This is a genomic window from Candidatus Zixiibacteriota bacterium (genome assembly GCA_021159005.1).
Taxonomy (GTDB): domain Bacteria; phylum Zixibacteria; class MSB-5A5; order UBA10806; family 4484-95; genus JAGGSN01.
On sequence record JAGGSN010000052.1, the window covers coordinates 1 to 57,671 of the forward strand.

Annotated in this window: 59 protein-coding genes and 1 pseudogene (1 of these 60 running past the window's edge); 15 read left to right on the plus strand and 45 right to left on the minus strand. The window is 45.4% G+C overall.

The window, feature by feature from the left end; genetic code table 11:
* Positions 1 to 263: 263 nt before the first annotated feature.
* The 13 genes from J7K40_03140 to J7K40_03200 form a co-directional block, all read right to left on the minus strand.
* On the minus strand, positions 264 to 851 hold the full coding sequence (locus J7K40_03140; GenBank protein ID MCD6161392.1) for a biotin transporter BioY: 588 nt from the start codon (positions 849 to 851) through the stop codon (positions 264 to 266).
* 272 nt (positions 852 to 1,123) lie between these two features.
* Entirely contained in the window at positions 1,124 to 1,657 is a 534-nt protein-coding gene (locus J7K40_03145) for a YcxB family protein (GenBank protein MCD6161393.1), read from the minus strand.
* A gap of 146 nt (positions 1,658 to 1,803) precedes the next feature.
* On the minus strand, positions 1,804 to 2,322 hold the full coding sequence (locus J7K40_03150; protein MCD6161394.1) for a DUF2914 domain-containing protein: 519 nt from the start codon (positions 2,320 to 2,322) through the stop codon (positions 1,804 to 1,806).
* A gap of 197 nt (positions 2,323 to 2,519) precedes the next feature.
* Complete coding sequence (hflX, locus tag J7K40_03155; GenBank protein ID MCD6161395.1) at positions 2,520 to 3,767, minus strand: GTPase HflX; 1,248 nt, start codon at positions 3,765 to 3,767, stop codon at positions 2,520 to 2,522.
* Between the two features lie 41 nt (positions 3,768 to 3,808).
* A complete protein-coding gene (locus J7K40_03160; GenBank protein MCD6161396.1) occupies positions 3,809 to 4,075 on the minus strand; it encodes an RNA-binding S4 domain-containing protein in 267 nt (88 codons plus the stop codon).
* A gap of 4 nt (positions 4,076 to 4,079) precedes the next feature.
* Positions 4,080 to 5,375 (minus strand): peptidylprolyl isomerase, encoded by a 1,296-nt coding sequence (locus tag J7K40_03165; GenBank protein ID MCD6161397.1) that lies wholly within the window; start codon positions 5,373 to 5,375, stop codon positions 4,080 to 4,082.
* Positions 5,362 to 6,195, minus strand: a complete 834-nt coding sequence (locus J7K40_03170) for a peptidyl-prolyl cis-trans isomerase (protein ID MCD6161398.1) — start codon at positions 6,193 to 6,195, stop codon at positions 5,362 to 5,364. Before J7K40_03170 ends, J7K40_03165 begins: the two co-directional genes overlap by 14 nt.
* Positions 6,185 to 7,885 carry a peptidylprolyl isomerase gene (locus tag J7K40_03175; protein MCD6161399.1) on the minus strand — a complete coding sequence of 567 codons (1,701 nt, stop codon included), beginning with the start codon at positions 7,883 to 7,885 and terminating at the stop codon, positions 6,185 to 6,187. The genes J7K40_03170 and J7K40_03175 overlap by 11 nt, the downstream gene beginning before the upstream one ends.
* 52 nt (positions 7,886 to 7,937) lie before the next feature.
* Positions 7,938 to 11,333 carry a transcription-repair coupling factor gene (gene mfd, locus J7K40_03180; GenBank protein MCD6161400.1) on the minus strand — a complete coding sequence of 1,132 codons (3,396 nt, stop codon included), beginning with the start codon at positions 11,331 to 11,333 and terminating at the stop codon, positions 7,938 to 7,940.
* Between the two features lie 56 nt (positions 11,334 to 11,389).
* On the minus strand, positions 11,390 to 12,136 hold the full coding sequence (locus J7K40_03185; protein ID MCD6161401.1) for a methyltransferase domain-containing protein: 747 nt from the start codon (positions 12,134 to 12,136) through the stop codon (positions 11,390 to 11,392).
* Positions 12,124 to 12,996: an agmatinase gene (gene speB, locus J7K40_03190; GenBank protein ID MCD6161402.1), complete on the minus strand. Its 873-nt coding sequence runs from the start codon at positions 12,994 to 12,996 to the stop codon at positions 12,124 to 12,126. Before speB ends, J7K40_03185 begins: the two co-directional genes overlap by 13 nt.
* A 3-nt stretch (positions 12,997 to 12,999) precedes the next feature.
* The gene (locus J7K40_03195; GenBank protein MCD6161403.1) at positions 13,000 to 13,725 is read right to left on the minus strand and encodes a class I SAM-dependent methyltransferase; all 726 of its coding nucleotides are present in this window, start codon (positions 13,723 to 13,725) and stop codon (positions 13,000 to 13,002) included.
* 14 nt (positions 13,726 to 13,739) lie between these two features.
* The gene (locus tag J7K40_03200; protein MCD6161404.1) at positions 13,740 to 14,288 is read right to left on the minus strand and encodes an arginine decarboxylase, pyruvoyl-dependent; all 549 of its coding nucleotides are present in this window, start codon (positions 14,286 to 14,288) and stop codon (positions 13,740 to 13,742) included.
* Between the two features lie 599 nt (positions 14,289 to 14,887).
* Between J7K40_03200 and J7K40_03205 the strand changes: the two genes are divergently transcribed.
* The 3 genes from J7K40_03205 to J7K40_03215 all read left to right on the plus strand — a co-directional run bounded on the left by J7K40_03205 (position 14,888) and on the right by J7K40_03215 (position 17,669).
* Entirely contained in the window at positions 14,888 to 16,018 is a 1,131-nt protein-coding gene (locus J7K40_03205; GenBank protein ID MCD6161405.1) for a DUF3393 domain-containing protein, read from the plus strand.
* Positions 16,019 to 16,339: 321 nt separating this feature from the next.
* On the plus strand, positions 16,340 to 16,918 hold the full coding sequence (locus J7K40_03210; protein MCD6161406.1) for an LPP20 family lipoprotein: 579 nt from the start codon (positions 16,340 to 16,342) through the stop codon (positions 16,916 to 16,918).
* Positions 16,869 to 17,669: an LPP20 family lipoprotein gene (locus J7K40_03215; protein MCD6161407.1), complete on the plus strand. Its 801-nt coding sequence runs from the start codon at positions 16,869 to 16,871 to the stop codon at positions 17,667 to 17,669. Before J7K40_03210 ends, J7K40_03215 begins: the two co-directional genes overlap by 50 nt.
* A 95-nt stretch (positions 17,670 to 17,764) precedes the next feature.
* Here J7K40_03215 and J7K40_03220 read toward each other — a convergent pair whose 3' ends face one another.
* Positions 17,765 to 19,561, minus strand: coding sequence for a KamA family radical SAM protein (locus tag J7K40_03220; protein MCD6161408.1), 1,797 nt, complete (start codon positions 19,559 to 19,561; stop codon positions 17,765 to 17,767).
* A gap of 136 nt (positions 19,562 to 19,697) precedes the next feature.
* Here J7K40_03220 and gatC point away from each other — a divergent pair, with 136 nt between their 5' ends.
* Entirely contained in the window at positions 19,698 to 20,084 is a 387-nt protein-coding gene (gene gatC / locus J7K40_03225; GenBank protein ID MCD6161409.1) for an Asp-tRNA(Asn)/Glu-tRNA(Gln) amidotransferase subunit GatC, read from the plus strand.
* A 132-nt stretch (positions 20,085 to 20,216) separates the two neighbouring features.
* Positions 20,217 to 21,212, plus strand: coding sequence for a ketol-acid reductoisomerase (ilvC, locus tag J7K40_03230; protein ID MCD6161410.1), 996 nt, complete (start codon positions 20,217 to 20,219; stop codon positions 21,210 to 21,212).
* Here the strand turns inward: ilvC and J7K40_03235 are convergent.
* From J7K40_03235 to J7K40_03260, 6 genes are all read right to left on the minus strand, one after another.
* Entirely contained in the window at positions 21,209 to 21,397 is a 189-nt protein-coding gene (locus tag J7K40_03235; GenBank protein ID MCD6161411.1) for a hypothetical protein, read from the minus strand. The two genes, ilvC and J7K40_03235, sit on opposite strands and share 4 nt — an antisense overlap.
* A gap of 221 nt (positions 21,398 to 21,618) precedes the next feature.
* Positions 21,619 to 21,840: a hypothetical protein gene (locus J7K40_03240; protein MCD6161412.1), complete on the minus strand. Its 222-nt coding sequence runs from the start codon at positions 21,838 to 21,840 to the stop codon at positions 21,619 to 21,621.
* Positions 21,841 to 22,390: 550 nt separating this feature from the next.
* Entirely contained in the window at positions 22,391 to 23,233 is an 843-nt protein-coding gene (locus tag J7K40_03245) for a DMT family transporter (GenBank protein MCD6161413.1), read from the minus strand.
* A 378-nt stretch (positions 23,234 to 23,611) separates the two neighbouring features.
* Entirely contained in the window at positions 23,612 to 24,337 is a 726-nt protein-coding gene (locus J7K40_03250; protein MCD6161414.1) for a creatininase family protein, read from the minus strand.
* 47 nt (positions 24,338 to 24,384) lie between these two features.
* Positions 24,385 to 25,041, minus strand: a complete 657-nt coding sequence (locus tag J7K40_03255; protein ID MCD6161415.1) for a fumarylacetoacetate hydrolase family protein — start codon at positions 25,039 to 25,041, stop codon at positions 24,385 to 24,387.
* 139 nt (positions 25,042 to 25,180) lie between these two features.
* On the minus strand, positions 25,181 to 26,110 hold the full coding sequence (locus tag J7K40_03260) for a histone deacetylase (protein ID MCD6161416.1): 930 nt from the start codon (positions 26,108 to 26,110) through the stop codon (positions 25,181 to 25,183).
* Between the two features lie 189 nt (positions 26,111 to 26,299).
* Here J7K40_03260 and J7K40_03265 point away from each other — a divergent pair, with 189 nt between their 5' ends.
* The 8 genes and pseudogenes from J7K40_03265 to J7K40_03300 all read left to right on the plus strand — a co-directional run bounded on the left by J7K40_03265 (position 26,300) and on the right by J7K40_03300 (position 31,407).
* Complete coding sequence (locus J7K40_03265; protein ID MCD6161417.1) at positions 26,300 to 26,767, plus strand: hypothetical protein; 468 nt, start codon at positions 26,300 to 26,302, stop codon at positions 26,765 to 26,767.
* A gap of 54 nt (positions 26,768 to 26,821) precedes the next feature.
* Positions 26,822 to 27,223, plus strand: coding sequence for a hypothetical protein (locus tag J7K40_03270; GenBank protein MCD6161418.1), 402 nt, complete (start codon positions 26,822 to 26,824; stop codon positions 27,221 to 27,223).
* 325 nt (positions 27,224 to 27,548) lie between these two features.
* Positions 27,549 to 28,904 (plus strand): sigma 54-interacting transcriptional regulator, encoded by a 1,356-nt coding sequence (locus tag J7K40_03275; protein MCD6161419.1) that lies wholly within the window; start codon positions 27,549 to 27,551, stop codon positions 28,902 to 28,904.
* A 237-nt stretch (positions 28,905 to 29,141) separates the two neighbouring features.
* Positions 29,142 to 29,498 (plus strand): DUF2173 family protein, encoded by a 357-nt coding sequence (locus J7K40_03280; GenBank protein MCD6161420.1) that lies wholly within the window; start codon positions 29,142 to 29,144, stop codon positions 29,496 to 29,498.
* Positions 29,499 to 29,551: 53 nt separating this feature from the next.
* Positions 29,552 to 29,743 carry a hypothetical protein gene (locus J7K40_03285; protein MCD6161421.1) on the plus strand — a complete coding sequence of 64 codons (192 nt, stop codon included), beginning with the start codon at positions 29,552 to 29,554 and terminating at the stop codon, positions 29,741 to 29,743.
* Positions 29,744 to 30,055: 312 nt separating this feature from the next.
* Complete coding sequence (locus J7K40_03290) at positions 30,056 to 30,382, plus strand: cupin domain-containing protein (GenBank protein MCD6161422.1); 327 nt, start codon at positions 30,056 to 30,058, stop codon at positions 30,380 to 30,382.
* A gap of 61 nt (positions 30,383 to 30,443) precedes the next feature.
* Positions 30,444 to 30,563: pseudogene (locus tag J7K40_03295) on the plus strand (SEC-C domain-containing protein).
* A gap of 607 nt (positions 30,564 to 31,170) precedes the next feature.
* Complete coding sequence (locus J7K40_03300; GenBank protein ID MCD6161423.1) at positions 31,171 to 31,407, plus strand: hypothetical protein; 237 nt, start codon at positions 31,171 to 31,173, stop codon at positions 31,405 to 31,407.
* A 201-nt stretch (positions 31,408 to 31,608) separates the two neighbouring features.
* Here the strand turns inward: J7K40_03300 and J7K40_03305 are convergent, their stop codons facing one another.
* From J7K40_03305 to J7K40_03330, 6 genes are read right to left on the minus strand one after another with little or no spacing between them, the layout of a single operon-like run.
* On the minus strand, positions 31,609 to 32,154 hold the full coding sequence (locus tag J7K40_03305) for an ATP-binding protein (protein ID MCD6161424.1): 546 nt from the start codon (positions 32,152 to 32,154) through the stop codon (positions 31,609 to 31,611).
* A gap of 6 nt (positions 32,155 to 32,160) precedes the next feature.
* Positions 32,161 to 32,892, minus strand: coding sequence for a PHP domain-containing protein (locus J7K40_03310; GenBank protein MCD6161425.1), 732 nt, complete (start codon positions 32,890 to 32,892; stop codon positions 32,161 to 32,163).
* A 6-nt stretch (positions 32,893 to 32,898) separates the two neighbouring features.
* A complete protein-coding gene (locus J7K40_03315) occupies positions 32,899 to 33,237 on the minus strand; it encodes a serine kinase (GenBank protein MCD6161426.1) in 339 nt (112 codons plus the stop codon).
* Positions 33,234 to 34,607, minus strand: coding sequence for a 4Fe-4S binding protein (locus J7K40_03320; protein MCD6161427.1), 1,374 nt, complete (start codon positions 34,605 to 34,607; stop codon positions 33,234 to 33,236). The genes J7K40_03315 and J7K40_03320 overlap by 4 nt, the downstream gene beginning before the upstream one ends.
* Positions 34,604 to 35,050, minus strand: coding sequence for an anti-sigma regulatory factor (locus J7K40_03325; GenBank protein ID MCD6161428.1), 447 nt, complete (start codon positions 35,048 to 35,050; stop codon positions 34,604 to 34,606). Before J7K40_03325 ends, J7K40_03320 begins: the two co-directional genes overlap by 4 nt.
* A gap of 16 nt (positions 35,051 to 35,066) precedes the next feature.
* On the minus strand, positions 35,067 to 35,417 hold the full coding sequence (locus tag J7K40_03330) for a hypothetical protein (protein ID MCD6161429.1): 351 nt from the start codon (positions 35,415 to 35,417) through the stop codon (positions 35,067 to 35,069).
* A gap of 416 nt (positions 35,418 to 35,833) precedes the next feature.
* Here J7K40_03330 and J7K40_03335 point away from each other — a divergent pair, with 416 nt between their 5' ends.
* Complete coding sequence (locus tag J7K40_03335; GenBank protein ID MCD6161430.1) at positions 35,834 to 37,657, plus strand: hypothetical protein; 1,824 nt, start codon at positions 35,834 to 35,836, stop codon at positions 37,655 to 37,657.
* A 28-nt stretch (positions 37,658 to 37,685) separates the two neighbouring features.
* On the opposite strand, the gene J7K40_03340 is transcribed toward J7K40_03335, so the two are convergent.
* The 8 genes from J7K40_03340 to J7K40_03375 all read right to left on the minus strand — a co-directional run bounded on the left by J7K40_03340 (position 37,686) and on the right by J7K40_03375 (position 47,025).
* A complete protein-coding gene (locus tag J7K40_03340) occupies positions 37,686 to 38,240 on the minus strand; it encodes an archaemetzincin family Zn-dependent metalloprotease (protein MCD6161431.1) in 555 nt (184 codons plus the stop codon).
* Between the two features lie 25 nt (positions 38,241 to 38,265).
* Positions 38,266 to 39,603 carry a sigma-54-dependent Fis family transcriptional regulator gene (locus tag J7K40_03345; GenBank protein ID MCD6161432.1) on the minus strand — a complete coding sequence of 446 codons (1,338 nt, stop codon included), beginning with the start codon at positions 39,601 to 39,603 and terminating at the stop codon, positions 38,266 to 38,268.
* A gap of 44 nt (positions 39,604 to 39,647) precedes the next feature.
* Entirely contained in the window at positions 39,648 to 41,570 is a 1,923-nt protein-coding gene (locus J7K40_03350) for a cache domain-containing protein (GenBank protein ID MCD6161433.1), read from the minus strand.
* A gap of 390 nt (positions 41,571 to 41,960) precedes the next feature.
* Positions 41,961 to 43,823: an NADH-quinone oxidoreductase subunit NuoF gene (locus tag J7K40_03355; GenBank protein ID MCD6161434.1), complete on the minus strand. Its 1,863-nt coding sequence runs from the start codon at positions 43,821 to 43,823 to the stop codon at positions 41,961 to 41,963.
* 5 nt (positions 43,824 to 43,828) lie between these two features.
* Positions 43,829 to 44,212, minus strand: coding sequence for a (2Fe-2S) ferredoxin domain-containing protein (locus tag J7K40_03360; GenBank protein MCD6161435.1), 384 nt, complete (start codon positions 44,210 to 44,212; stop codon positions 43,829 to 43,831).
* Between the two features lie 24 nt (positions 44,213 to 44,236).
* Positions 44,237 to 44,722 (minus strand): NAD(P)H-dependent oxidoreductase subunit E, encoded by a 486-nt coding sequence (locus J7K40_03365; GenBank protein MCD6161436.1) that lies wholly within the window; start codon positions 44,720 to 44,722, stop codon positions 44,237 to 44,239.
* A gap of 34 nt (positions 44,723 to 44,756) precedes the next feature.
* A complete protein-coding gene (locus J7K40_03370) occupies positions 44,757 to 45,698 on the minus strand; it encodes a glycine cleavage system protein H (GenBank protein MCD6161437.1) in 942 nt (313 codons plus the stop codon).
* Positions 45,699 to 45,717: 19 nt separating this feature from the next.
* Positions 45,718 to 47,025 (minus strand): (2Fe-2S)-binding protein, encoded by a 1,308-nt coding sequence (locus J7K40_03375; GenBank protein ID MCD6161438.1) that lies wholly within the window; start codon positions 47,023 to 47,025, stop codon positions 45,718 to 45,720.
* Positions 47,026 to 47,225: 200 nt separating this feature from the next.
* On the opposite strand from J7K40_03375, the gene J7K40_03380 reads away from it, so the two are divergent.
* A complete protein-coding gene (locus J7K40_03380) occupies positions 47,226 to 47,366 on the plus strand; it encodes a hypothetical protein (protein ID MCD6161439.1) in 141 nt (46 codons plus the stop codon).
* Here J7K40_03380 and J7K40_03385 read toward each other — a convergent pair.
* From J7K40_03385 to J7K40_03435, 11 genes are all read right to left on the minus strand, one after another.
* Positions 47,326 to 47,871: an archaemetzincin family Zn-dependent metalloprotease gene (locus tag J7K40_03385; protein ID MCD6161440.1), complete on the minus strand. Its 546-nt coding sequence runs from the start codon at positions 47,869 to 47,871 to the stop codon at positions 47,326 to 47,328. The two genes, J7K40_03380 and J7K40_03385, sit on opposite strands and share 41 nt — an antisense overlap.
* A 13-nt stretch (positions 47,872 to 47,884) precedes the next feature.
* Positions 47,885 to 49,246: a sigma-54-dependent Fis family transcriptional regulator gene (locus tag J7K40_03390; protein ID MCD6161441.1), complete on the minus strand. Its 1,362-nt coding sequence runs from the start codon at positions 49,244 to 49,246 to the stop codon at positions 47,885 to 47,887.
* A complete protein-coding gene (locus J7K40_03395; GenBank protein ID MCD6161442.1) occupies positions 49,243 to 50,478 on the minus strand; it encodes a PAS domain-containing protein in 1,236 nt (411 codons plus the stop codon). The genes J7K40_03390 and J7K40_03395 overlap by 4 nt, the downstream gene beginning before the upstream one ends.
* A 141-nt stretch (positions 50,479 to 50,619) precedes the next feature.
* Positions 50,620 to 51,600, minus strand: a complete 981-nt coding sequence (locus tag J7K40_03400) for a (Fe-S)-binding protein (GenBank protein ID MCD6161443.1) — start codon at positions 51,598 to 51,600, stop codon at positions 50,620 to 50,622.
* 15 nt (positions 51,601 to 51,615) lie between these two features.
* Positions 51,616 to 51,918, minus strand: coding sequence for a 4Fe-4S dicluster domain-containing protein (locus J7K40_03405; protein ID MCD6161444.1), 303 nt, complete (start codon positions 51,916 to 51,918; stop codon positions 51,616 to 51,618).
* 13 nt (positions 51,919 to 51,931) lie between these two features.
* A complete protein-coding gene (locus J7K40_03410; protein MCD6161445.1) occupies positions 51,932 to 52,174 on the minus strand; it encodes a MarR family transcriptional regulator in 243 nt (80 codons plus the stop codon).
* Positions 52,167 to 53,885 (minus strand): CoB--CoM heterodisulfide reductase iron-sulfur subunit A family protein, encoded by a 1,719-nt coding sequence (locus J7K40_03415; GenBank protein ID MCD6161446.1) that lies wholly within the window; start codon positions 53,883 to 53,885, stop codon positions 52,167 to 52,169. The genes J7K40_03410 and J7K40_03415 overlap by 8 nt, the downstream gene beginning before the upstream one ends.
* Positions 53,882 to 56,596: an FAD-dependent oxidoreductase gene (locus tag J7K40_03420; GenBank protein ID MCD6161447.1), complete on the minus strand. Its 2,715-nt coding sequence runs from the start codon at positions 56,594 to 56,596 to the stop codon at positions 53,882 to 53,884. Before J7K40_03420 ends, J7K40_03415 begins: the two co-directional genes overlap by 4 nt.
* On the minus strand, positions 56,586 to 57,032 hold the full coding sequence (locus tag J7K40_03425) for a hydrogenase iron-sulfur subunit (protein ID MCD6161448.1): 447 nt from the start codon (positions 57,030 to 57,032) through the stop codon (positions 56,586 to 56,588). The genes J7K40_03420 and J7K40_03425 overlap by 11 nt, the downstream gene beginning before the upstream one ends.
* Positions 57,033 to 57,034: 2 nt before the next feature.
* Positions 57,035 to 57,292, minus strand: coding sequence for a sulfurtransferase TusA family protein (locus J7K40_03430; protein MCD6161449.1), 258 nt, complete (start codon positions 57,290 to 57,292; stop codon positions 57,035 to 57,037).
* Between the two features lie 105 nt (positions 57,293 to 57,397).
* Positions 57,398 to 57,671: the 3' portion of a DsrE/DsrF/DrsH-like family protein gene (locus tag J7K40_03435; protein ID MCD6161450.1), read on the minus strand. It continues 89 nt past the right edge of the window; the window shows 274 of its 363 coding nt (coding positions 90–363); the start codon falls outside the window, past its right edge; it ends in the stop codon at positions 57,398 to 57,400.

Here is a 57,671-nt window from a genome sequence, read left to right on the forward strand (position 1 = left end):
TGGGAATGACGCGGACGGTGTTGGGAATAACGCGGGCAGTGTGGGAATGACGCGGACGGTGTTTGGAATGACATCATTATATAGCATCCGCCTAAGGCGGACAAAAGGCCGGACAGTAGTGAAACGGAATATGTTTTCTAAAACTGCTATAGAAAATAATCATAAATAAAAACCGATTCTAAAATGAGCCGGTTGATAATCCATATAATGATAGTCTGAAATTCCTCTGGTTGCCAAGCAGGCTTAGTAACCAGAGTTAAATTCTATTTCATGCTCTTTTTCATACCCAGAAATTTCCAGCCGGAGGGCAGAATTAAAGCGGCAATTGCGATTTTTATAATCGCTCCGGGGATGAAAGGATATAAGCCTGTTATGAAAGCGCCATTAATTCCTACATACACAGAGAGCCAAGCTAAGCCGAAAAGATAAATCGAGACCGTGCCCAAAACCATCGCCAGCAAAGTAGATACGATATGGCGATCCCAGCCTCTTTCAGCAAAAAAACCGGCAGCATAAGCGGCAGCGACAAAACCAAACAAGTAGCCGCCTGTCGGTCCTGCCATATAAGCAAATCCAGTATGGCCGGCAGCGAAAACCGGTAGTCCCATTGCGCCCTGACCTAAATAGGTTAAAACGCTTAAGGCACCGCGTTTACTGCCCATAATAGCGCCAATTAATAGCACCGCTAAGGTCTGTCCGGTTATCGGCACAGGACTAACCGGCAGGTAGATAGCAAGTTGTGAAGCAAGGGCTATCGCAAATGAACCAGCCAGAATCAAGGCTGCATCATATAAAAGAGCGTGTTTTTTCAAAGCCGGACGTAATAATTCGGCATATGCGCATGTTGTCATTTAAAACTCCTCAAATTTGCAAACTCAAACAAATCACTATTCCTATTATTTCGCTCAATAGTATATCAAAGCATTTCCGTTGACAAGCAAAATCCCTTTTCCCTGATTATTTTCCGGGTATTATTAACGGATTTGCAATGATGAATTTATATAGTTGCAGTATCGTATATCGGAATTTATAAATAATACGGAATATTGTTTCTATCATATTATTGTCTATGAGATTAAAAGCTGATTTCTAATAATAAAATGGATTTTATAAATAATTCGGGCTATGTATTTATTTTTATTATCTCTTTAAAGGCTTGTAAATCATCCGGATTTTTAAGTTCCCGATGGGGAATAATAATCGCTAATTTATCACCGGTGCGGATATAATATCCATGACGAGTTTTTATTACTTTTATTACATCTTTCCAAGTACGCATAATTTTACTGCGTTCGGTAAAAACAGCAATACCCGCCATGCTAATAATGTAATTTCTCTCAGTCATCGATTTCTCTATGCCGCCGCCTTTAAGAAAATATATCTGAAGCGCAATTGCTCCAATAGTTCCGATACAGACGGAAAGCCCCGCTCCTAATGCTATTTCCACCCAAACAAAGGTTGTTTGAAGATCTCCGCTTGGTGTATTAATAATTACAATAAATCCCGCCATAAATAGAATTAATAAAACGAAAAAACCGAATACCATCAACCTGGTAAAATACATATTATACCAAAACAGATCATCGCGAGTTAATAAAAAAGTTAAATTGACATCCCTAATAGATGATTCGGAAGTGTTGTTTTTATTATTATCCATGTATATATATTAAAAGCAATAATGTTGATATGTCCAGCTAATATTTCCGGATAAAATACCGCAAAATTTGAGATATAAAAATTGAAAGAGGGGTGCTAACCGTATCCTTGCGAATTTGTTGAACACCCCCACGATGCTCAGAGTATTTATTCGACTTTAATCAATGATGTGGCAAGGATTTTGCCATCTTCGTCCACAACCTCAACTTTCCAATCGCCTTTCCATTCGGGCAAAATTGTCTTGTATGACCAGGTGCGTACGCGAGGATATTTGATATCCAGAGATACCCTGGCTTTTTCCTCACCGCCATAATACCAGATATGCTCGACAGTAGTTGGTTCTAAGCAGCCTGTGATTAAGCTCCAACAATAAATCCTTTCGACATTAGCGGGAAAAACTGTCGCTTCGCCCTGAAGTTCTCGTTCCTCCACTGCTATGCCGCAAGCCAATTTTTCTACCTTAAACTCATCTTCGGCAGTCTCGGTCGTGGTTTTGGTCTTTGCGGTTGTCGTTGCAGTTTCTGTAGTTGAAGTTTTAACAGCATTAGTTTTTTCTGTGGCGGTTTTATTTGTCTTAGTTTTTTCCACATCCTGAGCATAAGCCGACATTGAAAGCAATGCGAATGTCAGGAAACAAAGAATTAATACTCTACCTGCCATTTTCATGAATTCCTCCTTGATTAGGTTATTTTTTTCTCAGGGCTAAATGGCCTTAAGTAAAACCGTGAAAGCTATTCCCTGTTTGATTAGTTTAGCTTAATAAATATTTTATCGGCAATATCATCAAGAAATAAAATCCTTAATTCAGTTTTAAACTGCAGCTATAGGCGCTGCGGCGGCCAGCATTTTTTTTATTTTCAAGCTTAGTCTCTGATGATTTTAATTGCGGCGCCTTTTCTCTCAAATTTGGGTATATCTATCTTTAATGATTTGCCTTCAATAATGAAATCGTCATTCTCGATATAACTTGTGTAAATCTGGATGAGACTGGAGACTAAAGCGATAGTCTTAGAATCATTTTTAGGTATCCTGACTTGCAATTTTACAAATAATTCGGCGCATATATCATTAAGCGCATTTTTCAAATAGTCAATGCCCTCGCCGGTTTTTGCCGAAATGAAACAGCAGCCGGGATATTTCAATAGCATATTTCGTTGTAAATCAGGGTTGTCAACTAAGTCAATCTTATTAAACACTATAATACGCCTAATATCACTGGCTCCAATTTCGGTTAAAATTTTATTTACAACGGCAATTTTTTCATCAATATCGGAAACCGAAAAATCGACTACATGGACTAATAAATCAGCCGTATTTGCTTCCATCAAAGTAGATTTAAATGAAGCCGCAAGATCAACCGGAAGTTTTTTAATAAATCCAACCGTATCTGAAAGCAGCATTTCATTTTTCCCCTCTAAGGCAACCCGTCGGGTAGTAGAATCTAAAGTGGCAAAAAGACGGTTTGCAGTTAAGGTTTTATTTCCGGTCAGCATATTAAACAATGTCGATTTGCCGGTATTGGTATAGCCAACCAAACAAAAATTGCTAATATTATTTCTGCCTTTTCTCTGCGTGTTGCGGCTTGAGTCAATTTTAAGCAGGACCTTTTTTAGTTCGGTTATTTTTTTATCCACCATTCGGCGGTCGGTTTCAAGTTGGGTTTCACCGGGACCGCGAGTACCTATGGATGATTCCTGCCTTTCAAGATGTGTCCAGTGTCCCGCCAATCGAGGCAATATATACTCAAGCTGCGCCAGTTCGACTTGCGTTTTAGCCTCCCGCGTTCGGGCATGACGGGCGAATATGTCCAAGATTAGAGCCGGACGGTCAATAACGGCAATATCTAAAATTTTCTCCAGTTTTTCCTGTTGAGAGGGCGACAATTCGCCATCGAAAATCACTAATTGAGCGTTATAGTCATTGCAAAGTTGCTTAATTTCATCGAGTTTACCCTTGCCAAAAACATACCCGGGATGAAAATGTTCACGCGCCTGAATTATTTCAGCCGTAATCTCGCCGCCGGCAGTAGAACATAAATCAGCTAATTCATCAAGAGATTCTCTAACTGCCTCAACTCGTTGGTCTGGCAGTTTAACCGCAGTTAGAATCACCCGGTCTTTTTTAATCCTTTTTATATCTAAAAAACTTTTTTTCAGATTAATTCCTTCTTTCTTTCCTCAAGGAGTTTATATAGATTAACAGCATTTGACTTCTTCATGTTTTTCGGCGGAAGTTCTAATATTTTCAGTTTCTTATAAAATCTCGGTATGTCAACCTCAATAATATCACCCGGTTTAACTATAGCCGATGGTTTGGCTTTTTTTCCGTTATGAAAAACCATCGCCTCATCAGCGGCTGTTTTCACCAACGACCTGCTTTTTAATATTCTGGCAGATGATAGGTATTTGTCGAGACGCATGAGGTTATATTTTTTCCTCGATGAAATATTTTTCTCTGGCCTGATCAAGCCATTTTTTTAATTCATTCTGAGCTTTATACCGTTTAGCGATTCCCTCGATATCGCTAAAATCTTTTTCAAAATCTAATGGCCGCGAATTTTTCTTATCGAGTATTTTTATGATATGATAGCCAAACTGGCTTAAAACCGGCGCCGCAAATTCCCCTGCTTGATGTTCGGCAACGACAACTTTAAATTCATTAAACAACTCATCTGAGGCATACCAACCCAAATCGCCGCCGGCTTTAGCGGATGGCTCATCTTCTGAAAATTGCGCCGCCATTTCCTCAAAATTAGCGCCTTCCAATAACAGATTATAAATAGAATCAGCTTTTTGCTTGCTAAGTTCAAGATCAGCCGGGGATGGAGTCAGAGCTATCAGGATATGACTGGCTCTTATTTTATCATCTTTGCGACCGGTACATTTGATAATATGGAAACCAAATTGCGTTTCCACAACGTTAGAGATTTCTCCCACAGGCATATTAAAAACAGCTTTCTCAAACTCGGGCACCATATCGCCTTTGCCGAATTGCCCTAAGTCGCCGCCTTTAACGGCGGTAGCTTTATCATCCGAATATGTTTTTGCCAGTAAAGCAAAATCCTCGCCCGATATAGCCTTATTATAAAGCAAATTGGCAAAAGCCTCAAGCGAATCGCGAGTACTCTGAGCGGGTTCAGTAGAAATCAGTATATGCGCCAGATGAACCCCAGGTGGAAGATGGGGAAGGCTGTCGATAAATGTTCTATAAAATTCCTTAACCTCTCCGGATGAAATAGTAACTTTTGATAGCCGCTTATTTAGCAGCCTTTCTTTATAAAGCTGGTTTTTTACCTCATCTTTATAGCGGCTGCGCAATTCCTTAAGAGTTAACCCCTCAGCGGAAAGCTGGGCTAAGAACGCCTCTTCCGATGGAAACTGTTGTTTTATTCTGGCGATATGGTTATTTAAAGCATCCTCGATTTCCTGGTTGGTTATCTTTATTAATGTGTCCTTCTCGGCCTCAAGCAAAATCAGTTTATCATCGATCATTTGCTGAAGGATTTCATTTGATAAACTATCAATAGCTGCCTTGTCGGAGCGGTCAATTTTCATCTGCATCAAGGCAAGCTGAAGTTGTGATTGAACTTCTGATATAAGTATGATGCGATTGTCGACTGTAGCCGCAATCCCATCAAGTCTTTCCTCAGCTGATAAAATGGCTGATAGCATCAAACTTATAGATAAAATCAGTAATATCAATTTATTATTGTTTATCATTCAGCGGATACCTCTTAATTTTAGCCAACTTTTTAAGATTATCAATTAGCTCAATATATTTTGCTTGCCGCTTTTGGGCGAAAATATTTTGAGCTATGTCGGTTCTGATTTCCTCAAGCGGCAATGTTTCACCAACCAACTTTTTATCTTTGATTAAAAAGATATGATAATAACCGGATTGAGATTTCAGTGGGGGTGTGTATTCTCCGATTTTAGTTTTACTTATAGTCTCCATCATCCCATGTTCAAAGGCTGATAAAGGCAGCAAGCCAATATCGCCGCCAGCTTTCCCCGATTCACTATCTTCGGAATAATCAGCAGCTAAATCTGCGAATTTATCGCCGCCTTCAAGACGTTTGTAAACTGCATCCGCAGCGTTTTTGTCAAGCAGAACAATATGACTTAGATTGTACAAGTCTTCATCAACCGAAAACCGGTCTTTTTGACTGTAATAAACGGAATCTATCTCTTCATCTCTAATATCTACAGATGATACAACAGACATATCGACATATTTAACGGCGATTATTTCTTTCCTTTTTTGCTCAATCAAGTTTTTAGTTTGTTTGTCCTTATCAATTTTATTTTTTACCGCTTCCTGATATAGAAGTTCTGTTTCAATCCAGGAATCTATGGCATTCGACATCTGTTCTTTGGTTATTGAGGTACGGTATTCCTCAGGGAACTGATCAAACAAGAACTGATGTGTAAGCTTAATGCCGTTTACTTCAGCTAAAACATTTTCATCCTGCTGAGCATTTGAACATCCGAACAAACAGAACAGACTAATGGTAAAAGCAGTAATTGATTTAAATTTCATCTTCCAATTTCCCCGATACTAAATTGTTTTTTAATAATTCCAAATCTAAAAAATGCTCAACATATTGCTTGCGATTATCTACCCATTTTTGTAAAACGCCATATTTTCTTTCACCCAGCATCCTGGCTTCTATACGAGGCTTTACCTCAGAATAAGATTGTACGGATTCGGGCTTCTTGCCGGTTATTTTAAAGACAGCCCAATTATCCTGAACAGGAACAGGCCCGCCGTATTCGCCCACATCCAACTCTACAGCCGTTTTGTAAATATAGCTATGTTTCTTTGGGCCAAAGAAACCAAGATTGCCTTCTGTGGCAGCAAAACCAGGCCGAATAGTTCTTTTTACCAATTTTGACCAATCTGCGCCATTTTTAAGTTGAGCAAGTATTTCCTCAGCTTCTTCTTGCGAGTGTACCAAGATTTCGGCGGCGCGAATCTGTACAGGATCAACAAACATCTTTTTATTCTTTTCATAATATGCCTTCATATCATCTTCTGTTACAGAAATCGTATCAAAAATATAATCATCCAACATCTTGCGATAGATATAACCATACTTGGTATCGAGAACTTGCCGTTTAAACTCAGGACTGTCAATAAGGTTCGAGTTTAAGGCATCAACATACATCAACCGCGAAGCCGTAAATTCATCAAGCGCATCAAGTGTTAGATCTTTCTTTTCGAAATTTACGCCATCTTTGCGAAAGATTTTATTAATATTACTAATGAATTCATCCGCTGAATAATTATATTTATCGTTGATTGTTACAATAGGCATAACCGCTTCCTCTTCAGATAAATCAGAGGTGGCAATATATTGGCTAAGTCTTCGGGTTTTATCTGGATCCGCCTCCTTATTTGCCATTGCTTTTTCAACCAGCATTTCCCATGTTTTTTCATGGAATTTATAGCCTAATTTAGCCTGCGTTCTTTTTACATATTCATTTTGTAGCTTTTTTCTCTGAGAAATAGAGTATTTGCCGCGATAGTTGCCTTTTTCCTCCTCGAAATCAGCATCGGTAAACATGGCTCGGTCGTGCATTTTTATGATATGCCAACCAAAACTTGAATATACGGGTTTAGAGATTTCATCAGGTTTAAGACTGAAAGCCACATCCTGAAACTCGTCAACCATAGTCCCAACTCTTATGTAACCAATACTTCCGTATTTATAATTTGTAGACTTATCTTCAGAAAATTGCACTGCCAATTCAGAAAATTTTTCGGGAGACTTTTTTAATACTTGATAAAGACTGTCTGCCAATTGTTTGGACTTTACAAGTATATGGGAAACATTAACTTCTCCGCCGTATTTTTCCCAAAATTTACGCACATCTTTATCCGTAATATTCAATTTGTCGTTAACTTCTCTCTTATAAATCAACTCCGATAAAATCCTGACAACCTGACCGGAATCAACTTCTACCGAATCAAGAAGGTTAAACCCCAAACCAGCATCGCAAATTATCAATTTATCGAGGTGTTGTTCTAAAAAATCTTGCCGCTTATACATTTCGTCGGCGGGGTCTCTATAATTGAACCTCGACATATGAAATTCCATATCGCTTAATGTGAATTCGATTCTGCCGGCTTTCATAATAACCGTGTCATCGTAAACCGGTTTCTTTTCATCAGATGAGCATCCGGCTAATAAAACAATAATTAGCATTCCGAGCGCGAGTTTTTTCATATTCTTTCTCCCGTTTTAATCCATCACCAATTTATTCTAAACAATATTATATTTAATCCGCCATTTTCTGCAATATCTTTTTAACTTTTTCAGCATTTTCATCATTATCTTTAAGTGTGATTTGAACCTTAAAGTTTCGATCATATTTAAATTCAATTTTTTCAGGGATAGTCGATACCCAGCGTTCAATTACCTGCCGGTTAATATTATTACTGCTTTCAAATTCAAGATTAAGGATATTTCTCTTGAAATGTAAAGATTCTAAACCGATTCTCTTGCCATAAATCCTGATTGCCGCTAATGATGCCAGATTTTTTGCAGCCTCTGACGGAGGGCCAAAACGGTCATTCAATTCATCTAATAATTCATTAATAACCTCAAGTTTTTCCGCTCCGCTAAATCGTCGATATATATCCACTCTCTGATTACTGCTCGGAATATAATTTTCCGGTAAAAACAGATCAAGGTCGGTCGTAATCTTAATCTGAGAGGCAAGTTCCTCCGGACGTATGCCCTTAAGCTGGGCTACTGCCTCTTCTAATAGCCTTATATATAAGTCGAAACCCACTTCTTCGATATATCCATGCTGCTGTGAACCTAAAAGATTGCCGGCACCCCTTATTTCAAGGTCTTTCATTGCTAAGTGAAAACCCGACCCAAGCTCTGTAAATTCCTCGATGGCTTTAAGCCGTTTTCGAGCGTCTCGCGTAAGAAGCTTCAACGGCGGGATTAACAGATGAGCATACGCCCGAAAATGCGAACGGCCAACCCGCCCGCGAAGCTGATACAACTGAGCCAGTCCAAGTCTGTCGGCGCGATTGATGATTATTGTATTTACCGAGGGGATATCAAGCCCGGATTCAATTATTGTAGTGGACAGCAAGATCTGGAATTTCTTATCGAGAAAATCTTTCATAACTTTTTCCAGTTCTCTTTCGGGCATCTGACCATGGCCGATGCCGATTTGCACCAGCGGCAGGTATTTTTTCAGATAGTTATGAAACGCATAAATCGATTGGACGCGATTATGGACAATATAAACCTGCCCGCCGCGGTCAAGTTCGCGGTTGATCGCATCCACAATTACCCTATTGGAAAACCTGGAAATTTCGGTATTTATTGGCAAACGGTCCTTTGGGGGCGTGTTTATTATTGACATATCCCGGACGCTGACAAGCGATAATTGCAGCGTGCGAGGTATCGGCGTTGCGGTCATAGTTAAAACATCTATCTGTGATCTGAGCGTTTTTATCTTCTCTTTATGGGCGACGCCAAACCGTTGTTCTTCATCAACAATAAGCAATCCAAGGTCTTTAAATTCAACATCCTTCTGCAAAAGTTTATGCGTACCAATCACTATATCGATTGTGCCGTCGCTAAGCCCTTTCTTTATCTCCTTGACTTGCTTGGGAGTACGGAATCGAGACAGCATCTCAATTTTAATCGGGAAGTCTGCAAATCTTTCCGAGAATGTTCTTTGATGCTGAGCGGCCAGAATTGTAGTAGGCGCCAGGATTGCCGCCTGCTTGCCCGAATCGACTGCTTTTAAAGCCGCTCTCACAGCCAGTTCGGTTTTTCCATAACCTACATCGCCGCAGATAAGACGGTCCATAGGCGTCGGCTTTTCCATATCAATTTTTATCTCATCCATAGCCTTCAGCTGGTCGGGAGTTTCCTGGTACTCAAATGAGGCTTCAAGCTGATGCATCCAATCGGAATCGGTCTTGAAAGCAAAACCCGGAAATGTTGTTCGTTCGGCATAAAGAGCTATGAGTTCACCAGCTATATCCATAAGAGCTTTTTTTGCTCTGGCTTTAACTTTTTCCCAAGTTCCCGAGCCAAGTTTTGACAGACGCGGAGCGCCATCTTTACCGGCATATTTCTGGACGCGGTGAAACTCCTCCACCGGTACATAAAGCTTGTCATCGCCAAGATATATCAGAGCAATGCAGTCGCGCTTGCGGCCGTCAACAACAAGAGTTTCAAGCCCTCTGAATCTGCCAATGCCGTAATCGATATGAACGACATAATCTCCCGGATTCAGGTTGGAATATGAAGATAAAGCTATACCTTCCTTAAAACGTCTGAAGGTGCGCCTTTTTTTATGACGAGTGAAGATCTGGTGGTCAGCCAGATACCATTGTTTAAGCTCTACAACAGCGAACCCGGATGACAACCATGAAACGCCCATTTCCACTGGCGCCCCAATTCCATCGATTATCTCCTCGATACGGTCTCTCTGGCCGACGCTTTCACACAGAATGTTGAGCTTGTAGCCATCCTGGTGAAGTTCATTCAAACGGTTTTTTAAATATGTCAGGTTTTTGCTAAAGAACTCCTGAGGCAGGATTTTGAAATTGATACCCGTATGTTCCGAGGCTGCTACACTTGATATATTTATTTTTTGAAAGCAATCTATTTTTTTAGAAATATCATCCTCTGTCAAATATACTTTCCCGGGCGAAGCCACCGGAATATCTCCAACCGATTCAAATTTTTCCACTGCCCGGTCGAGAACGCTTTCTATATGACTAAAACAGGACTGGGGATTATCAACAAAAATAAAAGCGCGGTCAGGCAGATGTTCAAACAAATCAGATAATTCTATGTTAAGATTAGGCCAGATATATTCAAGACCGTCATAATCGCCTGAGTCGCCAAGAGCCACATGAAGAGCCTGAGCGCCGGCTTCATCAAGCTGTTCGGTGTAAGCCTCGATAATTGATTCATCGAATATTATTTCCCGTCGGGGAAGAATAAAAGCAGAGCCAGTATGCTTTGTTGACCTTTGTGTTAAAACGGAAAAGCATCTTATCGATTCGATTTCATCGCCAAAAAATTCAATTCTAATCGGGTCTTCATCGGTAGGCGTAAAAATATCAACAATTCCACCCCTCACAGAGTATTCACCAATCATCTCGGTCATTGGCGAACGTTGATAGTTCAGCTTTTCCAATAGAGTAATAAGCCTATCCCGTTCAAGCTGTTGCCCTTGGCGCAAATAAAGGCTGTTATCAGATAGCTGCTGCCGCGAAATTGTCTTTTCGAGCAATGCCTCAACCGGAGCGACTATAACCATCGGACAATTATTTTCCGAAGAATCAGCTGAATTAAGATTATAAAGCGTTAACAAGCGTTGACCAATTATATCTATATGAGGCGCTCTGATTTCATAAGGTGATATTCCCCTTGTAGGGAATAAACTAACCGCGTCTTTACCAAGAAATGATTTGAGGTCGTCTGTCAGCGCTTCAGCCTCTTCGGATTCTGAGGTTATTGCCAGAATCGGTTTTAAATATTTCCGACAGGCATAAGCAATAATCATCGCTTTTGATGACCCTAAAAGCCCTGAAATATTTATCCTGCTGTTTTTGCCCGATAGCTTTTCGTCAAGCAATTTTATTGAATCTAAAGCTTCAATATTTTTTAGAAGTTTCTGTAAAATCATAAACACAAAAATCCCGCTGTCCATAAGGGCGCGGGTGCAGCTTCAAAATTTTTCACTTAAGGCTCCCGACGAGCCACCAGTATCATTCGCGGTGATTCTCCCGTATATTGCGAACCATCGAAATTGCCGTAAACGTTAGTCAACGTCAAACCTGTTTGACTGAACATATCAAGCATTTCTGTAAGAGTATATAGTCTGAAAGATGATTCAAGCTTTCTGTTTAAGCAGTTATTATCGACAAGTTGATGAGTAATTTCCAAGCGGGACCTAAAAAAGTCGAATAATCTCTCCTCAAGTATAATCGAACCGTTATCAATATCCCAGCTTTGATAATGTTTAGTATGAACAACATAATCGCGATTAATAGTATCAATCAAAAACTGACCGCCCGGTTTTAAAGCCTTTGCTACGCCCTGCAGCACTAGCAAGTCTTCGGCTTCAGTATCAAAAATACCGAAAGCAGTAAAAAGATTGATGACGGCATCAAATTTATTAAAGTGCGGAATGTCTCTCATATCCTGTTTGACAAGTTCAAGATTAATTTTCAGCATATCGGCTTTTCGACGGGCTTGCTGAAGGACGCTTTCGGAGAGATCGAGTCCGGTAACATTAAATCCCTTGCTTGCCAGCACTATGGAATGTCTGCCAAAACCGCAGCCGAGATCCAAAATCTCTGCCGCCGGTTTGATTCCCAGCAGCTTAATGATTCCTTCAACCTCAAAGGGAGCGTTTTTCTCGGTATGAGAATACAGCTTGAGGTAATTCTCATCGAAATATGTTTCCCACCATTTCATGATTTGCATCTACAAAAACTAAAGCCAATAATTTTATAAGCCAGCTTGGCGGCTGTAAAATCAGCATATGTTAGCTCTGATTTCGGGGAAAGTTCGACTATATCAGCGCCAACAATTATTTTCATTGATGTAATATCATCGATAATCATCATCATATCATCCCAGTTTAATCCGCCCGGTTCGGGTGTGCCGACAGCGGGCATAATCGATGGGTCAAATCCATCAAGATCTACTGAGATATAAACATTTTCGCTTAGTTCCGCTATGATTTTTTTAAAATAATCCGGATTATTTTTAACCTGCGACGGTTTAATAAGATTAGCTTTGTATTTTTTCTCATTCTCTGCGCCGCTAAAACTTCTTACCCCAATCGATATAAACGGCGCGATTTCGGCAACCCGCGACATCACGCAGGCATGCGAATATTTACTTCCCTGATATGAATCGCGAAGATCGGTATGGGCATCAATCTGGATAACCGATAAATCAGCGTATTTCTCTTTATGCGCCTTAACTAATGCGGCAGTTATAGAATGTTCGCCGCCAAGAGACAATACAAATTTGTTATCTTTAAGAAGACTATTACAGGCTGAATAGATAATTTCTTGCATCTCTGCCGGACCCGATACAACCTGCTCTATTTCCGGCATAGTGGCGATGCCTATTTCCGATGGATTACAGTCGAGTTCTTCATCGTATGTTTCAAGCTGACGGCTGGCGTTTATAATTGCCTGGGGGCCATAACGCGCTCCGCTTTCATACGAAAGAGTCAAATCATAAGGGATAGGCAGTATTACAGACTTTGCTTGTTTGTATTCGGAAAGCTCGTCTGGCAGAGCCAGAAAATTAAGCGGTACAGAATCGTACATAAATTAGCCTGCTGTAAAAAACCAGCGGGATGTGTGTTTTATATGTTCATCGGGATTAAACGCTGATACTGAAATATTATCAAAGCCCGCTTTCTCTAACGACTCGGCAACCGTATCGAAATTATAGGATCGCTCGATTAAATTCTGTATAAAGCGGTTATATGTATTCCTGCCGGATTTAATAAACCCCTCGATATTGATTTCAGCCGTGATTTTATCAGAATCATAAAAACCGTTGACTATAACCGTATGGTCCGGTTTCCTCCTGATATCTACTGATTCCCATTCGGATAATCCATCGGGAGTAAGCATATCAAATATAAAAAACCCGCCCTTGCGAAGGTGCACCCGGGCAGTTTTAAATAATTTTCTAACAGCAGTAATGCCGCTTAGATGGTTAACGCTATCAAAGAAGCAAACTGCGATATCATATTTTTGTTTTAATCTGACACTGGTTATGTCGCCATGAATAAATTTAACGCCATTGATTTTACGGCGGGCTTGGGTCAGCATAGACATTGATAAATCAACGCCCGTGAATTTAAGGTTTGTGTTTCTGAGTTTGTATTCGAGTTCACCGGTACCGCAGGCTAAATCGAGAACCGATTCATTGCCGACACCTCGAAAACGAATGAAATTATGCAGCCGCTCGGCGCAAACGTGGGAAAATTTATTCCAGCCCAGCATATCATAGTATTTAGCGAAATCGGTGTAGTTTTGGTTTTTCATAATTGTCATCCATGTCATTCACATAATAATATGGCTCCGGCGACTACTGTAGTCCAAAGACCGTTTTTATTGCCCCGCGCCGATTGGGTGATGTTGGTAGTATGAATTATCTTGCCTGATATTTTATATATCTCTTTCTTTTCATCATACGATTTATCAACATCAAATTCGATGCCCAAAGTGGAGGCAAGCATACTCGCCGCTAAATCCTCGGCATAGTCGCCTGATATTCGCTCTGTTTGCCCGAATGCCTCATGTTCGGATAAGTAGCCGTATTGCGAACGGTCATGAGGAATAGCCAATCCCACAGATGCTGAAATTAAACGATTCGGCTCATTGGTTTCATTGCGGCTCATCACGCAATAAATTATCTGTCCCGGTTGAAGCTGTTTAAGCCCCTGGGATTTAGAAATCAGTTTGCAGTGAGGCGGAAATATCGAGGAAACATGAACCAAGTTAACGCCGGCGATTCCTGCGTTTCTCAACGCCAGCTCAAAAGACGACAGCTTCTCTTTATCGATGCCGACACCTTTAGTTAAAAATAATTTTCCCGGGATCATAATCATATCTTTTCCCTCTTTACAAAAATTCAATGTAGGCATGATATAAAAATTATTATCTTGATGCAAGATTAATCTCAACAGGAATCCCTCCCCGCCGCGGCGGGGTCGGAATCCGACCTGCTCGAAATCTATCGCGTAGGGGCGTATTGCATACGTCCTCTTATTGTAAAACACAGCCCATTAGATACCGTCTTTCAAGTCAAGCCTAATTGAGGCTTGACCTATTTAACTGGCGGGTCAAGTCCCAAGCGGACTTGAAAGACGGTATTTACTTCATCGTATTTTAAGGTGGTTGGTGTACGACCTCGTGCGCCAACATTTTACTATTCCCTTCTTGAGAGCGGTTAGGGTATGGTAATACGGTTGATAGCGCTACAGCGGCTACTATTCCCCTAAGAGGGATTTGGGGCGTGTGCTTAACGCTAAATGTTCAATATAATTTCGAGTAAAATTTCAAATTCAACTGTAAAATCGGGGTTTAAAGATATTCCTGAAATGATTTATTTTGACATAATGCTAAGAGTATTGTTATATTTATAACTATGTAAAAATATTTAACAATTGTCTTTGTATAACAGTTAACTGAAGCGAGGAGAATAATGAAAAGCAGGCAAATTATTCAACGTATGAGTATCTTTTTAATACTAACAGGGTTGGTTATTTTAATCAGTTCTACTATGAACGCATCAAAAGCCCAGCAAACCTACGAGAATTTTGTTGAACAGGACCAAAAAGCTTATGCGGATTTCGAACGTGAAGAGGCAGAGAAATTTGCCAAATATGTGGTTGATGTAGAGAAAAAATGGAACGAGTTCAAAAATTCGACTCGCAAAGACTGGTATGAATACAGCCATGACCTTAATACATTAAGCCGCGTGGACTTTGTAGAAGGGGTTATCACGATTGAAACGATAGTTGAAAAAGATGTTGACGATGTTATGGCTTTAGCCAAAGTAAATATCGCTCAGCAAATAGAGGGGCTTTTCCATCCTGATTCTCTTACATGCGATGTCATTCTTGAGGGACAGGTTGAGTTTAGTTCGCCGCCAATAATTGACAGCACTAATGCGGCTGTTTTCATCGATGAGAAAGTATTGCCGAATGCGAAAATCGAGGAAGAAACAATTAAATCGGAAGATGGCCAAGAACGGGTAAAAGTTACGGTTAGTATAAAAATGGTTCCGAATCATCTTCAGCTGCGGGCTAAAAAGTATCTTCCCACAGTAAGAAAGTATTGTCAGGAGTATAATCTGGATGTTCCTCTGGTATTAGCTATTATGCAAACCGAATCGCATTTCAATCCACGGGCTAAATCGCCAGTACCTGCCTTTGGCTTAATGCAGCTTGTGCCCAGATCCGGGGCTCGGGAAGCCTACAGATTTGCCCATAACGAGGATAAGATAGTCCGGCCAAATTATTTGTATGATCCCGACAATAATATCCATCTCGGCTGCGCCTACTTGGCAAAAATGCGGGATAATGAATTCAAAAATGTAAATAATGAAGATAAAATTCGTTATTGCATTGTCGCCTCATACAATACAGGCCCGGGCAATTTAAGCAAGGCAATTGTAGGCGCCAGGGTAATAAAACCTGCAGTCAAGAAAATTAATGAAATGGATTCAAATCAGCTATTTGAGAAACTTAAAACAAATCTGCCATACCAAGAAACCCGCGATTATATTGTTAAAGTGGAAGAATGCCGCATTAATTATCTTGAATGGCAATAACAGGCAGTATTTATTTAAAACATAGATTCTTGAATAATAAGCCAATTTCATCATAAAGGATATTAGCATTAACGCCGATTCCATCAGAGTAGCAAGAACGCTGATAAATTTCATTGCCCTAATACAGCTGAAATCTGCACATAGGGCAATATAATGGATGGGTTTACATTAATTTTGAACTGTCAACTATTTAGGGAAACAGGATTTTTATAATTGCATTTCAAATAATTATTATATAGTATAATGTGTCGAAAGGAGGGAACAAGAGTTAAATAAACAATCTTTGTTAATAAATTAATCAATCTTAAAATGGAGGATAATATGAGATTGGTATCGATGTTTTTATTGGTGTTTTTCGTTATAGGTATGATGGCTTGCGGTTCCAAGCCGCCGCCGCCGCCGGAACCAGCCGATGTCTGGCTTCCCGAATGGTGGGACCCGCCGCAGGATCCCAATTATCTGTTTGCTACGGCTACTAAAACATCAAGAGATATGGGTCTGGCTACCAGCAAAGCTGCGACTGATGGCCGCAACGATATTGCCAAACAGATGGAAGTGAGAATTCAGAGCTTAACAAAAAGCTTCAACGAAGAGATTGGCCTTGATGAGGATGCAGAGTTGTTGTCGCAATATACTGAGGCTGTAAAAGAAGTTGTTTCTCAAACAATGGTCGGCTCGAAAGTTACCAAAAAGGAGATTAAAAAAGAAGGCAATATGTATCGGGCTTATGTTCTCGTGGAATTGCCTATCGGAGAAGCCAACGCCGCTTTGATGCAAAAGATTAAAGCCAACAACAATATGTATACCCGTTTCCGTGCCTCTCAGGCTTTCGAAGACCTTGATAAGGAAGTTGAAAAGTACGAGCAATTTAAAAAAGAACAAGGCGGAATGGGGTATTAGTATCGCCAGCAAAATGCTATTCTTTTCGCTATTTTTTATAGCGATACTCGCTGTTGTTTCATATAGCGAAAATATCCAAGACCAGGCTGATTATCCGGCCTGGTTTTGGAATCCCCCTGATAACGATGGTTATATGTATGCTGTCGGTTTGTTTCAACCATGCCTGCTTAATGATTCAACATTATTATATGCTAAAAGCGATGCTGTTTGGAATATCATTAGCCAGAATAGAATCAACATAAGGCTCGAATCGGCTATGTCTGGTCCCGAATCCAACCTGATGTATATGGGTAGTACAATCAACATAGAAGTTGATTCGCTTCAATATGATAATGTTTCCGAGAACAATGTTATATTAGACAGTTTTTATCGCGGCAATATGTTGATTGTTCTTGTTGGACAAGGAGACGATTCATCGGGATTTACAGGCAGCTTGATTGCTCAGGATTTCGGCGATTGGATTCATGAACTCCCCGCGGATGAACGATACTTCTATTCGGCAGGTATGGCTCCTGATTACTATTATCAGTCAAACAGTTGGAAAGAGGCTTTGAATAAAGCCTTGCTGGATATGACTGCTCAGATTTCCTCTAAAGTCCGGTCATTTCAAACAAGCGATCGTTATTCTATTTTCCAAACCATTGTTGAGGAAAGCGAAGCGACATTGACAGACTGGCAGGTTGTAGCCCGTAAATATGACACCGCTAACAATTCCTGCAATGTCTTAATCAGGATGCCCAAATTTAAATAGTTAGTCCCGGATTTGTTTTTGGTAATCCGATTTTTGTCAACAGTATGACTATCTCTAAAAAAGCAGACTATTAAGGATAAGGAATAAACACAATATTAAAAATAATACCAGATAGTTTGATACTCAGATATATCCTCGCCAATATTTTCAAGTCGTTTTAGATAATCAAGTATGGGTATATCAATGCCAATATACGAGTCCTGCATTCTGATATTTTTCTCCCATGGATGAAATTCATAAACGCGCGAACCGTCCGGTAAAACCGAGATTACATCACGATGCTGAGAGGCGCGAAGGTATTGTTTGCCGAGTGCCGGCAAATTATATACTGCCTCGTCGGTGCGGGATAGTCCCGGCAGCAAGCGCGCTTCTTCTTTTTGTTCCTGCAATAACCGGGCAATCGGCACGCGATATTCGATTGTTTCATTTTTACCTTTGGTGTTGAATGTATAGTAAGGTTCAATACCAACACGTTTAAGTATGCGTCTCAAGAAAGCCGATTCGAACCGGCGAGAATTAAAAAAAGTGAACACACTCTGATTATAAACGTTGATTTTATTTCTCCGCAATCGTTCGGCTGCCCTAAACACATCCGGCGTGATTTCGTATGGATGTTCAACATGCGTTACCACCGAAACATCAAGCCTCATGGGGCGGCGAAGTTTGCCAAGTGCACGGGCAAACGCATTTGTTATTCGCATTGGTATAGTTACTGGGGTGCGAGTACCCACTCTAATCATCTCTATATTTGGGTTTTTGGCTAGCTCCTCTAAAATCCAGAAAAGTTTAGTATCGCTCATCGAGAGCGGGTCGCCGCCAGTTACTAAAACCTCCTGGATGGATGGATGGTCTTTAATCCAGGCAATAGCTTTTTCGATTTTCCCTTTAGAAGCCATTGCCCCTTTCGATAGGACACCTTCAATTTCCCAATTGCGCTGGCAGTATACGCAAATTTGCGGACATGAGTTGTATGGCTTCAATATCACAATAGACGGGTAGCGGCGCGTTATAAGATCAATAGGGCTGGTGTCTCTTTCCATCATAAAATCGAAAGCGCATTTAGGATTGTGTCTATTAGCCGCCATATATTCAACATAAGATAAAGGCGGTATTACCTGCGCTCTTAATGCCCTATCTTGACGACGAAGATCATCATCTATAAGCGAAAGATAATATGGTGTTATTCCAAAAGGCAGACCGGCTCTCTCGGCAATTTCCAACGCTTCAACTTCCGAATCTGAAAGCGGAATTAAATCATATAGTTGTGTGGGTCTTTTAATTACATTACGCAAATGCCACCGCCAATCGCGCCAGTCAGTATTAGTGCCTCTTAACTGCGACAAAACCTTCTTGCGGCGTTCCTTCCTGTATTCAATAATGTCCTCATTAAAACCATGAATGAAACGGGACATTCGTTTGCTAACATTGCCCCATAGCAGGTCGAGCTCTTTAGACCTGGCTATGGCGGCTTCTTTGCCTGATAAATCTTTGCTAATGAAATAATCGCCGGGCGCAACACCTGGCCCCTTGCCTTGAATCGCCATAAACAGATGATACAATTCGGCATAAAAACCCGGTTGAAGATCGGGACGATTAACATTGTTGGCGATATCATACAGGGCTTGCACTACGCTGAAATTGGCAAGCTTGTCGGATCGCCGTTTAATAACGCTGTTTAAGGCGTGACTGCAGTCTCTAATTCGAACAATACGGCCTTCATATAGATTAATTTGTTCACCGTATGTATCAAACTGGTTAGTGTTAATCCGTCTATAAAGCCGTTCGCGGGCAACCTCCAAATTGGCAACGCCAATCATCACATGTAAAAAGTACTTGCCTGCCTTCTTAAGCAAATCAACATTGTAATTCGAATTTTTTTGAAAATTCATCATAATAACCAATTAGATAATTTAGTTTACATTAATAGTATAATGCATCTTTTGTTTTGATGCAACTTATTTTGTGGTTGCGCTTAGCGTTCGCCTTAGATGAAGAACTCAGGCGAGACTATGGTCAATCTACATACAATTGAATAATAAAAACGAGGCCGCGCTCGATGAATTATCGTTGACTTATAACAGCTTTTTGAATATCATTTTCAATACTATGATATTGACTGAAAAGGATATCGACAAGATTGCCGAATTAGCGCATCTTAAGCCAACACTTGATGAGAAAAAGCGTTTATTGGTTGATTTAAACAACATCCTGAAATATATGGAGATTATAGAGGAAGCCGATATTGAAAATATTCATGAAATACAGCTTGGTTCATCAAAGCCAACTCCTTTAAGAAACGACACCGTTAAACTGGGATTATCTCAAAAGGATGCCTTATTAAATGCCTCACAGAGCCGGGATGGACTTTTTGCCGTTCCCAAGTTTGTAAAAGAATCGGATAACCGGAATAATTAGATAGCTGAAATAGCTTTTATTAGTAGGTGCAAAAATAATCACTTCGCAGCAATTAATATTAATAGGCAATATCCTATAATTTTCACTCGATTGTATTGACAATATCACCATCAGCATATAAACTCATAACAAATGGCTTCCGGCAGAATTAAAATAATCCCCACAAGGGAAATCAAATCAGTTCTATTGAAAAATCTTAAAATCGCTGTTATCGGATATGGCTCCCAGGGAAAAGCGCAGGCGCTAAACTTGCGAGACAGCGGTTTTATGCCAATAATTGGCTTGCCATCCAAAAGCCGTTCGCGAAAAATTGCTAAAAAAGACGGTTTTACAGTAGCCACTCCAGCTAAAGCAACAAGAAACAGCGATTTGATTTCTATACTTATACCCGACCATAAACATAAAGAGCTTTTTAATAACGAACTATGCCGGGTTATAAAAAAGGATCAGGTATTTATTTTTGCGCATTCCCTCTCGGTACATTTCAAGCTTGTTAAGCAACCCAAGGATGTCGATTTCATATTGGTTGCTCCGCACAGCCCCGGGATTCGTTTACGGGAAAAATATTTATCCGGCGAGGGAGTTTTGGCATTTATCGGCCAGACAGAAGCATCCTCAAAGAAAAGCCTGAATATAGCCGCCGCTTATGCCAAAGCTATCGGCTGCGCCCGTAAAGGCGTAATAGCAACAACTTTCGCCGAGGAAGCTATTGGCGATATTTTTGGCGAGCAGGCGGTTTTATGCGGCGGCCTCAGCGCCCTGCTAAAAGCGGGCTTCGATACGCTAATTGAAGCCGGATTACCGCCGCAAAACGCCTATATTGAATGTGTTTACCAATTAGACCTTATTGTCGATTTGATTAAAAAATATGGCATCGCCGGCATGTATGATAAAATCAGCGCTACTGCGGCATTCGGAAGTTTTCAGGCTGAGGATATGATTATCAATAAGAAATCAAAAAGTGCTATGAATTTAATTATGAAAAAAGTTAAAGCCGGGAAATTTGCAGATGAACTTCTCGACGACTATAGCAATTCATTTAAAAAGTTAAAAGCTTATAAAAAGGAAAAACGCCATCCAAATCTTGATAAAATGGCGCTATTTTTTACTAAGAGATTCGATAATTAAACTCGAAGAAAATTATCCGTCTTTACAATTTTTTTATCAATAGTTATATAAACATCATTAATAATTTTGGCTATGAAATTTTCATAATCTTCAAGCCCCCGATGGCAGTCATTGCATAATGGCAATAAATGTTCACGGACGTTAAGTTTGCCGCAATTGGTACATTTAATAATTTCGGCAGACATAGTTATTTTGGCCTGCATGAATAAATCATATTCAATGATTTTGTATCCATTACATTAAAGTTTAAAATTGCGCCGCAATTCTGGCATTCCAAATCACCCTTAACTATAGTTGCCTTGCCCCTGCAAAAAGGACACCGTTTTGATTTTTTTTTATTGTACATAGTCATTACTCCAAGTTGATTGTAATTATTGCCTTTTATTAGTCGCAATGATCCGAATTATTATATTTGCTCATTAGCCGGTTCTATTGTCAATGATGATTCGCCAACTCTTTTAAGGCCAACCATTCTCTCAGTAAGGAAGTTCTTTGAAGACATCCACTCCTGAGACATTTCCATAACGCGTTCTTGTGTAACATTCTCAACCCAGTCTATAGTCATGTTGTCCACTTGTATACTGTCAACGACAAGGTTTTCCATTGTCAGCGTAAATCTCATTTCCATTATTCGTCCTCCATTCGAAGTTTCACAGATGGATAGAACAAAAGTCATACCTTTTAATAATAGATTGAGAACTAATTCGTGGCATACTGCCTATCTACTTCATTGTTAATATGTTATAGGTATAAATATTATTTCAAATAGGCAACCTGAATGTATTTAGCATATAAGTTCTAAGGAGTATTATGGGATTATGCCTATATAAATCGGCGTAATCCCTTTGTTGACATATTCGTTCTTATATATAAACGTAACGCATCGGGGCATCCGCCTCGGACGGATACGCCCTCTTATTACCAAGTAAGCGCTTGACAACAAGAGGGGTTCGTTGCTTTGTTAATAAGCCTGTCCCCTTTTGAGAGTGGCTGGTGTACATCCACGTGCATCAACATTTTATTATTCCCTCTTGGGAGGGGTCAGGGGTGTGTTTCTATCGCTAAATGTTCAATATAATTCCGAATAATTTTTTTATTTTATTTGTAACTCTACTGCAAAATCCTGTTTCATTTTCAATAGTCGAGTATCCCCGCCTCAGGCGAACGACTCCTGCCAATTAATCATGTTGTTTCTCCTGTCGGCTTGTGATGCCTAAATAAATTGCAATCAATGCCATCACCGCCCCAATAATCTCAACAGCCCTCGTCGGTCTGTCAAAAAACAATATATCCCAGGCAAATGCCAGTATCGGCTGAAGTAGAAGTATTAAACCCGCTAACGAAACCGCAACTTTTGGCAGGCTCTTAGATATGAGAAACCACGCCGCCGCCTGGCATAGAATCCCATACGCTATAAGCGACAGCCAGCTTTGCTTGTCGGGAATAATAAAACTTTCATCTTGAGTATAACCTATAATTGCCATAAAAACGGCAGCGGCAAATGACACAAACACCAAGTTTACTACCGGCGACAAAGCATTCTCTATCGTCTGTGAGCGGCGAAGAGTTAGCGTAAAGCCGGCATAGCTGAAAGCAGTAGTCAATCCCAGAATTATGCCGGTTTTATAAACTATATCCAATTGGTCCCATTGCCATATAAATATCAGCACCATACCGATTAATGCTATCGGCACTGAGACTATAAATCGAATGGTCAGCTTTTCTTTAAGAACTGCGATTCCGAATCCCGTAAGTATTATTACCTGAAGGTTGCCGAGAAGAGTCGACAGTCCGGGACCTATATAGTGAACGCTTTTATGCCATAATGTTAAATCAAAAGCGAATATCAAGCCGCAAAGGATAGCCCAACATATCGGCTTCCAGCCGCGCCATAACCGCTCTTTATTAATAAGCGCAATAGCAATCAGTATCAGTCCGCCGAAAAGGTTGCGATAGGCGCCAGCCATTGACGGCCCTACATGCGCCAGCTTAACAAACACCGGCGAGAAACTGATTATCACCGCGCCGGCAGCAAGGTTTCGTATTAAGGTGTTATTCGCATCAGGTTTATTAATTAATCTATCCTTTGCATATTATTCATCAGGAAGAAAGCTAATCGATACCATAAATCCAGTATCCTTTATCCCGATGCATCATTATATAAACAGGTTGTTGACAAAGCAACAAACTACTCTTGTTGCCAAGCGCTGCTTGATAACAAGAGGGCGTATGCAATACGTCCCTACGCGTTGCATTTATATACAAGCCAGCATCGTTATGGGAATTCTAATAAATGCTTATCTGTCAACAGTCTGATCACATAGGAGCATACGGTATACAAATCAGCTGCCAAGCTGTATTTTATTATCAGATTCAACCGCAAAATCCGAGATTCAATTCTATTTATCCCAGCGATTAAATGTATCGAGGATGAAATCCTTTACGGTTGCGCATGCCTCATTGAAATAATCATTGGCTTTCTTCTTATCGAAATCGAGCGCGCCGGTGTTTTCCTTGTATATCAAAACCGTCGATGGTATAGGATAGACATTAGCGCCGGGGTTCACATAATAAAGCATATCGGGGTTGTATTTACTCTCTCTTACCGTATCGGGAGCGCAGGCGATTATGGCGGCGGTTTCATCCACCGCGGCATGTCCGCCGGATGTTCCATAGTATTTGCCTGCCAGATGCTCGCATAACATCCACCAGTGAATAACCGCAACCTTTGCGCCTGTTTTTTCATGAGTATCCCAAGCCGCTTGCTTTAGCTCATCATTCTGGCCGCCATGACCATTAACAACAACAATCTTTTTCATACCGCAGGCGGCAAACGATGTCAGTATTTCGGTTATGTATGATTGGAAAGTCGAGCTAACTACGGTTATCGAGCCGGAATAGCCAAGCAATGACTTGGTGATGCCATAATACACAGCCGGCGCAATAAGCGACTTAATATCCGGGGCTATTCTTTCGCACATCGTTTCGGGGATAATACTATCAGTTCCCAGAGGGATAACCCCATGAGCCTCGACAGTTCCCACCGGAATAATTACCTTATCGTATCCATCTTTTATAAGTTTGTCGATTTCCTGCCAGTTAAGCCTGTTCCATTTTAATTCCATTATCTGACTCCTCTATTAGTCCTAATATAAATCAGTTTTGCAATACTTCATTCAGCAACCGCAATATTTTTCAAAGTGCCGATTTGCTCTATTTCCACCTCGACTACATCGCCGTCCTTCAGGGGACCTATGCCCTTAGGAGTGCCGGTAGAAATAACATCGCCAGGGTATAAAGTCATGACCTTTGAAATAAAGCTTATAACCTCGGCAGTTTTTCTTAAAAGCAAATTGGTATTGCTTTGCTGTACAACTTTGCCGTTTAAACGAGTCTGAATCGCCAGCGAGGAGGCATCGATGCCGGCAACAATAGATGGTCCAAACGGGCAAAATGTATCAAACCCCTTGGCTCTTGTCCATTGATTGTCTTTCTTCTGAATATTCCGGGCGGTTACATCATTTAAACAGGTGTAACCAAATATGCCATCCTCAGCTTCATCTACTGAGACATTTTTTATTTTCTTGCCGATAATCACCGCCAGCTCTCCCTCATAATCAACTCTGTCAACCCAATTCGGCAGGATGATATTGTCAAGGTGGCCAATAATCGATGATGGCGGCTTTAAAAACAAAACCGGTTCATCAGTTATCAAATCGAGCGTGCTTTCCTCAATATGTGCGGCGTAGTTTAAGCCGACACAGACTATTTTCTGGGGCACGCATGGCGGTAAAAACCGGATATTGTCCAGTAAATATGATTTTTTCATTCTGGTTGCCAAGCGCCGCTTGTCAACCAGAATGAAACTGTCGAATATATCACCCTTAAGCGGATAAGCTTTATCATCGATAATGCAACCGTATCCAATATAGCTTTCGGCTTGAAATCTTATAAAACGATTTGAATCTTTATTCAATGCTCAACTCCTTCAAATGAATCATCACCGATTCGGCCAATACTTTCAAATTGTATCCGCCTTCAAAGACTGAAACAATTCCGCCTTGGCAATATTTAGCAGCGGCTTCAACCAACATGCGAGTCATCTCGCTATAGAACTCTGTCGATAATTTTATTCCTGCCAACGGGTCGTCCGTATGAGCATCAAAACCGGCGGAAATCATAATCAGGTTTGGCTTGAATTTTTCAAGAGCCGGCAGAATCAGATCATTAAAAGCGCGGCGATATTCCGTGTCGCCATTGCCTGAACTCATAGGCAAATTAAGCGTATATCCGGTTCCCTCTCCCCTGCCTGTTTCATTAGCGGCGCCAGAGCCGGGATAATATGGATATTGATGAAGCGATATATACAACACCTGCGAGCTATCGTAAAAAGTGTTCTGGGTGCCGTTGCCGTGATGAACATCCCAATCGATAATAGCGACTCTTTCGGCAAGATTATTGGCGATGGCATAAGCCGCCCCTATGGCGATATTATTGAAAATACAGAAGCCCTTTGTCTTGTCTGTCTCGGCGTGATGCCCCGGCGGCCTGACTGCGCAGAAAGCGCGGTTGTTCTTATCGGAGACGGCAAATTTGACAGCATCTATAACCGCCCCGGCTGCTTTAAGCGAGGCTTCAAGGCTTGCCGGTGAAAAAACGGTATCCGGGTCGAGCATAACCAAGCGGCCATTCGGCTGGCTGTTTATATATTTATAATATTCCGGCGCATGCACAAGCTCAATATCCGCCTGTTGGGCATAGGGGCATTCCGATTCAATATTCGCTTCAGGGACAATTTCAAACGCTTTTTTAACTGCTTTCAACCGGTCGGCTGATTCCGGATGTCCGGCGCCGGTATCATGTTTTAGGAATGCCGGGTCGTGATATATTTTCAGCACTTTATCCGCCTTTGATATTGCGCTGGCGTGAGCAAAACAAATTGGAGTGAGGTCAAACGCCAGATAATTTTAACATCTCATCAAACATGTCGGGTTTCTCCCCGCCGCGGCGGGGTCGGAACCCGACCTGCTGTCAGATGACAGTATTTACATTGATGTGAATTTAACCTGTTGGAGTTGTGATGTCAAATGTATAAAAGCTGCGGTGATGAAGCGAACGTGTCGGGTTTCTCCCGCTGGTCGGAACCCGACCTACGGTTAGAGTTTCTTCAAAGTAAGAAACTCTATAAATATCCCAAAGATGATTCTCTATACCTCCTTATCAGTATGGAAGAATCTATGCTTTTCGAATATACGAAATTTGGTGAAATGCTTAAAGAGGTGTCTGCACCATTTGCCAATATTTTTGCTATAGGGCATACAGGACCAAGAGACAGCTTACCCGCATTTATTCATAAAGAATATAGGAAAGTCATTGCGAGGAGTCCGCCTCTGGCGGACGACGCGGCAATCTCGTTGTGTCATAAAGCGAGCCGCTATCTCAGCCTCGATTTGACGCTTATGCTTGATGAGAAAATCCATCGCCCGCAGAAGATGAGGATACTTGATATTCTTAGTGTCTATCGAGGGCAGATAAACATCCTCACACCAGCTTAACAAACCAAGCTTCGACTGAGGATCATCCAGCCTGTTTAAGACCATCAATTGAATATGTTTGACCAGGTCGAACTCGGTCTTAGTTTGCTGAGCGGCTTTACGAAGCGTCTTGGTAATTTGGAGTTCTTTGAAAAGCATCATCGCCGCCCAGATATGACCGAAATGTTTAGAAGAAAGAATGACATCGCTTTCGGCAGGCGAGGTTTGGCCTTTGAGTCTCAAGAAGCCGTTGATGAGATTATCGATATCCCGCTTGACTCATCTTCTACAGTTCGATTTGTTAAGCAATTTACTATAAGCAGGTTACAAAGCGCAAAAAAGTGTAGTGCCTCACTTTTTCAGCTTATTACAACAAATTCAGACTGTCTGTTTAACGTTTTCCTGCCTGCCGGCGCCCGCCTGTCTGCGGACACAGGGCACGGTATTTTTACTATCCGCCATTGGTTTAGCAAATAGCCCCGTCCGCCACTGGCTGATTTCTGGATTCCCCCGACGCGGCGGGGGAGTGACGTTGATTATAATGTTCTGCAAAAGGCCGGACAGTAGTGATTTGTTTTGCAAATCAATTGTCTATCTATATGTTAGGGATTCATTTATTTTCCTGGTTTCAACAGGTATAAATATGACTCTCCTGATAAACGAATGCAGCATTAACTCAAATTTCGAAGAAAAATCCTTTTACTATCTGCTATTATTATAATATATTGGTTATATTAAATTGTTTTATGAGAAATTTTTAAATATTTAATTGTTTTTAAAGGCGAATCTGAAACCTCTTTATATGGCAAAGCAATCAACAAAAGACAGTATCCTTTGTGATAAGCTATTAACAATAATCGACAGTATTTCGGATGGTGTTTTTACAATCGACTTGGATTGGAAAATCGCTTTTTTTAATAAATCAGCTGAGAGAATAACGGGTTTCAGCAAAAAAGAGGTAATAGGAAAGCCGTGTAAAGATATTTTACATACCAATATCTGTGATGAAAATTGTACACTGCGTCAGACTTTGGTTTCTAAAAAGCCTATAATCAATAAACTCGTTTGCATGATTAACAAAAAAGGAAATCGAATCCCAATTAGTATCACGACAGACTTACTGCAAAATCGTCATGGTGAAATCATTGGCGGTGTCGAAACTTTCCGCGATCTTAGTATAATGGAAAAATTGCGTAAAGAATTTGAGTCCAAATATTCATTCGAGAATATAATCAGCAAGAATTATAAGATGCTTAAGCTTTTTAAGATCCTGCCTGCGATAGCTCAAAGCAATAGCTCTGTTTTAATTGAGGGTGAAAGTGGTACTGGTAAAGAATTGGTTGCTCAGGCTCTTCACAGTTTAAGTTTACGTAAGTTGTATCCTTTTATAAGTATTAATTGCAGCGCTTTACCGGATAGTCTTCTTGAATCAGAATTGTTTGGATATGAAGCCGGTGCTTTCACCGATGCAAAGAAGGATAAAAAAGGGCGATTTGCTATTGCCGATAAAGGTACATTATTTTTAGACGAGATCGGGGATATTTCACCGGCTATGCAAGTAAAATTGCTTCGAGTTCTCCAGGAAAAAACCTATGAGCCATTAGGAAGTACCCAATCCCTCAAAACCGATGTAAGAATTATCGCCGCAACAAATAAACAACTTGAAAAATTAGTTTCCGAGAACAAATTCCGGCAAGATTTATATTATAGGATCAACGTTATTAAAATAACAATACCGCCTTTGCGCGAAAGAAAAATGGACATACTTTTATTAGTTGACCATTTCATAGATCAATTCAATAAACTGCGCAATAAAAATATCTCTGGCATAGCGTCGCCTGCTCTTAATCAACTGATGAAACATGATTTTCCTGGCAATATACGCGAATTAGAGAATATCATAGAACATGCCTTTGTTCTATCACCAGGCGGGGTAATTAAAACAGAACATTTCCCTGATTATCTTCATGAGCAAAAGGCTATACCGGTAGTTGAGATAGCCAGCACTATGAAAGAGATGGAATCATTATTCATAATTGCCGCTTTAAAAAGAAACAATTGGAGTCGTAAAGATACTGCCGCAGAACTCGGAATAAACACTTCAACACTTTACAGAAAAATTAAAAAACTTGGTCTGAAAATCCCCAATAGCAACTGATTTTACAACCAACCGTATAGTGCAAAATAGCACGTATTCATAATATAGCATGCATTGTTGCATTGATTTATTGTTGATTGTTTTAGATTATCAAAGTCAATGTAATGTTTTTATATTTATAACTAATATCATATAAACAAGTTAATATGTTTTAGCGCGCAAAGCTTAAGCATGGCATAAAATATGCTTTTACTATTAATGAAGGTAAAGGGAAAATACAAAGAAAGGAGAATAATTATGATTGGTCTTGACAGGTTAATGAAGCAAAAAGGAGTTATAGCTGTCGGTCAGTTTTCAGAGGATGGCAAAATTATTCGCAAGGCGGGAGACATATCTGAAAACATAATGGAGCAAATAGCCAAAAAGTGTGCCTATCATAATCAGAAAGCGGAGGAATTAACAAAATACTTTAGCGCCAACTCCGAAATGGATTGGACTCCTTTAGTCGGCTGGGCAGTTTTGGGGGGCAACTATGCAATATTCATAATGGATAATACCGGCATTATTGTTGATTCGCGAAAGGCAGACTTGAATCAATTAGTGATTGATTTAAGAGAATCAGGGCCAACTGGGCCAAGGCCGAGGAATTATTAACTGGTGATAATTAACAACAATTTAAGCCACAATAAAATAAGGAGAAATCAATTATGTCAGAAAAAAATGAACAAAAACCGGCCTTAGGTCATGGTGTGGTTCACCCCAGCGCCAGACCTATGAAAGTTTATGTAGAGGATGGAATCATGTATCTTTGCGATAAGGATATAGATTCAACAAAAGCGCTCAAGGATCAGGCTTACTGCTGGACCTGCGATAAAGTGTTATTCACGCGAGGCAGTTAATAAAAAATATCCGTCACGCGGAACTTTTTCTATCCTGATTTGATTATAGTTATCAATAACCGCCTCTATACCAGAGGCGGTCAGGTTGTTGACAATAAGGTAATATTGGAAATTATTTCAACACCATGGAAAAAGTCGGGGCAGGAAAGCCCCCCGACGAGAAATAGAGAACACATTTTCAGCGCTAAAAACGATTTGGTAAATAATTGATGAAGGAAAGTTAAATAAAGTCAACTATAACATTAGGCAATTTACGCTGCCTCAATATTTTATTAGAGGGAATAAATCATAATAAAATGAAGGAGGAAAGAAATGAATAGCATTGATATTAACAACAATGACATAGAATGGGCGGATGCTCTTAACTATCCTCAAGGAGCAAAAGAAAAGGTGCTGTTTGTTGGCAGTGACATGGCTCCAAGGACTATTTTATTAAAAATTCCCCCTGGATGGAGAATGGATAGTCACTCTCACTCTCATACAGAGTTACATCATGTTTTGGAAGGAGAATACGAGAGTCAGGGTAAAGTTTATCCAAGTGGAACATTTCGTATAATTCCTAAAGAAGTCGAACATGGTCCATTCACTACAAAAGCAGGGGCAACTATTTTAGTTGTCTGGTGCGTACTCAAAGAATAATAAGTCGGTTTGTGGAACAGCAATCAACCTCGCAGCAAAATAAAGGAAAAGAATATTGGGTCTGCTAAATAAGCTATTTAATAAACCACCAAAATCAGCCAGAAACCTCGGACGCAACAAACTTTGCTGGTGCGGCTCCGGTAAGAAATACAAGGCTTGCCATTATAGCTCTGATCAGAAATACTTCTCCCGGTTTTATGAAGCAACCTGCAGTTCGGTTTCGTGAAAAAAATGATTGCGAGATGAGTTTCATCTCTATTCATTCAATTATCAAGAAACGGCAGAAAGTAATTATAAAAATCCTAAAAGCTTAACATGAAGAGTAATTGCAGGTTTTGTAGTAATTACTATTTTATCGCATTAGTGTTAAGAAATTATAATATTATTAGTTACATCAATTTATCCTGAACCCTATCACGAATTATTTTGAAAATGATCTTTTCGTTCCGGATTGGCATTAGGTAATTTTAATTTGCTCAAATAGGAATTAGCTGCAAATAATAACGATATTTATTCCTCAAGAGAATAAACCAGTGGATTGATTGACGATATAAGCATCGTAAGAACAAAGAGCCGTGAAATAATTACTCTAAAAATAGTCGGCAGTTTGTTTGACCTTATTCCTTTTGGAAAGTAAAATGATATTCCTATTCCCGCGCCAACAATACGGCAATATGAAAAGGTCGTTGCGGAGGAATGTGTCAATGTAGGCGAACTGGCTGTGGTGCCTTAAGATAGAAAAAACAACCGGCAACTCTCTGGCTATCATTGCTCTGGAAACTCAAGACGTGTTTAATCCTGCTACTTTGGCCAGAATCGATGCTGTTACCTCAAGATTTCAGGCGCTTCCCGAAATCAGCCAAGTGCTAAGCCTTACTGATATTCTCGATATTAAGAAAATTCCCGATGGTATTGAAGTTGGCAAACTTATTCCCCTTGTTTCACTGCTGGCAATATTTGGTGCTCTATTTGAGTTTTCGCAGTATTCGAGGTGTAATCCTTCCATTGGCAACAGTGCTAATTAGCGCTATCTGGGTGTTGTTGTTTTGCTTAAATTGCAAAATATATTAATCAAAAGCGAGGAGAGGTGAAAAAAAATAAAAAACTCGCCGTAAGGTAATTTTTTCGCTTGATAAAATCCTTTTAATGAGTGCTTCGTCGCTTCACTCCTCGCAATAACTGATAAATGAACAGCTAATTTACAAATCATGACACTATATCGCGCCTTAGGAGTTCTTCGCTCGTTTTGTTAGCCTGTCTATCCCCTCCCGTATGTGCTCGCCGATACGCCGCAACACCTGCGGGGAGCCGATGGGCAGATCCCGGATTTCCCTCGTGTCGAAGGAAAATTTCTCCCTGCCGATGGTGTGGCAATAGCTCAGCTCGATGTCCGGATGTCCGGCAATCAGAGTTAACAGCGTCTGCGGGATGTCCCCGAGGGGTTTCATGTCGATGTGGCTTTGCTGAAAGGTTACCCTTACCTGGGTGCCCTTCCCGGGCGCCGACTTAACAGTCAACTCACCGCCGGTCGCTTTCGCTGATTCTAAAATCATCGACAGCCCCAGGCCGAAGCGTCTCGTCTTGCGGGTAGTGAAAAACGGATCCGTCGCCTTCTGCAGTGTCCGGTTATCCATCCCCTTCCCATCGTCCAATATCTCCAGCGTTAGCAGGTCTCTTTCCGGGTTCTCATTAATGCGAATTTCTATTCTCCGCGCCTGTGCGTTGACGCAATTTTCCATGATGTCGAGTATGTGCAGTGACAGGTCTTCCATTTTTTCCTACCGCAGGATCCTCCTGCCCTCCTGTTCCCTCAGGGCTTTCTTGATTTCCCCGATGTTAGCTTTCTCGACAAGAAATCGAGTATAGCATTGTCCTATTTCATCTTCCTTGTGGGCGTCGGATGACTTGATTAGAGGCAGGGACGGAGAGTACCTACGCACAGCGCTCTCGTAAGAAAGAACTGGGGATATCTCCAGAGCGTCGAGGTCCAGGTTGTCCGGTATGAAACCCAACTGGCTGATCAGGCTAAAGCTCTCCCGATCGATATGGGCTGCGACAGCGAGCCCGCCCAGAGAGTGAATTTCTTTTATAATCTCTTCCACCCGGAGCGTTGTGCTTCCAATTAGAAGCCTCTGGTTGAAGCCGAGCACCTCGTCGTCGGCGTTGGCGACTACCTGCATGCCGAAGGTTTCCTCATCATTCTCGCCCGGCAGATGCCGGTACACAATCTCTTGAAGCTGCTGAACCGGCTCCAGCGCATCGAACAGGGCCAGAAGATGAACCTCTTCCGAGGAAGTCACCTCCATACCGGGAAGGACATGCATACCATACCTGAGCGCCGACTCCATCGCGGCTGGAGCATTCTCCGCCGAGTTGTGATCACAGATACCCAGGATATGAATACCGAGAGCTTTGGCTCGCTTCATGATCGTTGCGGGGGACATCTTCACTTCGGCACATGGAGAAAGACAGGTGTGAATGTGCAGGTCGGCCTTGTAGCTTCTCAGCATCGCGGATCACTGTTTTTCTAGCAACTGATAAAGCTTTCCGGAAATGTTGAAAGCCGACTCGTCTGTGCCCAGCACCGTAATGTACTCCTCATCGGCTTTCTGGGTAGTTTCTTTATCTGGCTGGCGGCCGTTCACAAATACGATTCCCGCCAGGTCCTTGAGCTTGGCGACCGCTATGACGTTTTGGTGTGTCTGCATGGTGATCCAGAGATTCCCTGTCTTGCTGTTGGCCATCACGCTGCTGAGAAGATCGCAAGTGTAGCCTCCGGTCACCTCAGTGTCGCCGACATCTTTAGACGTCATGACGTGGAGTCCGAGCTTTTCGACAACCTCTATCAAGGTCATGATTTCTTCCTCCGTTTTTCTTTTCTCGGTTTTCGTTCCTTGCCTTCGCCCATGGAGCCGAAAGCGTCGAGAAGCTTGGACAGCTCGCCGGCCAGCTCTTTGAACTTACCGGGAACGTTGAAGATGCAGTCGGACAGCTGCGCTTTCCCCTTGACAACATCCTCCGCGAAGGCTAAACACGTCGGGGCGCCGCAGATTCCGCAGTCTATCTTGGGTAGAGAGTCATATATCCCCTGCTTTTTTTTTCGCTTCTTGATTGCTTTACCCAGATCCTCGTCGAGCGCTTGGATAAGACGGGGCTCGTATTTTTGCTGCATATGGAAGTACTTCTGGCGATAGCGTTCACGGATTTCCCGCTTGTCTCGGCAGGCCTCTATATTCTCCTGTTCAAGCGTCTCGAGTAGCCGGAGAATTTTGTTGTAGGAGATGTAGCGGTTTTCCACCGTCAGCGATCCCCCTACGCAACCCTGTGGACATGCATACGCCACGACGAGGTCAATGTTCTGCAGTTTTCCCCGTTCGATATCATCGAAGGTCGTGATGATCTCCGCAATCCCGGAGACATCGAGGACATTCTTAAATTTCTGGGTGCGGTGCATTCCACCAGCCACCGCCCATCCAATGCCAAGGATGCAAATGCTTTCCAAGCTCTTGCGGTAGCCACCTTTGTCCTCGCTCTCCAGTGCCGATAGCAGGGGACCGTAAATGTCGGCTATGGAAATGGCTCCGTCCAGATAGCATTCTTCCTCGGAAGAAGGCTGCTTGATGGCGATCATCTTGACGGGGCAGGGCGTGATGTAGAATATCCCGATATCGTCCGGCTTAAGTCCAAGCTCTTTCGATTTTCTCTCCTTGATCTCTTTTGCGGCGAGCCTACTGGGGAGTTTGATGGGAATTATGTGATCGACCAGTTGGGGGTATCTCACTTGGATAAGACTTACGATAGAGGGGCAGAAATTGGAGATGAGCGGCTTGGGACCGTTGTACTCCTCCAGGAAATGCTCTACGGCCAGGCTCGTATCCCCACAGGTGATAGCCAGATCATGTGCATCGTCGAAGCCAATCTTCTTCAAACCGGCCAGAATCTTATCCGGCAGAATGGATCTGCCGAACTGGGCATACAGTGCCGGCGAAGGGATGGCCACCGTGTGCTTGAACCTGCTCAGTTCACCGAAGGGATCAGTCAATGCCACGATGGCTTCATTCGGGCAGGCCGTGATGCACTCTCCGCAATCGATGCATTTCTCTTCTAAAATAACGGCCCTTCCGTTCCGTATGCGGATGGCTTGAGTGGGGCAAACCCGCAAGCATCTCATCCGGCCATCACATTTGTCCGCATCGACTCTGACGGAGTGAAAATATTGGCTCATGCTTTCCCCGTCGAATTCAGGTAGATGATGATATTGTACGAGGTGCCCTTCCCGACCGCGGACTCCAACTCGAACACATCTGCGTTCTTCTTTATGTTAGGCAGACCCATGCCGGCACCGAATCCCATCTCCCGTATCTCATCGGTGGCGGTTGAGTAACCTTCCTGCATAGCCATCTCGATATCCTCGATACCCGGTCCTTTGTCATCTAACGTGATCCGGATTGCCTCGGGATTCAGCCTTAAAACCATCTCGCCTTTATCGGCGTACATCACAACGTTCATCTCGGCCTCGTATGCGGCGATGGCCGCACGCCGGATGATGGCTGAATCGATACCAATCTCCCGGAGGATTTCCTTGATGTCGATTGACACGGAGCCAGCCTTGCTAAAATTCCTTCCCTTGATTACAAAAGCATGTGAAAAATCGTTATGAGAAACCATTATACCATTCGACTCGTTATTGATTTCTTACTCCATATATCCCTCGGCTGTAAATGAGCCCGCACGCCTTGTACATAAAGAATCTCGTCGACAATATAAGAATGCCTCTCTTCTCAGCCAGTGAGATTCCTTCTTTATTGGGCTTCTTGCCGCGTACATAGACAATGGCCTTAGCTTCAATTATGTCGGCAGTCCGTATGGATTGAGTATTTGCCAATCCGGTCAACAAAACGATTCCCGACTCGCCGAATGCCAGTACATCGCTCATAAGATCCGATGCACCAACGCATTCGAATTCTTCATCCAGATGGCTCTCGCCAGAGATCACTTCCGCTTCCAAAATATCTACAAGCTCTCTCATTGTCATGTCAGTTCGCTTACCATCCTGTCCAAACCAGCAGTTTGACGAACCCTGCTTAGCCTTTAAAGTAAAACTATATAACTACATATCTTTTCAACAATGAAAAAGCAAGTACATTTTTTTAGGTGTGGCGCTTTCCCACAATCCGTTTCCACTACATAGACATTGACTTATGGACAAAACTGCCTTTTCTGTTTTCTGCGGTTGGCAAAAGCTGTGGAGGAATCCACCAGTACGCACTCCCAAGCGCCGCGTACAATTTGAACCCGATCGACGCCCGGTATAATTTGGCTAAGGGTTTCAGGGAGTTACGGCGATAAATGCCAATCGGCCATCGATTGGCCCAGATATTGCTTTCAATTAAGGTGAAAATAAGAAAGACCCAAAACGCAAAGTTTTGGATGTCAAGAAAGGAAGTAGTTATGAAAGAAGAAGATTTTAAAACGGTAAAGATTCAGGGTAGAAAGAAAAAGTATAGTTGTATTTGGCAATTATCCGGCGCCGTATCCCCACAGACATGCGAGTCTCATGCCGAGGACTGTGCGGGATGTCCGGTGTATACTGCCCTGACCAAAGTCGGCTCACATAAGCAACGAAAATTCTTTAGCAGGGATTTTTTCGACCAGTGTTTTGTTAAAGCTTGCGTGATTAAAGAACCACCTTGTCCGTTCGCTGGCACATGCATGGCCAACTGGTCGCGCACGAACCCCGCCGCGTCACGGGTGCTGACCATGATGGGTATCGGGAGCCTGTCTGTGGGTACCAATGCCTCTCTGATTCAGCAAGTAGCCCGCCGGAATGGCCTGTATGTCGATCTGTTAAGCCGACTGTTTGAGCTCCGCAACGTCGGAACAATTTCTACGAATGAAAAGCTCACCCCAGAGGATTTGGACATGTACACCGTGGAGGAGCAGTTTATGCTGGTAGCGTCGGCCTTGTTCCTCGACTGCGCTGATTCGCTTGATCTTGGAGCATTTGCCGAGTCGATGTTCGAGAAAGGGTTGCTGCCTCACGGGTTGTTGAACTCGGTTTCCAGAGAACGCACACAGGACGAGTTGTGGGATGCCTTCCGTGCCATACAGGGATTGGCCATGCTCGATATGATACCGGCCTTTGACACAAACGTGCTTGTGAAGCTGCACGATGACATCGCGACATCTCGCTACTCCTCTATGACCACGGCACATATGGCCCTTATCGTTCAGCGGAATCTCCAATTTCACACTTACAAGCCTGTTAATCTACCTAACGAGACTGTTGAGCGGGCGGTTACGCTTGTCAGCTTTGCCAAAGGGCTGCTCGGTAAATCGTACAATGGATTGTTGGTCACTCCCTCCGAGCTGGCGGCAGCTGTGGGTATTAGCCGCGTACTTAAAGCCATCCCAGAAGATGGAGCATTCCACGCAGCTCGAGTGCTTATAAACGAGATATTGCGCTTGGATGGTACAGGCACTCTGAACATGGCGAGTGCGCAACCTATACTTGCCGGAATTGCGGCCTCTGGCCTGGTTCCAACGCCCAGCGAGCACATGTTGATTTCAAAAGCGGTTTTGCATTCTTTCCAGGGGCAGTTCAAAAAGATGGGTGACATGCGTGCCAACCCCGCTTCGCTATTGGCTATCATAGGCGCGGACAATCTCATGCATAATACTGATCTGTACGAAGCTCTTACTTCCTCGGGAGTGCCAGAGGTGGAAGAGGAATTGGATCCGGCGCTTCTTGGTTGCGAGATTCCCTCTGACCTTTTCTACTATCGTGGACATTCTTGGGTCCGCTCCGAAAAAGACGATTCCATTCGCGTCGGGCTCGACGATCTGGCGGCCCATTTGATAGGCAAGGTTGATGCCATAGAGATGCCCAAACCGGGCGATAAACTGCGGCGGGGAAAACCGGCGCTGCGCTTGATCCGCGACGGTGCGGCGGTGAAAGTGTACTCGCCGATGGATGGAGAAGTGATGGTTATCAACCAGTCGGTCGTCGATACACCGAGAGTTCTTTCGACTCAACCATACAACGATGGTTGGTTGCTGACGATTCGTCCCCGGATATCGGAGGACAACCTCTCTGGGCTTATGTTCGGTAAGAATGCTCATGACTGGCAGAGAAACGAAGTGGTTCGGTTGGGTAAAATGTTTCAGGACAAGTTTGCAACCGCTGCGGATGGCGCTACGCTTGCCCGCGACGCTCTGGCCGGCATCCCCGGCGTTAGTTGGTCTAAAGTGCTGCACAAGTTTCTTAAAGGTTAGAGATTATGATGCAGTATCATTGAGATATTTAATTCTTCTCTAACTCGTCTTTTAGCATAATCTTGCAGTAATAGCACAGTTGCGCGGACTTTGCGTCAATGTTCGTCGTGTCGAGCGAGGCGGCCATTACGCAAGTGGGGTCATCACAGTGGGTAAGGCCAAAAGTATGGCCTAACTCATGAATGCCTTCCTTGAGAACGCGGCTGACAAAGACGCGACGATTGAGGGGGAAATCGTCTCCGGGACCGGGTGGCGGGCTGAGAAGTCGGTACGTCGATATCAATGCCGCCCGCCCGTTAAGCATCGCCTCGCCGAATACGTAACGCAAGATCGGTGTGAAGACGTCTAAGGTTGTAACTCCCAGAAGCCGGAAGGAAGTCTGATCGGAAGTAGCCAAGTGCTTGAGAATCCGGGTGGCATGATATTGCCCTCTATTTTCGTCTAAAAGTTCCACCGGCAGTTTCTCGGGGGCACCAACCCGGCACCGGAATGGGAATATTCGTGTGATTTCCGCGGCTAAGCCAGACATGAGTTCCTTGTCCGTGATATTCAGGGGTACAATTTTAATAAGGCGGGGAGTCATAACCGTTGACTCCCGCTTGCTGCTCTCAGGACAGCCCATATTTTTTGATTTTGGCGTATAATGTTCCCCTATCAATCTTCAGCGCCTGAGCTGTCTGGCTTATGTTCCACTCGTACTGCTTGAGCTTTCTGACAATGTAGTCTCTCTCTTGGGAATCGAGAGACTCATCGATCGGCTCTCCGCTAGGTTCCTGCAGCATGAGGGGTAGGTCCTCCGGCATAATCCATTTTTGTTTGCCTACTACAAGCGCTCGCTCGATGGCATTTTTTAACTCGCGGACATTGCCGGGCCAGTCATAGGTGACCAGATAGTGCATAGCTTCAGGGGAAATCAAACTGGTCTTTTTGTTCAAATGCACGCGCAAAACCTCCATGAAATGTTTAGCCAGAATCGGAATGTCATCCCTACGTTCCCGCAAAGGCGGTATACAAATCTGCACGACATTTAATCGGTAATAGAGATCCTGTCGGAAGTTTCCCTCTTTTATGGCATCCTCCAGGTCACGGTTGGTGGCTGCGAGTACCCTGAAATCCACATCCTCATCCCTAAGTCCACCGACTCTCCGGAATTTTCGCTCCTGAAGCACCCTGAGCAGATCGATCTGCATCTTTGGGCTTGCGTTTCCTATCTCATCTAAAAAGAATGTTCCTCCGGAGGCGATCTCCAACAGACCTCTTTTGGACGTAGTGGCTCCTGTGAAGGCTCCCTTTTCATACCCAAACAGCTCGCTCTCCAAGAGGGATTCTGTGAAAGCACCAAAATTGATGCCCACGAACAGCCCTTTTGACCTGGGACTCTTTTCGTGGATTGTGCGTGCCAGTACCTCCTTGCCGGTTCCACTCTCACCCGATATTAGCACTACCGAGTCTGTGGAGGCCACGTCCTCGACGAGTTCGAACAACTTCAGCATGGCTGACGACTGGCCGATAATCGGTCCGTAACTGCCGCATACTCTTATCTGATGCTTGAGTAGTTTATGCTCGCGCCGCATGAGTTCGTTCCTAAAAATTTGCTTGACGAGTGTCCCTATCTTCAGCGGGTCGAACGGCTTGACCACGTAGTCAATGGCGCCGAGCTTCATTGCTTGGACAGCAGAATCGACAGAGCCATAGGCGGTCATCATAACCACGGTAGTGTCGGGATCGTTTTCCTTTACTCGCTTCAGCATCTCCAGACCGTCTATACCGGGCATCTTGACGTCCACCATCAGCAAATCGAACGACTGCGCCTTCAATATCTCCAACGCCGACTCGCCGCTCTCGGCTGCCTCCACCCGGTATCCATCGCGCCTTAGCAAATCTCCCAGCGAGATACGGATGGAAAGCTCGTCGTCCACAACAAGTATTCTGAATTTTTTCTGCATCGCTACCTCTTTAGTCAGCTATCCGGGGTTTAACGGCAAGGCCATCATCCTGACTTAATGGGCAGGCTAATGGTAAAGACGGTACCCTCGCCCTCTTTACTATCTACCTTTAAGATTCCGCCATGCTTGCTTACTATAGCATAGCTTACACTCAGACCGAGACCAGTTCCCTTTCCAACAGATTTGGTCGTAAAGAACGGTTCGAATATCATTTCAAGATGGTCTTCCTTAATACCGCAGCCCGTATCCTCAATTGAGATCAGCACCTTTCCATTTTTCTCCGAGGTAGAAATTGACAGTATGCCACCCTCGGGCATGGCTTCGCAGGCGTTAAGAGAAAGATTGACAAATACCTGCTGCAATTGATTGGCATCTCCATTTACTTTGGACAGACCCTCGGCGAATTTCTCCTTGATGGTTATATCCTTGAACTCTTTCTGGTTGCGCAGAAGTTTTAACCATTGCTGAATCATCTCGTTTACATCTAAGGGCTTCATCTCCAAGGAGGACTCACGGGCAAAATTCAGCAATCCCATGACGATTTCACGCATTCGGGAGGTCTCGTTGTACATGATTTCGAGATATTCCTTTCCCTTATCGCTGAGACCTTTCTCGCTCTTCAGCAGGTGTTCGAAGGTCAGTAATCCGGTCAGCGGGTTGTTGATCTCATGGGCGATACCCGCCGCCATTCGGCCTATTGATGCCATTTTCTTGCTCTCCCCAATCTGTCGACGAGTTATCTGCTCAAGAGTCTCCTCTCTTTGTGCCACGGCGTCGGCCATTTGATCAATCGCCAAGCAGAGCATGCCCATTTCGCCGGGAGGCCGTATATTTACCCTGGCCGATAGGTCGCCTACCACAATCTTGCCGGACATCTTAATGATCCGCCCGATGGGACGTAGGATGGTTCTGGTCGCAAGTGCCAGCAGTACTAAGCTGATTATGGTCATGAAAATTATCACGCCAAGAAAGATCCGCGCCGCGAGTCTCCGGTTGTGGAGGAACGCCTCTTCTCTTACGCCGACACCCAAAATTCCAATGACCTTATCTTCGGGGTTACGAATCGGCGCATAGGCGGTGATGTACCAGTCATCGACCACAAAGGCTCGGTCGGCCCATGCTTTCTGCATTTTCAGCACCTTTTCATAAACTACAGTGCTCACCCGCGTACCAACGGCCCGCGAGCCATCCTTCCCCGTTAAGCTGGTGGAAACACGGATATTTCCTTGGAAAATCGTAGCGGCTCCGATATCCATACCTTGGTAGCTCTCATCCTGGTACAGATCCTCTTTGATTTCATCGACAATCTCGCAACTCTGGTTCAGGAGTTTTGCTCCATACAGGAATCCTACAATTTTCCCCTCTTTTTGCAGGTCCACTATGGGAACCGCCGCTCCGATGACCATTCCATCGCGGTGTATACTCTTTTCTCCGGACTGGTCGGCCTTGGCAAGCTTTATCTCAGGAGACGCCCTACGCAGCATATCGGCAGATTTTCTTTCCAACTCCTCATACGTTACGATCGCCGTGCCCCGGATACATTTTTTCTCCCTCAGAGCCCGGGCCACTATCGGGTTATGGGAAATATTGTCCCCCATCTGTCCCGGATTATGTTCGCGGTAGATAACCTTGCCATTCGTATCCAACAGGGAGAGCATGTCTAACTCTCCCACTTGCCAGATGCTCCGCAGGAGTCTGTGCAAATCTTCCCTATCCCAGCTTTCAAGCGGAACGGGGACACTTCGGCGCATTGAGGTTGCCCGAAGCAGGAGACAAATATCGTCTGTGTGTTCTTTAAATATCTTGCAGGCGGAGTTGAGGTCCATGCACACTCGAGTTTGCACTTCCTCAATGATGATCCCACTGACGCTGAACATGGTAATCAGAAACAGCACGACATTGCTCACCAGGATGATCGCAATGAAGCCTATGCTCAGTCGGAACCATATTGTCCTTTTCCAATTCACAACAACACACTACCATATAATAGAACTGTCCTCAACAATAATTTCCGAAATGTGGGCGGTTCCCTTTCGACGGATTTTCAACTCGCGGCGGCGAGTTCTGAGACTGCGCCAAAAGATGGAAATATTTACGCTCTGTCATCTCCGCGAAAACAAAGATCCAGCCTTCATTGCGCTCACAATATGTCTGGATTCCAGTTTTCACGGGAATGACGCGATTTTTGTTGCGACCTTTTCTCATCTGCCCCAGCGTTCGAATCGTTTCTGAAACCTTTTTGAGAATTCATATAGCATGTTTTCCTGACCCGACAAATAAAGTCTTTTCACGCAGCAATCTTGGGCAGGACCAACGCAGAGGCCAATGTGATTTACGCCGGCGCTGCACAAACAACCTCATTTTACCATAACCGCATCCTTGTTGCATACATCTCGACAGATGCCGCACTTGATGCACAGATCAGTATTTATCTTGTGGATCTTTTTCTTTTCGCCCTCAATGGCGTTCTGCGGGCAATTTCTTGCACACAGCATACAACCGGTGCACTTCTCAGGGTCGATGTAATAGGTGATAAGGTCCTTGCATAACCCGGCCGGACACTTCTTATCCCGGACGTGGGCTTCGTACTCATCTCGGAAGTATCTAAGTGTGCTCAGTACAGGATTGGGCGCTGATCCACCCAAGGCACAGAGCGAACAGCTTGCAACCATATTACAGGTTTGTTCCAGCAGCTCAAGGACTCCCTCTTGGGCCTGGCCGCTGCAGATATCATTAAGCATTTTGTTGATTTGCATCAGTCCCTCTCGGCACGGCAGGCATTTGCCGCATGACTCGCCAACGAGGAATTCGATAAAGTATCGAGCAATGTCCACCATGCAGTCGTCCTCGTCCATTACTATCATGCCGCCTGAGCCCATCATTGAGCCTACTCTGGTAAGTTGGTCGAAATCAACCGGCAGATCGAGCAGGTTTTCCGGAATCACTCCGCCCGAAGGCCCGCCGGTCTGCACCGCCTTGAACTTTTTGCCGTTGGGAATCCCGCCGCCGATGTCGAAGATAATCTCCCGCAGGGTTATCCCCATGGCTACTTCTACCAACCCGGTGTTCTGGACCTTGCCCACCAGGGAGAAAACTTTGGTGCCTTTGCTGCCGCCCCAGGGATTGTCGGCAACGTCGCCGGTGCCGATGGAGGTAAACCACTTGGCGCCGCGCAGAATAATCAAAGGCACGTTGGCATAGGTCTCTACATTGTTAAGGCTGGTGGGTCGGTCCCACAGGCCGTGTTCTACGGTGTGAATGTACTTAGCGCGCGGCTCGCCAACTCTACCTTCCATGGAAGCCATCAAGGCCGTGGACTCGCCGCACACGAAGGCGCCGGCTCCACAATGGATGGTGACATCGAAATCGAAGCCCCGGTCGAAGATATTCTTGCCCAGAAGGCCGTACTCGCGCGCGTCGGCGATAGCTCTTTCCAGACGCTTGAGGGCAAGGGGGTACTCATGGCGGATGTAGATATATCCATTGCTGGATCCGATGGCATAGGCGGCAATGATCATGCCCTCCAGCACAGAGTGAGGATCCCCCTCGATGATACTGCGGTCCATATATGCGCCAGGATCGCCTTCGTCCGCGTTGCAGACGACGTATTTAGGTTCTCCGGGTGTCTCACGGCATGTTTTCCACTTGATACCGGTAGGGAAGCCCCCGCCTCCGCGCCCGCGAAGTCCAGAAGCAATCATCTCCCGGACAACCTCCTCGGGTTTCATTTCGGCAAGCGCCTTGGCCAAGGCTTTGTAACCACCCCTGGCGATATACTCCTCAATCACCTCCGGGTCAATTAGGCCGCGGTTGCGAAGTGCGAGAAGGCGCTGCTTTTTAAAGAAACCGATATCGCTCATCTTAGGTACGACAGACTCTTCGGCTGGCGGCGTGTACATTAGCTCCTTAACCGGCCGGCCCTTGAGCATGTGCTCTTCGACAAGGTGAGGAATGTCTTTCTCTTTGAGACGCTGATAGAAGATTTCGTCCGGCTTGACTACCATGACTGGCCCCTGGGCACAGAAGCCATTGCATCCGGTCATGACCACGGTCACCTCGTCGGTGAGATTGTGCTTGGCCAGCTCACGCTCCAGGGCGTCCTTGATCTTGTAAGAACCGCTTGAGACGCAGCCGGTTCCGGCGCAGAGCATAAGATGCATGCGGTAACCGTCCGACTCCTTGTCAACAGATGACTTTCCCTCTACGTTATTGATTGGCATTGTACTCATAATGTCTGCTCGCTTCCTATTGCCAGGGCATAATCTTTGACGACGTTTCCCTTCATAACATGCTCGTCGAAAATTTTAGCTACCTTCTTTTTATCAAGCTCCACGTATTTTACAGGGGCTTGCTCGACTACCTCGACAGTCATCATTGGCTCGCGACTGCAGAAACCCGCACAGCCAGAGGTGGTGACGATGATGTCGCTGGCATCTACCTCCTCCACGCAGCGCATGACCTCGGCCATTATTTTCCGTGCGCCGGCCGCGATCCCGCAGGTGCCCATGTGCACCGTGATCTTGACCCGCCCTGCCCCATCTCTCAGGGACATAGTTTTCTTTTTTTGCTCCATGATCTTGTCGAGATCTTCAATTTTCAATTTGGCCATCTATTGCCTCCATAAAAGATGTTATCATGCTTGCTCAGCTTTTCGTTTCTTATTCAGGATTCTATTCACTTTTACCGAAGAGGTGTTGCCATATACTTCTCCGTCAATGGTCACCACTGGAGCCAATCCGCAGCATCCCACGCAGCGCACGGACTCGAGACTGAAGAGAAGATCCTCTGTTGTTCCTCCCTCCTCCACGCCAAGATCCCGCTTTATGTTCTCGAGAATCCGGGTTCCTCCCTTGACATGACAGGCCGTGCCGGTGCACACGCAGATGGTGTGCTTGCCCCTGGGCTTGAGTGTGAAGCCTTTGTAGAACGTGGCGATGTGGAAGATGCGGTTCAGGGGTACATCCAGCTCTTCGGCGAGCGTTCTGGCAATATGCATTGGGATGTGGCGGTAGCGCTCCTGAACATCCTGGAGTATCTCAATCAGATTGCTTTTATCACGTTTCCATCGGGTCAATATGTTGTCAAGTATGTTATCCGGTTTGGCTATCTGCGTTTCCATTAAACTTTCTCCTTTTCCTTTTGGTGGTTTCCTTTCATGCTACCTTCTTCAGCTTTGCCAGCAGGAACTCGCCTACCATTTCATCAATAAGATTTTCCCGCCAAGGCGCATTCTTCTCTAATTCATGGATGTTCTTCTGTCTAACGTCCCCGCCATTTATTTTCTCCTTGATCCGTCCAATCTCCTGCTCTATCCACTTTCTTGCTCTTTCCCCGTACAGGAGGTTCACCAGCCCTGACGGTAGATCGAGGGGTTTTATCATGAACAGCCACCCGCTGACGTATGGCGACTGGTTCAACAGCCCCGGCTGTTCCAGCAGCCTTTCGTTTGTTGCGATAACCTGTCCTGATACCGGTGCCAGGAAGCTAATCCGCCCAGTATCAAGGCGGATATCACAGACTGGCGTACCCTCGAAAACGGTCTCGCCAGGACTCGGCAGCCGCACACCCCGGACGGAGCCTATTAGCCACTGCCCAAAGTCGTCCAGGCCCACGCGAACATCGCCGTCGCGTTCTACGCGAACCCAGGCATGGTTTCTGTGATAGTGCATCCCTTGGGGAAAACGGAAACCTTCAATCAAGTGCGAATCATCGGCGGGAAGACTCCAGTCTGGTTCGGCCGAGTCCTCCATCATCTGCTGAAAAGAGCAATTAGCGCAGTTGAACCCGTTGAGACACAACTTGTAGGAAATTTCCCCTGTCAACATGTAGCGGCATTTGCGTGCCGAGGCGGGCAGTTTCTTGAAAAACTCTTCGAACTCGGCGCGTCGCTTCTCGACCTCCTCCCAATTTGGGGATGGGGAAGCATGCGGTTGAACCAGCACCGGCCCGTCGACCAGTGCCTGATGCAGGGAACAGCGCTCGCACTCGTAATTAAGCGTGCAGAGCCTGTATGAGATAACGCCCGCGTCAACCCACACACACTGTCTGGCCGAGGTGGGCGTCAATTCCGTTTTATTCGCTTGTTTCCCAGACATGACTTACCTCCTGAGCTTCCTAGCTCGATTTGGCTCCCGAAAAAAACATATCGGTGAGCCGGTTCCAGCTCTCCTTATCGAGAGTTCTGGAAAAGTTTTGCAGCAACTCGCCGCCGTCGGACAATGCAGCGCTTTCGCACTCAGTCAAGACGCTGAACAGGGAGTCCGACTCGTCTTGAGTCCACTGGCTGGCTTTGTCCGGACCGATGAGACTACTCGCATCCTTGTAAGAATTCGCCGGCTCCATCGTATAGAGCCAACCCCGGTCGTAGCAGTCCTCATTGATAAGTGAGGGATTATCCTCTAAGGCGGGATTGATGTGGATTATCCTGCCCGATATAGGGAAGAGCATGGTGGCACGGTGCCCATTGCTGGATGCATTCAGGGCTGGGTCTCCGCGGTGTACCAAATCGCCCGGCATAGCTCTGAGCGCTATCTTGGTAATGCCTCCAATGATTTTCTGGGCGAAATCGTCCAGTCCCACGCGTGCGTGTTCTTTCGAGATCTTTGCCCAAGTGTGGCCTTGGTAATAATTGCGGTCTTCTATCAGAGTGAAATGGCTAACTTGCTTGGGCCGCTGGCGCAGACCGGGCGCCAAAGCTAAGACCGGATGCGTCCCCAACTCGTCGAATAGACGTTGATCCACCTCGCAGGTGGCGCAATCGAAATTGTTGGGGCATACCTTGTAGGAAATCAATCCCATGCGAGAGTACCGGCAGAGCCGCTGGCTTTCCCCAAGCTCCTTCTTCCACCGCTCCTTTGTCACCGTCTCCATCTGCATGGCTCCCGTCGGGCACACATAAGTACAGGCGCCGCAGCCGATGCAGGCTTCAGGATGTATATAGAAGGGCGTTCCGACCACCCGAGTGCCGCCGCGGCCCTCGAAGCCGATAGCGGATGCGCCTACAATCTCGTCGCATACGCGGACACACAATCCGCACAGCACGCAGCTGCTCGGCTCGTCGATGGTTTTGAAACGTGACTTGGTAACGCCCAGCGAGGCCGCTATCTCCTGTACCTTCTTCACCTCAGGACACCTGGCCAGGAGAAGCTCGGCCATCAGCGCACGGTTACGGAGCACTTCATCGGTGTTAGTGCGAATCTCAAGACCTTCACTAGCGGGGAAATTGCAAGAGGTCACTAACTTGGTACGCTTGCCGCGTTTCACCTCCACGATGCACATGCGGCAAACGCCATAGGGCTCCAACCCGTCCATTTGACACAAGGTAGGAACATCGATACCCATATCCCGTATGGGCTTCAGGATTGGCTCCCGATCCTCTGCTTTTACTTCATGTCCGTTGATTTTTATGGTTACCAGTGGCATATTTTTCTCCTCTTTTCTTTATCTTTCGTTTGCATCTACAGTAGAGATAAGCAATTTACGTGCCAATGCCCCGAAAGAGGAATAAAGGCTTGCAAACAAAGCAAAAACAGCCTCATCGGGTGACCCTATGGTTGGACCGAAGCGTTGAAAATCACTACGGTAATGGACCGTGCTATGGGCTTTTGTCTGATTGTAACTGCATGAAAACGTTGGAGATACTATTAATTGCCGAATATTTCTACGGCACTGTCGCGATATTCACACATTCGCTTGATCCGGACCGGATGGTCCTGCCGAGAATCAAGGATAAAGATTTGAGCGACATTCAGAACAAAGCCTAGTTGATTTCAAATCGGTCTGAGCCAGGCTATTGGAGGGGTACATTACACAGTTGCGGTCCAAGCAGTGAGTAAGACCCAGCATATGCCCCGCCTCGTGGATGGCCTCTTTCTCCACTCGTGACAGGAGTATCATCGTGTCGTTTGGGCGCCCATAAAATTCCTCGCTTAACCGGAAGGTGGAAATTACTGCGCTGCGTCCACAAAGCCTGGCCTGCCCGAAGATGAAGGTCAACACAGGAATAGTAATATCGACATTAGTGATACCGAGAATCCACTGGTCGGGTCGCGGAAACCTGCTTTCCAACCATTCCAGTATTTTCAGGGAGTTGTATTGATCACGTGTGTCATCCAGGGCGAAATCGGGACGCGGCTCGGGGGAGAGAATATCGCAGTTTAGCTCGAAGCAGGACCGGACTGCAGAACAAGCTCTCTCCTCCGCATCGTCAGGAGTATTTCCAAGTGAAACGATGCAGAGCTTGACCGGAGGTTCGCACATCGGCATCATTGGCTAGGCTCTGTCAGTGTCGGCGCTTGGGCTTGGATAGGTTGTAATTTTTGATCTTGTTGTACAGCGTGGCTCTGTCGATTTTAAGCAAGCGGGCGGAGCGGGTAACATTCCAGCCAGTCATATCCAGCACTCTCAGTATGTGCTTTTTCTCCGCCTCCCTCAGGCTCATCTCTGCTTTCTCTTCGGGGAGGAACTCCTGACCGCCGCCGAAAGGCATATCCCGCAGTTGAACCAACGGCTCTTTGCCCACTACTATAGCCCTCTCAATGGCATTCTTCAGCTCGCGAATGTTGCCGGGCCATTTGTATCTCGAGAATATCTCGATCACCTTTGGGGAGAATCCTTCCTTCTTTTTGTTCATCTTCATGCAAAACTTCTTCAGGAAGTATTCGGCCAGAAGGAGAACGTCATCTCCTCTTTCCCTCAGCGGAGGCAGGTGAATTCCGACGACGTTAAGACGGAAGTAGAGGTCTTCGCGGAAGGTGCCCTCCTCAATGTTTTTCTTCAGATTCTTGTTCGTAGCGGCGATCACCCTCACGTCTGTGTGTATCTTGCGATTGCCGCCCAGCCGGTAGCAAGCCTTTTCCTCCAGCACCCGCAACAGGTCAACCTGCACCTTGGGGCTCATGTCGCCTACCTCGTCCAGAAACAGTGTGCCGCCGTCGGTGAGTTCGAACCTTCCCATACGTGCATGGTCTGCTCCAGTGAAGGCACCTTTATCATGTCCGAACAGCTCGCTCTCCACCATAGTATCGGGCAATGCGCCGATGGAGACTCCTATGAAAGGTTTATAGCGGCGCTCGCTGTTGCGATGGATGGCTTGGGCGATCAACTCCTTGCCGGTTCCACTCTCGCCGGTAACAAGTACCGTCGCATCGCTAGCGGCCACTGAGCCGACCATCTCCAGTACCTTCTGTATGGGCTTGCTGTTACCGATGATCTCGTCGAACTCGTAGATGGCATCAATCTTCTCGCGCAACATGATGTTTTCATCTGCAAGATTCTGCTTCTCGACGATCTTCTGCAGTTTCAAGGCCAGCATGTCGGGATCAATCGGTTTGATCAGGTAGTCGTAGGCGCCGACCCTCATCGCCTCAACCGCTGTCTCAACCGTGGCATATGCTGTAAAGATGATAACCGGAATGTCCGGTTTCGCTTTCAGTACCTTGTGGAGTACTTCGATTCCGTCAATGCGGGGCATTTTTAGATCCACGAGCAGAATACTCCACTCCTCGCGATCCAGGAGATCCAGCGCCTCCTTACCGCCTTCTACCGGTACGACTTCGTAGCCAAATTTCTTAAGCCACACCGAGAGAGATTCGCGGACAATCTTCTCGTCGTCCACCACCATGATCCGCACTGCTGATTTCATTGGACACCCCCGCTATTGTCCTCCTTTTTCTGTTTATTCTCATGCCCCAGAAAGATACTGAATGTAGTACCCTTTTCTTTGGAACTCATTACGCGGATGTCGCCCCCGTGGCGTTTGATGATTCCGTATGACACGGCCAGGCCAAGTCCGACCCCTTTCCCCTTTTCCTTGGTCGTGAAGAATGGGGTGAACAGTTTGCCGATGTTATTCTCGGCTATCCCGCAGCCCGTATCCTCTATGTCTATCCGCACTGGCATGGGGTCTTTGGCCAGCCTCTCCTTGTCGTCAACCTGCGCGGCGTGGATGGTCAGCCGGCCTCCCTGGGGCATGGACTGGATTGCGTTGAGAATAAGATTGAAAAAGACCTGCTTCAACTGGTCCATGTCCGCCTGGATCTGAGGAAGTTCTGGGTCAATATGCTTGATCACTTTGATGTCCTGCAGATTTGCCTTGTGACCTAATATGCTGAAGGTCTCGTCTAAAATGTTGCCGAGATTCACAGGTGCAAGCATCGGATAGGATTGGCGGGAGAAATCCAGCAGGCTCTTGATGATTCTGGAACATCGGGTGAGCTCATGTTTGGAGTCGGTGAGAAATTTCAAAGCCTGCTTTCTGTCGAACTGGTCGTTTTCGAGATCCTTTGCAAGCGTGTGCAGATAAACCATGATGCCGCTGATGGGGTTATTAATCTCATGGGCTACGCCGGCCGCGATCTGGCCGAGGGAGACCATCTTCTCGCTCTGGATCAGCTGCTCCTGCAGCTGCTTAAGCTCGTTATAGGCCTGTTGCAGCTCCTTGCGCTTGTGCCGTTCTGCCTCAGCCATCGCCGCCTCGGCAATCAGTTTCTTCGTCGGCCTGAGATCGCGGGCTACCAGCACGATTCCGGACACATCACCGGAATCGTTTTTCAAAGAGGAACTCCTCAGCGAGATGGGTATCGGTTTCCCTTCCTTGGGCAACATGAAGCCCTCGATATTGGCCATGACCTCATTGAGTAGGTTTTTGTCTATCATGTCTTTCGGGGGCAACTCGGTCTTTTTGTCCTGCGAGGTACTCAGGATCTTTTGAACCGGGTAATCGAGGATCTCCTCCTCGCTGTAGTGCAGTAAGGATAGGGTTGCCTGATTTACCTTAGTGACTATCCCATCCGGGTTGACCAGAATCACCGCATCAGCCATAACGCTGATCATCTGGGCACAGATATTGTCTAGTAACTCTTTTTCATCGAACAAGGTCTAATTCATCCTCATCAATCCACTCGTTAAACCCGACGATGTCTACTGCCATCTTGCCCCTCAACTCTCCGATCGCCGGGCAGGTGCGTATCGTGTATACTATGGTTCACTACGCTTGTTTTCAGCGCTTGTTTTCTTTTAGGGTTTTTCTTCTACTTCACAGAAAGCCTTCATAAGGAAACTAGAGATATCGTCAATCTCTAACTCCTTATTGGATGCCTCCTTAAGGGTAGCCATGCAGATCGGACACATGGTGGCTACGCCTTGCCCGTTGGCATTCTTTAACTGCCGCACTCTCTTCTCGCCGATTTTATGGGATATTTTGGGGAAGAGCGATTCTATGGGGCCTCCACAGCAATGGGTCAGCTTCCCGTTGTCCTCCGGCTCTTTTACCGTGTAACCTGCCCGCCTTAGCAGCTGTCTTGGCTCCTCAATTACGTCTTCATAACGTGCATACACGCAGGAGTCGTGGACCGTGATTTCCTTTTCGATGCTGTGGAGCGGCTGAAGACCGTTGCTGGCAGCCAGAACCTCCAAGTAGCTTTTGACCTCAATGTCGTAGCCATCGATAACGGTTGGGTACACAGAGCGCAACATATTTGTGGTATGGGGATCAATGGTGATCACGGAGCGGACACCGTTCTCCTTCAGCAGGTTATAGACTCGCTGGGCTTGCATACGAAAAGTGTCGTCCGCGCCCAAGTCGTATGCGAGAGTGCCGGCGTAAAGCTCTTTCTTGTACAGGTAGCCGAACTCCACTCCCGCCTGCTTCAACAATATGGCAATGTTGCGGATGATCTGCCTGTAGCTCTTCACATTAGCCCTTGAAGGTATGGAGATGAATGCTGACACATTGAACATCCTGTTGAAAAACCTGCCCACACCAACGAACTTGCCGAGAAAAGAATCCTCTATGAGCCCCATATTCCTCACCGCGGCAATCATGTAGGGCAACAGTTGATACATCGAACCGGTATAAATTATTTTCTCGCCGCCTTCGGGTATGTCAAGATTCTTGGCCCACTCGATAGACCTCTTTTGAGAAATGGGAAATACAGTTTTCCTCTTTTTGAGGTTGTCCATCATGAGTCCGATTACGTTGCCGGTGGGAAGAGGCATAAGGTTTCTCCTTCGCTAAAGCTTGAATATCTCTTTACTGATATAGCTGCGTAAGAATCTCACGTTCTCTGCGATATGCACGTCGGCCGTGCAGTTCGCCTCGCATGTCTTACACAGCAAGCACTGGTATATGGTGTTCGTGTTCTCAAGCACCTTGTCCTCCAGGCCCAACAGGGCATATCTGAAGAGCTTGCGGGGAAGCAACTCGATCTCCATGGGACACACAGCGCTGCAGACCCCACAATTCATGCAAGCTGTGGCATTAAACTCCACTGACGAAGTTACCTTTTTTACAAAATCCGGATTTACCTTCGCTATTTCTGTCATCCCTCTACCTACTCTCCACCAGAATATACTGGTAGTAGTCATCTTCGTTCGGTTCCTGGCTTTCCTCGATGTAGCCGTACTTCCTGGCGGCCATGACCCAGTACATCACCTCGTGCACGGGAAAACCCATGGCTTCTGCGATTTCCGGAACGGTCTTAGGCCCTTTGCTTAAAACGGCCAACACCTTGTCCCGCATGAGCATCTCTTCTCTTATCACTTCTCGGAGATCTCGTACTTTGTCATTCATAGCTGGCCTCCATAGCGTCGATCATCGCCCGTACCTGTTGATCCGTGTAACCCTTGATATACAGGGCGCCTTTGGGGCAGACAGGCACGCAACATCCACACCCCTTGCACAGCGCTGTGTTGATCTCGGCAACCTCTTTCTCTCCAAAGCTGACCTTCTCGATTGCGGAGTACGGGCAGGCTTCGGTACATTTGTCGCACCAGATGCAAGCGTCTTTGTTTACCATGGCGATCAATGGTTCCAACTCCACGTAACCCTTTTTAAGCAGGGAGGCGCTCTTGGAGGTGGCGGCCAACGCCGAGGTAACGCTCTCAGCGGAGTTGCGGGGAGCCTGGGCTGCGCCGGCGATGAAGACCCCGTCAATGACTGTCTCCACCGGCCGCAACTTGGGATGAACCTCCTTGAAGAAGCCGTCCAGCGAAACCGGTAACTTGAGCACATCATTCAGAGCTTGGTTGGAACGAGGCTCCATGGCAACAACCAGAACTACCAAGTCACTTTCGATTTCGAGTTCTTCACCGCAGGTCAAGACATCTTTGACCTGAATTTGGAATCGCCCGTTGCTCTTTTCTACATGGGGAGGCGCTTCCTCTTCGAACTTGATGAACATCGCCCCCTTCTGGCGGGCTTCCTGATAGAGAAGCTCATACTTGCCATAAGTTCGAATGTCTCGGAAGAGATGAAACTGGTGCAGTTCTGATGATAAATCGCTCGAGACTAAGGACGCATGAATAGCAGCATTACAACAGTATCTTGAACAATATTCGTGCGCTTTTTCTCCGGATTGATCTCGGCTACCCACACAGTAAATATAGGTCACATCTTTCACGGGCTTGCCTTGATAGACTAATTCACCCTTGCAACTGTCAATTAGCTCCTTGTACTCGGGCAGCGTCAACACACCACTGGTGCCATACGCATACTCGCCCTCGGCTGGTTGATACAGGGTAAAGCCCGTAGTCACGATTATCGAGCCCACGTTTAGGGAAATCTGTTCGTTCTTAACCTTGATTTTCACGTCAAAATCACCCACGCTTCCAGATTTCTTTACCAGTTCAGCCTCGGTAAATATTTTGATATTTTTTCTGTTATTGATTTCCTCGCTTAGTTCCGCGACCAGTTCGTTTCCACGCCGATCGTGGGGGTACATCCTGTTAAATCCGCCAATCCAACCGCCAATGCGATCAGTCTTTTCGATCACGAAGGCACTGATACCCAAGTCGGAAAGCGCTAGAGCCGCGCGCAACCCGGAAATACCTGCCCCAACCACCAGCGTTTTAGAAACCGTATCAATCCTGGTCTTCTCCAGAGGCTGGGTTAAACGCGCTTTGGCGATGCCAGCCTTGACCATATAAATCGCCTTCTCGGTGGCCTGTTCGGGGAGATTTGTGTGAGCCCAGGAGCACTGCTCCCGCAGATTGACCTGAATGTACAGATAAGAATTTAGTTTCGCCCGCTCTGCCACACCACGGAAGGTAAACAGGTGAAGTGTCGGTGAGCACGAGGCTACCACCAGACCATCTAACTTATATTCATTGATATCATCTATCATTTCCTGCTGGGCTGCATCAGAGCAAGCAAACATGGTCGTCTTTGCTACTGTTACACCCTCTTCATTTTCTATTGCATCCCGAACTTTCTCAACTTCCACGTAATCAGAGATGTTGCCGCCGCAGTAGCAGATATAAACGCCTATTCTTCTCTCGCTCATGTCTTTACCCTTTCGACGTGGGCAGCGGCCAGCGCCGCGGCTGCTCCAGAATGAAGGATGGTATCGGGGATATCCATTACCGCTGAAGATGATCCTGCTACATAGACTCCTTCCACGCTCGTCTGGGCAGGGCTGTGATCTTCGTCCACTTCCTTAACGTAATGATGACTGTCCGCCTCGAGTTTGTCGCCGGACAAGAGGCTCAAGGCTTCCTGGTTGGGCAGCATTCCTACAGAGAGGACCACCATATCGTGCTCTGTATGCTCCACCTTTCCATCAGTACCATCGATTTTTTCATGGTGGATTATTATGTTCCCATTATCGACTTGCTCCATCTTAGCTACCTTGCCCTTGACAAAGTAAATACCCATTTGCTTGGCCTGCTGATAAAACTCTTCGAATCCCTTGCCGAAAGCCCGTATATCAATGAAATAGATGGTCACATCCGCCAGAGGCAAGGTACCCATGATCAGCTGGGCCTGCTTTATGGAGTACATGCAGCATACTCGAGAGCATAGCTCGTTGCCCACTTGGCAATCGCGCGAACCCGTACAGAGAACATAGGCTATGTTGTCGGGGATTTTCCCATCTGACGGCCTGAGGACAGTGTTATACGGCCGGGTCGGTGCGAGGAGCCGGTCCATCTGCATGGCTGTAATCACGTTTGGGAAACGGTCGAATCCGTATTGGACCTTGAGGTTTGCATCGAAGAGCTCGAAGCCAGTCGAGATCACTACCGATCCCACTTCCAGCTTTTGTTTCTCGTCTTGCATGCTCATATCGATAGCATCAGCCGGACAAGCGCTAATGCACTGGCCGCACCCCGAGCAACCACCGCAATCAAGGCATCTGTTGGCGCTGTAGCGGGCTTCGTCCTCAGTCAACGGCAGTTCCACCTCGCGGAAATCAAGCACCCGTTCCCCTGGAGGCAGCTTATTCCTCCCGACCAGAGAGAGCTTTTGGTACTCTTTCTGTCTTCTGAGCACCTCTTTCTGGTCGACCACGGGCAATGGTTGTTCGAGCGGCTTCCCGGGGAGTTGCTCCCCTCTCAGATAGCGCCCCATGTACTCGGCAGCGCGAGCTCCAGCGTTTATTGCCTCCACCACGGTTGCTGGCCCAGAGACCACGTCACCACCGGCGAATACGCCGGGTATGTTCGTCTCAAGCGTAGTCGAGTCGACCACCAGCGTATTCCAACGCGTTAGCTTCGGCTCATCATTTTCAATAAGAGTAGCTATATCCGGCCGCTGGCCAATTGCAATGATGGATAAGTCAATTTTCATACTGCTCTCGGAGCCTTCTACGGGTACAGGCCTTCTCCGGCCACTTCCATCCGAATCTCCAAGCTTCATATCGATAGATTCTACCTTAGTCAGTTTGCCTTTTTCTCCGATGAATCGTACCGGTGTCTTGAGATACTGAAGCTCGATATCCTCCTCAATCATATCCTCGATCTCATCCTCGAAGGCGGGCATTTCGGCCCGGCTCCGCCGATACTGGATAAAGACCTTCTTTGCCCCCAGACGGCGAGCCACTCTAGCAGAGTCGATGGCAACATTTCCACCCCCAACCACCATCACTGTCTTACCGCTGAGATCGACCTTGTCCCCTTTGTTTACGCTCTTGAGAAAATTGACGGCACCTATCACCCCTCTCAAATCCTCTCCATCAATCTTCATCTTTATGTCTTGTGTTGCTCCGATGGCTGCAAACACCGCATCGAATCCCTCTTCTTTGAGCCCGACAAGACTCTCCACATAATGGCCGGTCTTTATTTCTACGCCAAGAGCAGTTACGTTCTTGATGTCGCGATCCACTACGTTTCTGGGAAGCCGATACGATGGAATGGCTACCCTCAACATACCGCCTGGCTCTTTTTCGGCCTCGAAGATTGTTACCTGATAGCCGCTTTTGGCCAGATGGTATGCCGCAGTCAGCCCTGCAGGGCCGCTACCCACCACCGCCACCTTTTTGTCAAACTTTTCCTTAGGGGGACCATACTTGGGCTGAGGATACTTATCGTAGTAGTAGTCCGCAGCGAATCGCTTGAGCTTCCTTATTGGAACGGTACCTTCAAGTTCCCCTCGCGTGCATTCACTCTCGCACGGCGCTGGGCAAGTGCGCCCCAAGCTCCCCGGGATTGAAGTGACTTTCATAATATGATCCATTGCCTCTTCGAAAAGACCACTTCGAATGAGAGAAACATATCCATGAGGCTTCATACCGACCGGACATGCAAAACTGCATGGCGACGAGCCCTGCTTCTCTATAACTGCTTTCTTGGGGACGGCTTGGGGAAATGGAATGTATGCGGCCCGTCGGCCCACCAGATCAAAGTTGAACTGGTCCGGCACCGCAACCGTACAGGCAAACTCACACTTTTGGCAGCCGGTGCATTTGCCGAAATCTACATATGTGGATTTCTTGGTAAGGCTTATCCGGAAAGTGCCCTGCGGGGTTTTAAGAATGTCGTCCACTTCCGTGTAAGTCATGGTGGTCACCTGCGGATGATGAAAAGTAGAGGCCATCTTGGGGGTAGCAATGCAGCTGGCACAGTCCAGGGTGGGAAAAACCTTGCTCAACAGGATCATCTTGCCGCCAATGGTGGGCTCCTTCTCCACTAGGAGCACAGAGTAGCCCATGTCGCCGAGCGTGAGCGCAGATTCCATACCCGCGATTCCACCCCCCACAACGAGGATGTCATAGTCCATTTCGGTTTGCTCCCTGTACTGGTTCAAGCTTCTTGAGAGTTTCCAAGAAGTTGTTCATGTGTTTTACAAAAGGTTCAGCACACACAGAGCAGATCGCTGCCATCTTGACACGATCCGCCTTGATATTGTGCTCTTTCAACATTTTTTGCCCATCACCTACGATCTTTGCGGTCCTGTCTGTGCAGTCAGGGACGAACGGGCAGTCGGTCCCGTCGGCTGCGACAAACACCCCATCAAAGCCATGCTGGAGTGCGTACAGGATCCACTCCGGCTTGATGCTGCTGGAGCAGGGAAGCGGAATGGCAATGCAGGATGGCGGGTAGTGCATGTGCGAACTGCCCGCCATGTCGATCCCTATGTCGGAGATGAACACCGTCGAGAAAATGAGAATTCTCGGCTGCAACTGCTCCCTGGCAGCACCGCCGCCTTTCTCCATGGTCATTTTCCTCTCTTTACAAAGATGCGCCAGTAGCCGGCTTCCTCGACTGTACCGAGGTAATCGTGACCAATCTTCTTAGCCCAGCGGGGAATGTCTTTATTGGTGCTCTGATCCGCGGAGAGCACTTCCATCACCGCGCCTACAGGCACCGAGGTAATCGCCCGTTTTGCTTCCAATAGGGGACCCGGGCAGGGTGTACCTCTAGCATCTACTTTTTTATCCGGTGTAAGCTGATTGAGTTCTTCGGGAGTTGCCATTATATTTCCTCCATTTATTTTATTTTCTTTGCCGCTGATTAAAAAAACTGCGGTTGTGATTGCTGCTGCGGCCGGACGGCCACAATCTCACTCGGAATCGTTGGTTCAGCAGAACGTCAATACTGTGTCTGCAGCTTCCGCCTCGTCCACGAATGTTGCCACACCGCCGCATTCGACACCCTCAATCAGATCTTCTTCCTTGCAACCGACGATAGGAAAAGCCGCTGAGCAGGCCACGAGCTGGGCGCCACCCTCACGGACGTTATTTATGAACTCTGGAAGTGTCATTGACATGCCCTCAAGCTTGATCTTCTCGGCACCTCCCTTGCGGACGATATTCAATCCATTCATGGTGAAAAATAGCATCAATTCCATGTCC

Coding starts and splice junctions, on each gene's coding strand:
- J7K40_03140 (MCD6161392.1), bottom strand. CDS start 851: ATGACAACATGCGCATATGCCGAATTATTACGTCCGGCTTTGAAAAAA.
- J7K40_03145 (MCD6161393.1), bottom strand. CDS start 1,657: ATGGATAATAATAAAAACAACACTTCCGAATCATCTATTAGGGATGTC.
- J7K40_03150 (MCD6161394.1), bottom strand. CDS start 2,322: ATGAAAATGGCAGGTAGAGTATTAATTCTTTGTTTCCTGACATTCGCA.
- J7K40_03160 (MCD6161396.1), bottom strand. CDS start 4,075: ATGCGTCTCGACAAATACCTATCATCTGCCAGAATATTAAAAAGCAGG.
- J7K40_03165 (MCD6161397.1), bottom strand. CDS start 5,375: ATGATAAACAATAATAAATTGATATTACTGATTTTATCTATAAGTTTG.
- J7K40_03170 (MCD6161398.1), bottom strand. CDS start 6,195: ATGAAATTTAAATCAATTACTGCTTTTACCATTAGTCTGTTCTGTTTG.
- J7K40_03175 (MCD6161399.1), bottom strand. CDS start 7,885: ATGAAAAAACTCGCGCTCGGAATGCTAATTATTGTTTTATTAGCCGGA.
- mfd (MCD6161400.1), bottom strand. CDS start 11,333: ATGATTTTACAGAAACTTCTAAAAAATATTGAAGCTTTAGATTCAATA.
- J7K40_03185 (MCD6161401.1), bottom strand. CDS start 12,136: ATGCAAATCATGAAATGGTGGGAAACATATTTCGATGAGAATTACCTC.
- speB (MCD6161402.1), bottom strand. CDS start 12,996: ATGTACGATTCTGTACCGCTTAATTTTCTGGCTCTGCCAGACGAGCTT.
- J7K40_03195 (MCD6161403.1), bottom strand. CDS start 13,725: ATGAAAAACCAAAACTACACCGATTTCGCTAAATACTATGATATGCTG.
- J7K40_03205 (MCD6161405.1), top strand. CDS start 14,888: ATGAAAAGCAGGCAAATTATTCAACGTATGAGTATCTTTTTAATACTA.
- J7K40_03210 (MCD6161406.1), top strand. CDS start 16,340: ATGAGATTGGTATCGATGTTTTTATTGGTGTTTTTCGTTATAGGTATG.
- J7K40_03220 (MCD6161408.1), bottom strand. CDS start 19,561: ATGATGAATTTTCAAAAAAATTCGAATTACAATGTTGATTTGCTTAAG.
- ilvC (MCD6161410.1), top strand. CDS start 20,217: ATGGCTTCCGGCAGAATTAAAATAATCCCCACAAGGGAAATCAAATCA.
- J7K40_03235 (MCD6161411.1), bottom strand. CDS start 21,397: ATGTCTGCCGAAATTATTAAATGTACCAATTGCGGCAAACTTAACGTC.
- J7K40_03240 (MCD6161412.1), bottom strand. CDS start 21,840: ATGGAAATGAGATTTACGCTGACAATGGAAAACCTTGTCGTTGACAGT.
- J7K40_03250 (MCD6161414.1), bottom strand. CDS start 24,337: ATGGAATTAAAATGGAACAGGCTTAACTGGCAGGAAATCGACAAACTT.
- J7K40_03255 (MCD6161415.1), bottom strand. CDS start 25,041: ATGAAAAAATCATATTTACTGGACAATATCCGGTTTTTACCGCCATGC.
- J7K40_03265 (MCD6161417.1), top strand. CDS start 26,300: ATGTATAAAAGCTGCGGTGATGAAGCGAACGTGTCGGGTTTCTCCCGC.
- J7K40_03270 (MCD6161418.1), top strand. CDS start 26,822: ATGTTTGACCAGGTCGAACTCGGTCTTAGTTTGCTGAGCGGCTTTACG.
- J7K40_03275 (MCD6161419.1), top strand. CDS start 27,549: ATGGCAAAGCAATCAACAAAAGACAGTATCCTTTGTGATAAGCTATTA.
- J7K40_03280 (MCD6161420.1), top strand. CDS start 29,142: ATGATTGGTCTTGACAGGTTAATGAAGCAAAAAGGAGTTATAGCTGTC.
- J7K40_03285 (MCD6161421.1), top strand. CDS start 29,552: ATGTCAGAAAAAAATGAACAAAAACCGGCCTTAGGTCATGGTGTGGTT.
- J7K40_03290 (MCD6161422.1), top strand. CDS start 30,056: ATGAATAGCATTGATATTAACAACAATGACATAGAATGGGCGGATGCT.
- J7K40_03305 (MCD6161424.1), bottom strand. CDS start 32,154: ATGGAAGACCTGTCACTGCACATACTCGACATCATGGAAAATTGCGTC.
- J7K40_03310 (MCD6161425.1), bottom strand. CDS start 32,892: ATGCTGAGAAGCTACAAGGCCGACCTGCACATTCACACCTGTCTTTCT.
- J7K40_03315 (MCD6161426.1), bottom strand. CDS start 33,237: ATGACCTTGATAGAGGTTGTCGAAAAGCTCGGACTCCACGTCATGACG.
- J7K40_03320 (MCD6161427.1), bottom strand. CDS start 34,607: ATGAGCCAATATTTTCACTCCGTCAGAGTCGATGCGGACAAATGTGAT.
- J7K40_03325 (MCD6161428.1), bottom strand. CDS start 35,050: ATGGTTTCTCATAACGATTTTTCACATGCTTTTGTAATCAAGGGAAGG.
- J7K40_03330 (MCD6161429.1), bottom strand. CDS start 35,417: ATGACAATGAGAGAGCTTGTAGATATTTTGGAAGCGGAAGTGATCTCT.
- J7K40_03335 (MCD6161430.1), top strand. CDS start 35,834: ATGAAAGAAGAAGATTTTAAAACGGTAAAGATTCAGGGTAGAAAGAAA.
- J7K40_03340 (MCD6161431.1), bottom strand. CDS start 38,240: ATGACTCCCCGCCTTATTAAAATTGTACCCCTGAATATCACGGACAAG.
- J7K40_03345 (MCD6161432.1), bottom strand. CDS start 39,603: ATGCAGAAAAAATTCAGAATACTTGTTGTGGACGACGAGCTTTCCATC.
- J7K40_03355 (MCD6161434.1), bottom strand. CDS start 43,823: ATGCCAATCAATAACGTAGAGGGAAAGTCATCTGTTGACAAGGAGTCG.
- J7K40_03360 (MCD6161435.1), bottom strand. CDS start 44,212: ATGGCCAAATTGAAAATTGAAGATCTCGACAAGATCATGGAGCAAAAA.
- J7K40_03365 (MCD6161436.1), bottom strand. CDS start 44,722: ATGGAAACGCAGATAGCCAAACCGGATAACATACTTGACAACATATTG.
- J7K40_03370 (MCD6161437.1), bottom strand. CDS start 45,698: ATGTCTGGGAAACAAGCGAATAAAACGGAATTGACGCCCACCTCGGCC.
- J7K40_03375 (MCD6161438.1), bottom strand. CDS start 47,025: ATGCCACTGGTAACCATAAAAATCAACGGACATGAAGTAAAAGCAGAG.
- J7K40_03380 (MCD6161439.1), top strand. CDS start 47,226: ATGAAAACGTTGGAGATACTATTAATTGCCGAATATTTCTACGGCACT.
- J7K40_03385 (MCD6161440.1), bottom strand. CDS start 47,871: ATGATGCCGATGTGCGAACCTCCGGTCAAGCTCTGCATCGTTTCACTT.
- J7K40_03390 (MCD6161441.1), bottom strand. CDS start 49,246: ATGAAATCAGCAGTGCGGATCATGGTGGTGGACGACGAGAAGATTGTC.
- J7K40_03400 (MCD6161443.1), bottom strand. CDS start 51,600: ATGCCTCTTCCCACCGGCAACGTAATCGGACTCATGATGGACAACCTC.
- J7K40_03410 (MCD6161445.1), bottom strand. CDS start 52,174: ATGAATGACAAAGTACGAGATCTCCGAGAAGTGATAAGAGAAGAGATG.
- J7K40_03415 (MCD6161446.1), bottom strand. CDS start 53,885: ATGAGCGAGAGAAGAATAGGCGTTTATATCTGCTACTGCGGCGGCAAC.
- J7K40_03420 (MCD6161447.1), bottom strand. CDS start 56,596: ATGGACTATGACATCCTCGTTGTGGGGGGTGGAATCGCGGGTATGGAA.
- J7K40_03425 (MCD6161448.1), bottom strand. CDS start 57,032: ATGGAGAAAGGCGGCGGTGCTGCCAGGGAGCAGTTGCAGCCGAGAATT.
- J7K40_03430 (MCD6161449.1), bottom strand. CDS start 57,292: ATGGCAACTCCCGAAGAACTCAATCAGCTTACACCGGATAAAAAAGTA.